At 66.7% G+C, this 54,282-nt stretch carries 58 protein-coding genes (1 of these 58 only partly in view); 21 read left to right on the top strand and 37 right to left on the bottom strand.

Annotated features, from left to right (window positions below):
• The 8 genes in view from EPO55_RS25610 to EPO55_RS25575 are tightly spaced (at most 54 nt apart) and all read right to left on the bottom strand, a layout consistent with a single transcriptional unit that may run on beyond the window.
• Positions 1-471, bottom strand: the 5' portion of a protein-coding gene (locus EPO55_RS25610) for a fumarylacetoacetate hydrolase family protein (protein ID WP_296340408.1). Its footprint begins 399 nt before the window's first position; only the first 471 of its 870 coding nucleotides appear in the window; it begins with the start codon at positions 469-471; its stop codon lies off the left edge, out of view.
• Between the two features lie 11 nt (positions 472-482).
• On the bottom strand, positions 483-2,813 hold the full coding sequence (locus EPO55_RS25605) for a xanthine dehydrogenase family protein molybdopterin-binding subunit (RefSeq protein ID WP_296340406.1): 2,331 nt from the start codon (positions 2,811-2,813) through the stop codon (positions 483-485).
• 54 nt (positions 2,814-2,867) lie between these two features.
• Positions 2,868-4,094 carry a VOC family protein gene (locus EPO55_RS25600; RefSeq protein ID WP_296340405.1) on the bottom strand — a complete coding sequence of 409 codons (1,227 nt, stop codon included), beginning with the start codon at positions 4,092-4,094 and terminating at the stop codon, positions 2,868-2,870.
• Between the two features lie 10 nt (positions 4,095-4,104).
• On the bottom strand, positions 4,105-4,866 hold the full coding sequence (locus tag EPO55_RS25595; protein ID WP_296340403.1) for an FCD domain-containing protein: 762 nt from the start codon (positions 4,864-4,866) through the stop codon (positions 4,105-4,107).
• Between the two features lie 10 nt (positions 4,867-4,876).
• Positions 4,877-5,584 carry an ABC transporter ATP-binding protein gene (locus EPO55_RS25590; RefSeq protein WP_296340402.1) on the bottom strand — a complete coding sequence of 236 codons (708 nt, stop codon included), beginning with the start codon at positions 5,582-5,584 and terminating at the stop codon, positions 4,877-4,879.
• Positions 5,574-7,325: a branched-chain amino acid ABC transporter ATP-binding protein/permease gene (locus tag EPO55_RS25585; RefSeq protein ID WP_296340400.1), complete on the bottom strand. Its 1,752-nt coding sequence runs from the start codon at positions 7,323-7,325 to the stop codon at positions 5,574-5,576. Before EPO55_RS25585 ends, EPO55_RS25590 begins: the two co-directional genes overlap by 11 nt.
• Positions 7,322-8,173: a branched-chain amino acid ABC transporter permease gene (locus EPO55_RS25580; protein ID WP_296340399.1), complete on the bottom strand. Its 852-nt coding sequence runs from the start codon at positions 8,171-8,173 to the stop codon at positions 7,322-7,324. Before EPO55_RS25580 ends, EPO55_RS25585 begins: the two co-directional genes overlap by 4 nt.
• 7 nt (positions 8,174-8,180) lie before the next feature.
• Positions 8,181-9,356, bottom strand: a complete 1,176-nt coding sequence (locus tag EPO55_RS25575) for an amino acid ABC transporter substrate-binding protein (RefSeq protein ID WP_296340396.1) — start codon at positions 9,354-9,356, stop codon at positions 8,181-8,183.
• 254 nt (positions 9,357-9,610) lie between these two features.
• Here EPO55_RS25575 and EPO55_RS25570 point away from each other — a divergent pair, with 254 nt between their 5' ends.
• On the top strand, positions 9,611-10,663 hold the full coding sequence (locus tag EPO55_RS25570; protein ID WP_296340394.1) for an alcohol dehydrogenase: 1,053 nt from the start codon (positions 9,611-9,613) through the stop codon (positions 10,661-10,663).
• On the top strand, positions 10,660-11,634 hold the full coding sequence (locus tag EPO55_RS25565; RefSeq protein WP_296340393.1) for a class I SAM-dependent methyltransferase: 975 nt from the start codon (positions 10,660-10,662) through the stop codon (positions 11,632-11,634). The genes EPO55_RS25570 and EPO55_RS25565 overlap by 4 nt, the downstream gene beginning before the upstream one ends.
• On the opposite strand, the gene EPO55_RS25560 is transcribed toward EPO55_RS25565, so the two are convergent.
• Complete coding sequence (locus EPO55_RS25560) at positions 11,624-12,367, bottom strand: TlyA family RNA methyltransferase (protein ID WP_296340391.1); 744 nt, start codon at positions 12,365-12,367, stop codon at positions 11,624-11,626. The genes EPO55_RS25565 and EPO55_RS25560 overlap by 11 nt on opposite strands.
• A 30-nt stretch (positions 12,368-12,397) precedes the next feature.
• On the opposite strand from EPO55_RS25560, the gene EPO55_RS25555 reads away from it, so the two are divergent.
• Genes EPO55_RS25555 through EPO55_RS25545 form a run of 3 tightly spaced genes read left to right on the top strand, consistent with a single transcriptional unit; the run spans position 12,398 to position 14,250 of the window.
• The gene (locus tag EPO55_RS25555) at positions 12,398-13,135 is read left to right on the top strand and encodes an SDR family oxidoreductase (protein WP_296340389.1); all 738 of its coding nucleotides are present in this window, start codon (positions 12,398-12,400) and stop codon (positions 13,133-13,135) included.
• 52 nt (positions 13,136-13,187) lie between these two features.
• Entirely contained in the window at positions 13,188-13,847 is a 660-nt protein-coding gene (locus tag EPO55_RS25550) for a peroxiredoxin (protein ID WP_296340388.1), read from the top strand.
• Between the two features lie 4 nt (positions 13,848-13,851).
• Positions 13,852-14,250: a hypothetical protein gene (locus EPO55_RS25545; protein WP_296340387.1), complete on the top strand. Its 399-nt coding sequence runs from the start codon at positions 13,852-13,854 to the stop codon at positions 14,248-14,250.
• A 1-nt stretch (position 14,251) separates the two neighbouring features.
• Here EPO55_RS25545 and dxs read toward each other — a convergent pair whose 3' ends face one another.
• From dxs to EPO55_RS25530, 3 genes are read right to left on the bottom strand one after another with little or no spacing between them, the layout of a single operon-like run.
• Positions 14,252-16,168, bottom strand: coding sequence for a 1-deoxy-D-xylulose-5-phosphate synthase (gene dxs, locus EPO55_RS25540; RefSeq protein ID WP_296340385.1), 1,917 nt, complete (start codon positions 16,166-16,168; stop codon positions 14,252-14,254).
• 40 nt (positions 16,169-16,208) lie between these two features.
• Positions 16,209-17,129, bottom strand: a complete 921-nt coding sequence (locus EPO55_RS25535) for a polyprenyl synthetase family protein (protein WP_296340383.1) — start codon at positions 17,127-17,129, stop codon at positions 16,209-16,211.
• A gap of 12 nt (positions 17,130-17,141) precedes the next feature.
• Complete coding sequence (locus tag EPO55_RS25530; protein WP_296340381.1) at positions 17,142-17,396, bottom strand: exodeoxyribonuclease VII small subunit; 255 nt, start codon at positions 17,394-17,396, stop codon at positions 17,142-17,144.
• Between the two features lie 257 nt (positions 17,397-17,653).
• On the opposite strand from EPO55_RS25530, the gene EPO55_RS25525 reads away from it, so the two are divergent.
• Together EPO55_RS25525 and EPO55_RS25520 are read left to right on the top strand one after the other, a co-directional pair.
• Positions 17,654-18,592, top strand: a complete 939-nt coding sequence (locus EPO55_RS25525) for an IclR family transcriptional regulator (protein ID WP_296340380.1) — start codon at positions 17,654-17,656, stop codon at positions 18,590-18,592.
• Between the two features lie 26 nt (positions 18,593-18,618).
• The gene (locus EPO55_RS25520; RefSeq protein ID WP_296340378.1) at positions 18,619-19,092 is read left to right on the top strand and encodes a PaaI family thioesterase; all 474 of its coding nucleotides are present in this window, start codon (positions 18,619-18,621) and stop codon (positions 19,090-19,092) included.
• Positions 19,093-19,279: 187 nt separating this feature from the next.
• Here EPO55_RS25520 and EPO55_RS25515 read toward each other — a convergent pair whose 3' ends face one another.
• From EPO55_RS25515 to EPO55_RS25485, 7 genes are all read right to left on the bottom strand, one after another.
• Positions 19,280-19,729, bottom strand: a complete 450-nt coding sequence (locus EPO55_RS25515; RefSeq protein ID WP_296340377.1) for a peptidoglycan-binding domain-containing protein — start codon at positions 19,727-19,729, stop codon at positions 19,280-19,282.
• A gap of 161 nt (positions 19,730-19,890) precedes the next feature.
• Complete coding sequence (locus EPO55_RS25510) at positions 19,891-20,607, bottom strand: dihydrofolate reductase family protein (protein ID WP_296340376.1); 717 nt, start codon at positions 20,605-20,607, stop codon at positions 19,891-19,893.
• A gap of 105 nt (positions 20,608-20,712) precedes the next feature.
• The gene (locus tag EPO55_RS25505; protein ID WP_296340375.1) at positions 20,713-21,216 is read right to left on the bottom strand and encodes a VOC family protein; all 504 of its coding nucleotides are present in this window, start codon (positions 21,214-21,216) and stop codon (positions 20,713-20,715) included.
• Positions 21,217-21,254: 38 nt separating this feature from the next.
• Complete coding sequence (locus EPO55_RS25500; protein WP_296340373.1) at positions 21,255-21,701, bottom strand: GyrI-like domain-containing protein; 447 nt, start codon at positions 21,699-21,701, stop codon at positions 21,255-21,257.
• 82 nt (positions 21,702-21,783) lie between these two features.
• A complete protein-coding gene (locus tag EPO55_RS25495; protein ID WP_296340372.1) occupies positions 21,784-22,455 on the bottom strand; it encodes a 2'-5' RNA ligase family protein in 672 nt (223 codons plus the stop codon).
• A gap of 99 nt (positions 22,456-22,554) precedes the next feature.
• Positions 22,555-22,698 (bottom strand): hypothetical protein, encoded by a 144-nt coding sequence (locus EPO55_RS25490; RefSeq protein WP_296340370.1) that lies wholly within the window; start codon positions 22,696-22,698, stop codon positions 22,555-22,557.
• Positions 22,695-23,678: an ABC transporter substrate-binding protein gene (locus EPO55_RS25485; protein ID WP_296340368.1), complete on the bottom strand. Its 984-nt coding sequence runs from the start codon at positions 23,676-23,678 to the stop codon at positions 22,695-22,697. Before EPO55_RS25485 ends, EPO55_RS25490 begins: the two co-directional genes overlap by 4 nt.
• 456 nt (positions 23,679-24,134) lie before the next feature.
• Here EPO55_RS25485 and EPO55_RS25480 point away from each other — a divergent pair, with 456 nt between their 5' ends.
• Positions 24,135-24,971, top strand: coding sequence for a hypothetical protein (locus EPO55_RS25480; RefSeq protein WP_296340366.1), 837 nt, complete (start codon positions 24,135-24,137; stop codon positions 24,969-24,971).
• On the opposite strand, the gene EPO55_RS25475 is transcribed toward EPO55_RS25480, so the two are convergent.
• From EPO55_RS25475 to EPO55_RS25445, 7 genes are all read right to left on the bottom strand, one after another.
• The gene (locus tag EPO55_RS25475; RefSeq protein ID WP_296340365.1) at positions 24,903-25,691 is read right to left on the bottom strand and encodes a fumarylacetoacetate hydrolase family protein; all 789 of its coding nucleotides are present in this window, start codon (positions 25,689-25,691) and stop codon (positions 24,903-24,905) included. The genes EPO55_RS25480 and EPO55_RS25475 overlap by 69 nt on opposite strands.
• Positions 25,692-25,898: 207 nt before the next feature.
• Complete coding sequence (locus EPO55_RS25470) at positions 25,899-28,148, bottom strand: 3-hydroxyacyl-CoA dehydrogenase NAD-binding domain-containing protein (protein ID WP_296340363.1); 2,250 nt, start codon at positions 28,146-28,148, stop codon at positions 25,899-25,901.
• Positions 28,149-28,160: 12 nt separating this feature from the next.
• On the bottom strand, positions 28,161-29,372 hold the full coding sequence (locus EPO55_RS25465; protein WP_296340362.1) for an acetyl-CoA C-acetyltransferase: 1,212 nt from the start codon (positions 29,370-29,372) through the stop codon (positions 28,161-28,163).
• 102 nt (positions 29,373-29,474) lie between these two features.
• Entirely contained in the window at positions 29,475-30,614 is a 1,140-nt protein-coding gene (locus EPO55_RS25460; protein WP_296340361.1) for an acyl-CoA dehydrogenase family protein, read from the bottom strand.
• A gap of 122 nt (positions 30,615-30,736) precedes the next feature.
• The gene (locus EPO55_RS25455; RefSeq protein ID WP_296340360.1) at positions 30,737-31,294 is read right to left on the bottom strand and encodes a hypothetical protein; all 558 of its coding nucleotides are present in this window, start codon (positions 31,292-31,294) and stop codon (positions 30,737-30,739) included.
• Between the two features lie 12 nt (positions 31,295-31,306).
• On the bottom strand, positions 31,307-32,821 hold the full coding sequence (locus EPO55_RS25450) for a 3-hydroxyacyl-CoA dehydrogenase (protein ID WP_296340359.1): 1,515 nt from the start codon (positions 32,819-32,821) through the stop codon (positions 31,307-31,309).
• 108 nt (positions 32,822-32,929) lie between these two features.
• Entirely contained in the window at positions 32,930-34,936 is a 2,007-nt protein-coding gene (locus EPO55_RS25445) for a propionyl-CoA synthetase (RefSeq protein ID WP_296340358.1), read from the bottom strand.
• A 247-nt stretch (positions 34,937-35,183) separates the two neighbouring features.
• Between EPO55_RS25445 and EPO55_RS25440 the strand changes: the two genes are divergently transcribed.
• From EPO55_RS25440 to EPO55_RS25425, 4 genes are all read left to right on the top strand, one after another.
• A complete protein-coding gene (locus EPO55_RS25440; protein WP_296340440.1) occupies positions 35,184-36,812 on the top strand; it encodes an acyl-CoA synthetase in 1,629 nt (542 codons plus the stop codon).
• 60 nt (positions 36,813-36,872) lie between these two features.
• Positions 36,873-38,219, top strand: coding sequence for an SrfA family protein (locus EPO55_RS25435; RefSeq protein WP_296340357.1), 1,347 nt, complete (start codon positions 36,873-36,875; stop codon positions 38,217-38,219).
• Positions 38,220-38,287: 68 nt separating this feature from the next.
• Complete coding sequence (locus EPO55_RS25430) at positions 38,288-39,013, top strand: AzlC family ABC transporter permease (protein WP_296340355.1); 726 nt, start codon at positions 38,288-38,290, stop codon at positions 39,011-39,013.
• Positions 38,997-39,305, top strand: coding sequence for a hypothetical protein (locus EPO55_RS25425; RefSeq protein ID WP_296340354.1), 309 nt, complete (start codon positions 38,997-38,999; stop codon positions 39,303-39,305). The genes EPO55_RS25430 and EPO55_RS25425 overlap by 17 nt, the downstream gene beginning before the upstream one ends.
• Positions 39,306-39,323: 18 nt before the next feature.
• Here the strand turns inward: EPO55_RS25425 and EPO55_RS25420 are convergent, their stop codons facing one another.
• Complete coding sequence (locus EPO55_RS25420) at positions 39,324-39,500, bottom strand: YdcH family protein (RefSeq protein WP_296340352.1); 177 nt, start codon at positions 39,498-39,500, stop codon at positions 39,324-39,326.
• 111 nt (positions 39,501-39,611) lie between these two features.
• Here EPO55_RS25420 and EPO55_RS25415 point away from each other — a divergent pair, with 111 nt between their 5' ends.
• Positions 39,612-40,178, top strand: a complete 567-nt coding sequence (locus EPO55_RS25415) for a UbiX family flavin prenyltransferase (protein WP_296340350.1) — start codon at positions 39,612-39,614, stop codon at positions 40,176-40,178.
• On the opposite strand, the gene EPO55_RS25410 is transcribed toward EPO55_RS25415, so the two are convergent.
• Entirely contained in the window at positions 40,175-40,759 is a 585-nt protein-coding gene (locus tag EPO55_RS25410; RefSeq protein ID WP_296340349.1) for a TIGR02444 family protein, read from the bottom strand. The genes EPO55_RS25415 and EPO55_RS25410 overlap by 4 nt on opposite strands.
• Positions 40,760-40,852: 93 nt before the next feature.
• Here EPO55_RS25410 and EPO55_RS25405 point away from each other — a divergent pair, with 93 nt between their 5' ends.
• The 3 genes from EPO55_RS25405 (at position 40,853) to EPO55_RS25395 (ending at position 42,990) form a co-directional block, all read left to right on the top strand.
• Positions 40,853-41,074 (top strand): DUF465 domain-containing protein, encoded by a 222-nt coding sequence (locus EPO55_RS25405; protein ID WP_296340347.1) that lies wholly within the window; start codon positions 40,853-40,855, stop codon positions 41,072-41,074.
• 20 nt (positions 41,075-41,094) lie between these two features.
• Positions 41,095-41,628, top strand: coding sequence for a 5-(carboxyamino)imidazole ribonucleotide mutase (gene purE / locus EPO55_RS25400; protein WP_296340345.1), 534 nt, complete (start codon positions 41,095-41,097; stop codon positions 41,626-41,628).
• 264 nt (positions 41,629-41,892) lie between these two features.
• A complete protein-coding gene (locus tag EPO55_RS25395) occupies positions 41,893-42,990 on the top strand; it encodes a 5-(carboxyamino)imidazole ribonucleotide synthase (RefSeq protein ID WP_296340344.1) in 1,098 nt (365 codons plus the stop codon).
• Here the strand turns inward: EPO55_RS25395 and EPO55_RS25390 are convergent.
• Positions 42,944-43,597: a COQ9 family protein gene (locus tag EPO55_RS25390; protein ID WP_296340343.1), complete on the bottom strand. Its 654-nt coding sequence runs from the start codon at positions 43,595-43,597 to the stop codon at positions 42,944-42,946. The genes EPO55_RS25395 and EPO55_RS25390 overlap by 47 nt on opposite strands.
• A gap of 126 nt (positions 43,598-43,723) precedes the next feature.
• Between EPO55_RS25390 and rpsU the strand changes: the two genes are divergently transcribed.
• On the top strand, positions 43,724-43,927 hold the full coding sequence (rpsU, locus tag EPO55_RS25385) for a 30S ribosomal protein S21 (RefSeq protein WP_020696578.1): 204 nt from the start codon (positions 43,724-43,726) through the stop codon (positions 43,925-43,927).
• A 91-nt stretch (positions 43,928-44,018) separates the two neighbouring features.
• Entirely contained in the window at positions 44,019-45,527 is a 1,509-nt protein-coding gene (locus EPO55_RS25380) for an amidohydrolase (RefSeq protein WP_296340342.1), read from the top strand.
• On the opposite strand, the gene EPO55_RS25375 is transcribed toward EPO55_RS25380, so the two are convergent.
• From EPO55_RS25375 to EPO55_RS25355, 5 genes are read right to left on the bottom strand one after another with little or no spacing between them, the layout of a single operon-like run.
• Positions 45,521-45,889: a DUF805 domain-containing protein gene (locus tag EPO55_RS25375; RefSeq protein WP_296340340.1), complete on the bottom strand. Its 369-nt coding sequence runs from the start codon at positions 45,887-45,889 to the stop codon at positions 45,521-45,523. The genes EPO55_RS25380 and EPO55_RS25375 overlap by 7 nt on opposite strands.
• Positions 45,886-46,506, bottom strand: coding sequence for an HAD family hydrolase (locus EPO55_RS25370; RefSeq protein WP_296340339.1), 621 nt, complete (start codon positions 46,504-46,506; stop codon positions 45,886-45,888). The genes EPO55_RS25375 and EPO55_RS25370 overlap by 4 nt, the downstream gene beginning before the upstream one ends.
• A gap of 60 nt (positions 46,507-46,566) precedes the next feature.
• The gene (locus EPO55_RS25365; RefSeq protein WP_296340438.1) at positions 46,567-47,976 is read right to left on the bottom strand and encodes an NAD(P)(+) transhydrogenase (Re/Si-specific) subunit beta; all 1,410 of its coding nucleotides are present in this window, start codon (positions 47,974-47,976) and stop codon (positions 46,567-46,569) included.
• Between the two features lie 19 nt (positions 47,977-47,995).
• The gene (locus tag EPO55_RS25360; protein ID WP_296340337.1) at positions 47,996-48,421 is read right to left on the bottom strand and encodes an NAD(P) transhydrogenase subunit alpha; all 426 of its coding nucleotides are present in this window, start codon (positions 48,419-48,421) and stop codon (positions 47,996-47,998) included.
• Between the two features lie 10 nt (positions 48,422-48,431).
• Positions 48,432-49,583 carry a Re/Si-specific NAD(P)(+) transhydrogenase subunit alpha gene (locus EPO55_RS25355; protein WP_296340336.1) on the bottom strand — a complete coding sequence of 384 codons (1,152 nt, stop codon included), beginning with the start codon at positions 49,581-49,583 and terminating at the stop codon, positions 48,432-48,434.
• A 145-nt stretch (positions 49,584-49,728) separates the two neighbouring features.
• Here EPO55_RS25355 and EPO55_RS25350 point away from each other — a divergent pair, with 145 nt between their 5' ends.
• Positions 49,729-50,724 carry an NAD(P)-dependent oxidoreductase gene (locus tag EPO55_RS25350; protein ID WP_296340335.1) on the top strand — a complete coding sequence of 332 codons (996 nt, stop codon included), beginning with the start codon at positions 49,729-49,731 and terminating at the stop codon, positions 50,722-50,724.
• Positions 50,725-50,744: 20 nt separating this feature from the next.
• Here the strand turns inward: EPO55_RS25350 and EPO55_RS25345 are convergent, their stop codons facing one another.
• Together EPO55_RS25345 and EPO55_RS25340 are read right to left on the bottom strand one after the other, a co-directional pair.
• A complete protein-coding gene (locus tag EPO55_RS25345; protein WP_296340333.1) occupies positions 50,745-51,260 on the bottom strand; it encodes a tetratricopeptide repeat protein in 516 nt (171 codons plus the stop codon).
• A 41-nt stretch (positions 51,261-51,301) separates the two neighbouring features.
• Positions 51,302-51,955 (bottom strand): ElyC/SanA/YdcF family protein, encoded by a 654-nt coding sequence (locus tag EPO55_RS25340; protein ID WP_296340330.1) that lies wholly within the window; start codon positions 51,953-51,955, stop codon positions 51,302-51,304.
• Between the two features lie 45 nt (positions 51,956-52,000).
• Here EPO55_RS25340 and EPO55_RS25335 point away from each other — a divergent pair, with 45 nt between their 5' ends.
• Entirely contained in the window at positions 52,001-53,623 is a 1,623-nt protein-coding gene (locus EPO55_RS25335; protein ID WP_296340329.1) for a thiamine pyrophosphate-dependent enzyme, read from the top strand.
• 4 nt (positions 53,624-53,627) lie between these two features.
• Positions 53,628-53,798: a hypothetical protein gene (locus tag EPO55_RS25330; protein WP_296340328.1), complete on the top strand. Its 171-nt coding sequence runs from the start codon at positions 53,628-53,630 to the stop codon at positions 53,796-53,798.
• Here the strand turns inward: EPO55_RS25330 and EPO55_RS25325 are convergent.
• On the bottom strand, positions 53,785-54,282 hold a 498-nt coding region (locus EPO55_RS25325), incomplete at its 5' end, for an NAD(P)-dependent oxidoreductase (protein ID WP_296340326.1). The genes EPO55_RS25330 and EPO55_RS25325 overlap by 14 nt on opposite strands.

Raw genomic sequence — 54,282 nt, 5'->3', positions numbered from 1 at the left:
GCCTTTGACGCGCAACATGGAACCCGCGTCGGTGTCGCGGAAATCATGGCAGCCGAAGTCGTTGGACGGCGCGAAGCCCGCGATGCAGTCCCAGGCCTCCTCACGCGTGACGTTCTTGGTCACCTTGCCGAACACGACGGCCATCTCGCCCTCGTAGTTCACGTACTTGTAGCCCTTGGGCTTGATCAGCTCGCCCTTGTGGGCGTTGAGCGCCGTCAGCGGCTTCTGGAAATAGGTCGGCGTCGGCGGCGGCACACGCGTGTTGCGGAACTCGAAGTAACGCGAGATGTAGTTCACGTGCACGCACAGGATCTTGGTCGGGTTGCACGGCGGCAGATGGACCACGTCCTTCTCGTCGCAGCTGCGGCCGTCGGCGAAGACGATCTTGCCGTCCTTGAATTCCACCCAATAGGCGCTGCCGTCCTTCATCACGTGCCGCACTTCCCGGCGCGGCCCTTCCAAAACGCTCATCCGACTGCTCCCTACTTCTTCGCCTGTTGAATAGCCCGCCACACGTTCTGCGCGGTGGCCGGCATCGCCACATCCCGGACGCCGAGCGGCGCCACGGCATCCAGCACCGCGTTCATCACCGCCGGCATGGCGCCCACGGTACCCGCCTCGCCGGCGCCCTTGGCGCCCAGCGGATTGTACTTGGTCGGCACCGGGTTGGACTTGACCTCCATGCTGCACATCGTGTCGGCGCGCGGCATGGCATAGTCGAGGAAGCTTGCCGTCAGCAGCTGGCCGCTCGCGCGGTCCCATACGACCTGCTCGCTCAGGATCTGGCCGACGCCCTGGGCGACGCCGCCATGGATCTGTCCCTTCAACCCCGTCGGGTTCATCACCGTGCCGACGTCGTCGACCACGGCGTAGCGGTCGAGCTTGACCTCGCCGGTGTCGGGATCGACCTCGACCTCGCAGATGTGGCAGCCGTTGGGGTAGGTGTCCTTCTCGCCGAGGAAGGTGGCGTTCTCGTAGAGGCCGCCCTCGAAGCCCTTGGGCAGCTTGGTCGGATTGAAGGCGGCCATGGCGACCTGCTTCAGCGATACGCTCTTGTCGGTGCCGGCGATCTTGAAGGTGCCGTCGGCGAACTGGATGTCCTGCTCGCCCGCCTCCAGAAGGTGCCCGGCGATGCGCTTGCCCTTGGCGATCACCTTTTCGGCAGCACCAAAGAGCGCCGAGCCGCCCAGCACCGTCGAGCGCGAGCCATTGGTGCCCATGCCGAAGGCGACGCGATCGGTGTCGCCGTCGATGAACTGCACGTCGGCCGGATCGATGCCCAGCCGCTCGTTCAGGATCTGCTTGAACATCGTCTCATGGCCCTGGCCCTGGTTCTTGGTGCCCATGAGGAGCGCCGCCGTGCCGCTCGGATTGAAGCGGATCTCGGCATACTCCGGCTGCGCCGTGCCGGCGGCCTGCTCGATGGCATTGACGATGCCGAGGCCGCGCAGCTTGCCACGCTTCTTCGACTCCTCGGCCCGCGCCGCATAGCCCGCCACGTCGGCGAGCTTGATCGCCATGTCCATGTTCTTCTCGAATTCGCCGCAGTCGTAGAACGGCCCGGCCGGGCTCTGGTACGGCAGGGAGGCCTCCGAGAGCATGTTCTTGCGCCGCAGTTCGACGCGATCGACACCCAGCTCGCGCGCGGCATCGTCGATCAGGCGTTCAATCAAATAGATTGCTTCCGGTCGCCCGGCGCCGCGGTAGGGCGCGGTCGGGTTGGTGTTCGACAGCACGCCGACCACGTTGATGTAGGCCTTGGGGATCAGATAGACACCCAGCACCGTGCCGATCATGCCGAAGGGCGACAGCAGGTTGCGGTCGGAGCCGACATAGGCGCCGATATTGGCCAGCATGTTGAGGCGGAGCGCCACGAACTTGTTGTCCTTGTCGAGCGCCAGCTCGATCTCGCCGATATTGTCGCGGCCGTGCTCGTCGGCCATCACCGCTTCGCTGCGCTCGCAGGTCCACTTCACCGGACGCAGGAGCTTGCGCGCCGCCCACAAGGTCAGGCGGTGCTCGATGTATTGCCAGCCCTTGGTGCCGAAGCCGCCGCCGACATCGCCCGCGATCACCCGCATCTTGCTCTCGGGCACCTTGAAGACGTTCTGCGCCAGCATGTTGCGCACGCGATGGGGATACTGCACGTCGGCGTAGAGCGTCATGCGGTCCTCACCGGGATCGTAGACACCCAAGGTGCCGCGCGGCTCCATGTACTGGGCGTGCACTCTGGTGATCTCGTAGCGTCGCTTGATGACCTTGGCCGCACCCTTGATCGCCTCGTCGGTCGCCGTCTTGTTGCCGCGCTCGGTGAAGCAGGAAATGTTGTCGGGACAGTCGTCCCAGACCGCCGCGGCGCCCGGCTTTACCGTGTCGGCGGTCGAGGTCACCGACTTCAACGCCTCGTAGTCGATCTCGACCAGGTCGACGGCGTCCTTGGCCTCGGCCAGCGTGTCGGCCACCACCATCACCACCGGATCGCCGACATAGCGCACGCGGTCGGTGATGAGCGGCGGCCGCTGCGGGGCATACATCGGTTTCCCGTCGGGACGCTTCCTCGGCATGTTGGCCTTGGGCATGCCGAGCCCGTCGGCGGCGACGTCGTGCCCGGTATAGACCGCGAGCACGCCCGGCGACTTGCGTGCCGCCTCGACGTCAATCGACTTGATGAGCGCGTGGGCATGCGGCGAGCGTACGAACACGGCATAGGCCTGGCCGGGCAGATTGACGTCGTTGATGTAGCGGCCCTGCCCGCGCAGCAGACGCGGGTCCTCGAACCGCAGCACCGGCTGGCCAATTCCATACTTGCTCATGACGTCCTCACTCCCGACGACCAAACGAATTCATCCGGCGCTCAGCCCGGACACCTAACCCAGGGGGCCCATGAAGGCCGGGTCGGCATAGCTGTCCGACATCGGCTCCAGGCTCTCGGGCCACTCCTTGCCGACCTTCCGGCGCTCCGCGGCCGGGCGCGGTTTGCCGTCCCAGCCGACGCGTTCCATGTAATAGTAGAGCATCAGGCAGTGCCCGGCCGGATCGAGGAAGTGCGCGGCATAGTCGACACCGGGATACAGCTCCGACGGAATCGCATCGCTCTGCCGCACGCCGTTCTTCTTCAGGAACGAGACCGCGTCGCGCAGCTGGCGGTAGCTGCCGACCTGCACGCCCATCGACGCGACCGACGTATCGGGGTTCAGGCCCAACTCGCCACGCAGCGCCTTGGGAAACAGCGACAGGCTGTGGTGCTCGCCGCCGTTCCTCAGAAAGACGCAGCGGTGGCCCCTGTAAGTCACCGCCTCGGTGCGCACGAAGCCCATGGTCTCGGTGTAGAAAGCCTCGGAGGCGTCGACATCGGCCACGAACAGGCTCATCGGCCCGATGTTGGTGACCTTGAACGGCCGCGGCAGGCGCACGCCCGCGACGACATACTCCTCGCTGCTGCGGTCCTGGATCGTGTTGCCGGCGTTGATGTCGATGCCCTTGGCGACGGCGTCGCGGACCTCCTGCTCCTCGGAAATCTGCGGCAGCTCGGGCTGTTCGCGGAAGGCCCGGTAGTACATCGCCTCGGGCTTGCTTCGGCCGTCCCAGCCGATCTGCTCCATGCCGTAGTAGAGCTCGACCGTGTGACCGTCGGGATCGCGGATGTAGGTGTGCCAGTTGCTGCCCGGCATGTCGCGGCCGACGCGGCGGATCTCGACCTGCTTGCCGCGGAAATAATCGGCGGCGGCGAACACCTCGTCCATGGTGCCGACCTGCCAGGTGATCTGATTGACGGTGATGTCCCTGGACACCGCGTCGTCGCCGAAGATCGCGCCCAGCGACTTGTGCGCCAGCAGGAAGGCGTGATGGTCGGAATTGTGGCTCATGAAGACGATGCGCGGATCGACCAGCCGCTTCGCCATCTCCTCGCGGCCCGGCACCTTGGAGAAGTCCCGCGTGTCGGTGATGCGAAAACCCAGCAGCTTCGAATAGAAATCGATGCCGCCCTGCAGGTCGGCGACATTGAAGCCGAAATGACCCAATCGGCGGATCTTGAAAGGCTGCGGATAACGTAGACCGCCGATGTCGTAGGTCGTCCTCTGAAGAGCATCCATGACTTTCCTCCTACGCCTTCTTCCGCTTTGCCATCTCGAGCGTGAGCCCGGGCACTTCCGATGCCGCCTGCTGCACCGTGGTGCGAATATGCTTCTCGATCAGGCCGCAGGCGAGGTCGACATCACGTGCCAGCACGGCATCGCGCAGGTCGAGATGCTCGTTCCTCCGTCGCGAGCGGGCGTGGATCATGGTCAGCCAGTGGTAGCGCCGCGCCTGGTCGAACAGCTCGCTGCGGAAGTGCAGCGACCACGGCGACGTGCAGGTCGCGACCAGCGAATCGTGGAAGCGCTTGTGCCGCTTGCCCCACTCGCGCTTGACGCTGACCGGATCGTCCTGTCGGGGCGCCGCCAGCTTGGCGAGCAGGAAGTACGAGCTCACGATCTCGGCTTCCCAGGCATCGGTGCCGTGGCGGATCGCGTCGGCGAGCGTGCTGGTCTCGAGATAAACCCGCAGTTCCGACAGATCGAGGAAGTCGGCCAGCGAGATCGGCGCCACCTGGAAGCCGCGGCCGGCCTCGGTCCGCGCCAGACCTTCCGACACGAGATGCGACAGGGCCTCGCGCAAGGTGCCGACGCTGGTGCCGTAGCGCTGTCGGAGCTCGCCGAAGCGCAGCCGCTGGTCGGGCTTCAGAACGCAACAGAGAATGTCCTCGCGCATCTTGCGCAGGACATCGAAGGTCGCCGCATCCTCGCGGCTGACGTCCTGGGGTGCGGTCGTGGCCGTCGCACCCTCCATGGACCCGTCGAATGGCATCGTCAGGATCTTTCCCATCGCCTGCTCCTCAAACGCCCAGGTAGGCTTCGCGAATGTGCGGCTGCTTCAAGAGATCGTCGGGCAACCCGGTCGCCACGATCCGTCCCTGCTCCAGTACATAGGCCCGATCGGCGACACTCAGCGCCTTTATCACGTTCTGTTCGACCAGCAAGACGGCCGCGCCATCGTCGCGCACCTTGGCGATGATCTCGAACATGTCGTCGACGATGGTGGGGGCGAGGCCCAGCGACGGCTCGTCGAACAGCACGATACGTGGCCGGGCCATCAACGCGCGGCCGATCGCCACCATCTGCTGCTGGCCGCCCGACAGTTCGCCCGCCAACTGCAGCCGCTTGCCGCGCAAAATAGGGAACAGGTCATAAACCCGTTCCAGGGACTGGTCGCGCGCCGCGCGTGCCGCCGGCAGGTAGCAGCCGATCTCGAGGTTCTCCTCGACCGACATTTTTACAAACAGGCGCCGCCCCTCGGGCACCAGCGCGATGCCGTGGGCGCAATAGTCGTGCGACTTCACGGAAGTCATGTCGACGCCGTCGAACCGGAGGTCGCCCCGGCGGCAGCGCAGGAGGCCGGCGACGGCGTTGATGAGCGTGGTCTTGCCGGCACCGTTGGGGCCGATCACCGACACGATCTCGCCGGCATCGACGTCGAGCGAGACGTCCCATACCGCTGAGGCGTCGCCGTAGCCGATATGGAGGTTGCGCGCTTCAAGCAGCATAGGCTTTACCGAGATAGATGCTGATGACGCGCGGGTCGCGCATCACCTCGCGTGGCGCGCCCAGCGCAAACAGCTTGCCCTCGTTCAGTACCGCGATCCTGTCGGAGAGTTCGACCACGGCGCGCATCAGGTGTTCGACGAAAACGATGGTGGCGCCCTGCGCGCGAATCGCGCGCACGAGACGGATGGCATTGTCGACCTCGGCCGGATTGAGACCCGACAGCACCTCGTCGAGCAGCAGCAGCTTCGGCCGCGCCGCCAGCGCACGCGCCAGTTCGAGGAACTTGCGCTCGTGCAGGTTCAGCTCGGCCGGCAGCGCGCCTTCCTTGCCGGCAAGGCCGGTGAAGGCAATCCAGTGCAGGGCCTCGTCGCGGATTTCCGCCGCGGGACGGGCGGGACCACCGAAGGTGGCGGCCAGCGCCACGTTGTCGAGCACGGTCATGTTCACGAACGGCCGCGGGATCTGGTAGGTCCGGGCCACGCCGCGGCCGGCGATCTCGTGCGCCGGCAGGTGGCCGATCTGGACGCCATCGACGGCGATGGTCCCGCTGCTCAGCGGATAGAATCCGGAAATGGCGTTGATCAGCGTGGTCTTGCCCGATCCGTTGGGCCCGACCAGACCGAGGATCTCGCCCTCGCGCACATCGAGATCGACGCCGTCCAGCGCCTGCAGCCCGCCGAAGCGCTTGGTGACGCCCCGCACTTCCAGGATGTTGCGCTCGCCGATCAACTTGGCGGGCGGCGGCACGACGGGCACGACGGCGGCGGCCGGTTCGGTCGTCGCGGCGGCCTTCCGTCGCCTCAGCCATTTCTGGACCGCGGGCACGACTCCATCGGGCAGCCGCAGGATGGCTATGATCAGGATCAGGCCGACGATGGCGCGGCCGATCATGGCCTCACCGCCACTGATGAAGGCGTAGAGCAGCGTCGTGATGACGGTGGCGCCGATCGTGGGGCCGAACCAGTGCCGCGAGCCGCCCAGTACGCTCATCAGCACGACATAGAGCGGCACGGTGAGCTCGAAGGTGCCGCCCACCGTCAGGAAGCCGACATACATGGCATGGATGCCGCCGACGGCGCCGGCGATGCCGGCCGACAGCGCGAACGCCGCCATCTTGTAGCGGAAGGTCGGCACGCCCTTGGCTTCGGCCACGTCCTCGTCGTCGTGGATGGCGAACAGGCCCATGCCGAGCCGCGAGTGCGCCACCTTCCAGGCGATGGCGAGCGTCAGCACGCACATGGCAAAGCCCAGCACATAGATCGTGCCGGTCTGCGTCGGCATGAGGTTGGGCATGGGCACGGCGCTCATGAACACCCCTGCCCCTCCGTCGATCGGCGTGTTGAGGATGATCGTGGCGATGACGAAGGTGACGGCGAGCGTCAGCAGCGCGAACAGTTCGCCACGCAAACGTTTCAGGCGGAAGACGACGGCGCCGATGCCGATGCCGAGCAGGGCTGCGGCGGCGGCGGCGATCGGCACGGTCGCCAGGAACGGCACCTGGAACTGGGTGGTGAGCGTCGCCGTCGTGTACATGCCGACGCCGAAGAAGGCCGCGTGGCCGAGGCTGAAATAGCCGGCGAAGCCGCTCAGCAACGCCCAGCTGGTCGACAGCGAAACCCAGAAGAACACGATATAGAAGAAGGAATCGTAAAAGGCCGGCAGCCCCGCCGTCGGCAGGATCGCGAAGACGGCGATACCGAGGACGGCAGCGAGTTTGGGAAGGGCGTTGGCGTTCATCATAGCCAGTCCGGATCCCACAGCAGGATGGCGATCAGCACCGAGAACGACACCACCGGCGCCCAGGCCGGGCTCAGCACCGCCATGGCAAGCGACTCGCTGGCCCCGATCAGCATGCCGGCGAACAGCGCGCCCAGCGGGTTGCCCAGCCGGCCGATGATGACCACGGCGAACACGACGCCGAGCCAGGCCCAGATCTGGGCCGGCGCCAGCGTGGCGATCAGCGCGATGAAGGTTCCGGCGACGCCGGCATAGGCGGCGCCGATGCCTGACAGCAAATAGGCGAGCTTCTTGTGGTCGATGCCGTAGGCGGCCGCGATGTCGGCGTCCTCGGCGCTGGCCCGGAGCGCCTTGCCGACATAGGTCTTGCGCAGCCACACCCATGTGCCCCAGGCCAGGACACCCGCCACGATACACAGCACCAGCTCGAGCACCGGGATGTAGAACGGACCCGCCTTGATCGACAGTGTCGAGTAGTGGGTTTCGAAGCGGCGATAATCGGCGGTCCAGTGGAGCTGGATGCCGGCCTCGACGATCACCGCGAAGCTGAAGGTGATGAGGAGCGAGGCAAGCTCGTTCACCTTGAACTTGTCGAACAGCCAATGCTGGGCCACGCCGATCACGAACATTGCCGGCACGACCATCATGGCCGACCACCACGGCGCCACGTGATAGTTCGTGCCGAGGTCATAGACGATGTAGGCGGCGAGGAAGGCCAGCGCGAAATGGCTGAGATTGACCAGCCGCAGCAGTCCCCAGCTCAGGCTGAGGCCCAGTGCCAGCAATCCATACATCCCGCCGGCCAGGACGCCGGAGATCAGCGCCTGGCCGAGAAGCGTTGCACTGGGCATTACGCGGTCAGGAGCCGATCAACTTGACCCCGGGGGCCGCGTATTTGGTCGGCCAGACGACTTTCCATTCGCCGTTCTGGACCTGTTTGATGAGCTGCTCGGCGTTGCCGTGATTGTAGGGTCCGTCGAAGCGGAGCGTGCCGTAGATGGTGTCGACGGTATTCTTTTTCAGGAAGGCCGCGATCGCCTTGTCGTCGAGACTCTTGGCGCCGTTCACGCCGGCCTCGAGGATCTGCCACTCCGAGATCATGCCGGCCGCCTGTGCATCGATGATGGCATAGGGCAGGTTGGCCTTGGTCGCCCGCTCCTTGTAGGCCGCCGCCTGGCGCGCGACGCCCGGCCGGCTCATGAACGGCTCGGCGGGCTCGAGGAAGGTCGAGCAGAGCGCGTTCTTGCCGTCGGGCGACAGCGCCAGGGGGCCCGGCGCCGGATAGAGGTGGAAGCTGTTCTTGGGCGTGTAGTCGAGCTTGCGCAGCGCTTCCAGGACCTGGTTGCTCTCGAGTCCCAGCGAACCCACCCACAGGAAATCGGCGTTGGCCTCCTTCACGCGCGCCGCGATGGCGCCGAAGTCGCGGTTGCCCGATTCATATTCGAGGTAGAGCACGACTTTTACGCCGCGCTTCTCCGACTGCTCGCGCATGCCCTGCGCCATGAACTGCGCCGAGGGGAACTTGCTGGTGAGGATGACGATGGTCTTGGGCGGAGTCGGCAGGCTCGCCATCGCATCGAGGATCACGTTGGGATAGGTCTGGTCCGGGTTGGGGCCGAACGGCGTCGCCGGAAAGGCCATCTCGTAGGTCTGCAGCTTGGGGATGCCCATGCTGCTCTGGATGATGACTTTACCATAGCGCTGGGCGACGCCCATCGCCGCCAGGATCGGCGCGGTGGCATAGGGCCCCTGGATCAGGTCGACCTTGTCGACGGTGATCAGCTTCTCATAGAGGCTGCGCGCGACATCCGGCTTCGACTGGTCGTCGAACAGCACGTATTCGACCGGCCGGCCGAGGAAGCCGTTACGGCCGTTGATTTCCTCGACCATGATCTCGGCCGCGATCTTGTGGATCTGCGCCGTTTGCGCGAGGAAGCCGGTCAGCGACAGCGTGCCGCCCACGCGCACGGGCTTGCCCGAAGGCGCGGCCCGCAGGATCGCCGGCGCTCCCAGCACCGCGGTTGTACCAATCATGCCCGCCAAGACGCGGCGGCGACGCCAAGTGCCCATCCGATCGACCATCGTTTCCTCCACTCGGCGCGTTTGAGTCCTGAGGCGCCGTTGGGCCGGATCGTGGGGCAATCCTCGCAGCCTGTAAACGGATTTTCGAAACTTTCGAAAATTTTGAATATTCGGCCGCAGCGCGATATCGGTTACCCCTTCGTAACGCTGGGACGCTGCGTCGGTTTCGCCTATGGTCCGGCGCGAAAGTCACGGGAGTGCGCTCAATGAAAAGCTACAAGGTCATCGAATTCGGTCAGCCGCTGCAGAAGGTCGAGGAAGCCAATCCCGCCCCGCAGGGCACCGAGGTTCTGGTGCGCGTCACCGCCGCCGGCGTCTGCCACAGCGACGTCCATCTGTGGGAAGGCTTCTTCGACATGGGCGGCGGCAACAAGGTTTCCACCCAGAAGACGATGAATCCGCCGCGCACCATGGGCCACGAGATCGTGGGCGACGTGGTGGCCGTCGGCCCCGACGCCAAAGGCGCCAAGGTCGGCGACAAGGCCGTGGTCTACCCGTGGATCGGCTGCGGCAAGTGCTGGTACTGCCAGGCCGGCAGCGAACATCTCTGCCCAACTCCGCGCGCGCTCGGCGTCAACAACGACGGCGGTTACGCCGACCACGTGCTCGTGCCGCATGCCAAATATCTCTATCCCTACGGCAACCTGCCGGTCGAACTCGCCTGCCTCTATGCCTGTTCCGGCATCACCGCCTTCGGTGCGGTCAAGAAGGCGGTGGGCCAGGACGGCGGCAAGCCGATTCTGGTGATCGGCGCCGGCGGCGTCGGCTTGATGGGCGTGCGTTTCGCCAAGTCGGTGCTGGGCCGCGAGCCGATCGTGGCCGACATCGACGAGGGCAAGCGCAAGCTGGCGCTCGAGAACGGCGCCGTGGCCGCGATCGATCCGCGCGACAAGGATGCACGCAAGATCGTGCAGGAGTTGACCGGCGGCACCGGCGTCGGCGCCGCCATCGATTTCGTCGGCGCCGAAAGCACGGCGCAGTTCGGCCTGCGGGCGCTCGGCCGCGGCGGACGACTGATCATCGTCGGACTCTTCGGCGGCACCTTCTCGATCCCGCTGCCGATGTTCGCCTTCACCGGCTGCCAGATCCTGGGCTCGGTCACCGGCAGCCCGGCCGAGATGAAGGAGATGATGGACCTCGTCACCTCCGGCAAGGTGACGCCGGTGCCGACCATCAAGCGCAAGCTCGATGAGGCCGACGCCACGCTCCAGGAACTGCGCAAGGGCCTGATCATGGGCCGCGCCGTTCTGGTTCCGTGAGCCAGGCTGGACGCGCCCTCGCCTACGCTTTCGAATCAGGAGCGCTCGAGCAGAAGCGAGCGTTCTTCCTGCGGGCCGAGGAGTTGCCGCTCACGGGACTCGATGCGGAGCAATCCTTCCGGCCCGACTATCTGCGCCTGAAGCAAAGGGGATGGTCCGTTGTGCCGCGCCTGGAGGGTGGAGCCTACGAGCAGGGCCTCGTGCTGCTGACCAAGCACAAGGAAGAGAGTTTCGCCAACATCGCCCGCGGCTGGGCGTTGCTGGCCCCCGGCGGCCGGCTGGTTTGCACTGGCGCCAACGACGACGGCGCGGCGAGCCTCGAGAAGCACGTCGACAAGGCGTTCGGACTTGCCGACAAGATTTCCAAGTTCCATTGCCGCGTCTTCTGGTTCGACAAGGGCACGCGCGTACCACCCGATTACTGGCGCGGCCTTGCCGGGCTGCAGCCGGTAGGCGCCGGCCCCTGGCTGAACCAGCCGGGCCTTTTCAGCTGGGATCGCGTCGACGACGGCTCGGCACTCCTCGCCAAATATCTGCCGGGCGACATCGCCGGCACGGTCGCCGATTTCGGCTGCGGCTGGGGCTACCTCTCGCGCCATCTCCTCGACCATTGTCCCGGCATCACGCGACTGGACATGATCGACGCCGAGCATCGCGCCGTCGAGGCGGCGCGCGCGAACGTCTCGGATCCACGCGCGACGGCTCATTGGCTCGACCTGATCGCCGAACCCGCACCCGCGACCTACGACGCCATTGTCTGCAACCCGCCCTTCCATGCCGGACGCGCCGCCCAGCCGGCGTTGGGCCAGGGCTTCATCGAGGCCGCCGCGCGCGCGCTCACGCCTGACGGACGCTTCTATCTGGTCGCCAATCGCGGCCTGCCCTACGAGCCGCTGCTGAAAGAGCACTTCGCCTCGTTCGAAACACTGACCGACAACAACAAGTTCCGGGTGAGCCGCGCTATCCGCTGAACAGACCGGCAATCAGGAATTCCCTGTTGCCTTCGGCGCCCGTGATCGGACTTTCCGTCACGCCCAGCACGCGCCAGCCCGGCTGTTCAGCGAGCCACTGGGAAATGGTGGTGCAGACTTCTTCGTGCAATTCGGGTTCGCGCACGATGCCGCCCTTGCCGACCCGGCCCTTGCCCACCTCGAACTGCGGTTTTATCAGCGCCACGAGATGCGCCCCGGGTGCCGCGAGCGCCAGCGCCGCCGGCAGCACGGTGCGCAGGCCGATGAACGAGGCATCGCAGACGATCAGCTCCACCGGCTCGGGAATCTCCGCCCGCGTCACCTCGCGCATGTTGGTCTTCTCCAACGACACCACGCGCGGATCGCTGCGCAGCTTCCAGGCGAGCTGGTTGGTGCCGACATCGACGGCGTAGACCTTGGCGGCACCACGCTGCAGCAGGCAGTCGGTGAAGCCGCCGGTCGATGAGCCGACGTCGAGCGCGATGCGTCCGGCGACCGGAATGGCGAATTGATCCAGCGCCTTCTCGAGCTTCAGCCCGCCTCGCGAGACATAGGGGTGCGGCTGGCCACGGACTTCGAGGGCCGTATCGGGCCCAATCCCCTGCCCCGCTTTCTCCAGGCGGCGCTCGCCGGAAAAGACCAGCCCGGCCATGACGAGGCGTTGCGCGGCGGCGCGCGTCTCCGCCAGCCCGCGCTCGACCAGCGCCACATCAAGTCTTGTCTTGGCCGCCATGGTTCCCCTGCTAGCATGGCGACCATGAGCATGAAACTTCTTGAGGGCGAACGCGCCCTGATCACCGGCTGTGCCGGCGGCATCGGCCGCGGCATCGCCAAGGCCCTGCTGGCCGAGGGCGCCACCGTCCTGGGCAGCGACATCGCCGCCCCGCCGGCCGGCGACGGCATCGATTTCATGGCCGCCGACCTTTCCAAACGCGACGGCTGGAAGGGCCTGCTCGACGGTGCGGTGAAGAAGCTCGGCACCATTTCGCTCTTCGTCCATGCCGCCAGCCCGCGCCGCCTCGAAGTCGACACGCCCCTGTCGGTGAGCGAGGAGACGTGGGACGCGATGGTCGAGATCAATCTGCGCTCGGGCTTCTTCCTCGCCCGCGAGATGGGCCGCCACATGCGCGACAACAAGATCAAGGGCCGCATGCTGCTGATCACCTCGCAGCATCGCGACATGACGCGCAACCTGCCGCACTACAGCGCCTCGAAGGCCGGCATGACCATGGTGATGAAGGAGCTGGCGCGAGTGCTGGCGCCCGACGGAATCAGAGTGAATGCAATTGCACCGGGCGCGATCCCGGGCGGCGGCTTCGTCGCCGACAATCTCGGTGCGCTGGTGGCGCAAATCCCCCTTGGCCGCGCGGGCACTCCCGACGACATCGCCCAGGTCGCCGTCGCAATCCTGTCGGAAAGATTTGGCCGCTATATCGTGGGGACGACGGTAGAAGTTGATGGTGGAATAGGGCTCATAAGCTGGATTCCTGCCAAGGCTTGACCCGGCCGCCCGGAAGGGTTGAGTTACGCCCGAAAAGAGGAGGACCTTTGCCATGACACTTCGCATCAACTCCACCGCGCCTGATTTCAAGGCCGAGACGACCCAGGGCCCGATCGAGTTCCACAAGTGGATCGGCGACGGCTGGGCGATCCTGTTCTCCCATCCCAAGGATTTCACGCCGGTCTGCACCACCGAGCTCGGCTACATGGCCGGCCTCAAGCCCAAGTTCGACAAGCTCAACACCAAGATCGTCGGCCTCTCGGTCGATCCCGTGACCAACCACGCCAAGTGGGCCAAGGACATCGAGGAGACCCAGGGACACGCCGTCACCTATCCGATGATCGGCGATCCCGAGCTCAAGGTCGCGACCGCCTACGACATGCTGCCCGAGGGCGCCGGCACGACATCCGAAGGCCGTACCGCGGCCGATAACGCCACGGTCCGTTCGGTGTTCATCATCGGCCCGGACAAGAAGATCAAGGCGATGCTCACCTACCCGATGAGCACCGGCCGCAACTTCGACGAGGTGCTGCGCCTGCTCGAGAGCTGCCAGCTCACCGCCAAGCACCAGGTGGCGACGCCGGTGAACTGGAAGCATGGCGAGGACGTGATCATCGTCCCGGCCGTGTCGGACGAGGCCGCCAAGGCCAAGTACCCCAACGGCTGGAAGGCGCCCAAGCCCTACCTGCGCATCGTGCCGATGCCGAAGTAGGCGGGTGCGCATCGATCTCACGACCGGTCGGGCGGCCGCCCGGCCGGTGGTGGCTATCGCCGCCGCCCTGCTGGGGTGCGCCCTCACCGCCACGCCCGGCGCCGACGCTGCCGACCGGCTGGTCGACTGCCTGGTCGAATCGGGCGGCAAGGTCGAGTTCAGGGGCAAATGCCGCTTCTTCAGCGCCGACACCACCGGCTCGTTCGCGCTCAACGCCGCCGACGGCAAGAGCCGCCTCTACGGCGAGATTCTCGACGTGTCGGTCTTCATCGTGGCACCCGGCGAGGCCGAAGTGCGCGGCCTGACCGTCCACGGCATCAACTCGCGCTGGGGGCCGGCCAAGCGGTCGACCCAGGACGCGGCCTGCTGGGTCGGCGCCGACTTCCGGATCTGCGCGCGATAATTCAGCCGCGCGCCCGCTCGGCCTGGTGCCCGAGTGCGGCGATGGCGGTGGCGACGATCGCCGGCGCATTGAGGCCGGCCTGCTCGTACTGCTTGGCCGGCGCCGCATGGTCGATGAAGCGGTCCGGCAGGATCATCGGCCGCACTTTCAATCCGTGATCGAGCAGGCCTGTGCTCGCCAGATGCTGCAGCACCTGGCTGGCGAAGCCGCCGACCGATCCCTCCTCGATGGTGATCAGCACCTCGTGCTCGCGCGCCAGCCGCCGGATCAGGTCGGTGTCGAGCGGCTTGGCGAAGCGCGCATCGGCCACCGTGGCGCTCAGCCCCTTGGCGGCGAGATCCTCGGCCGCCACCAGACATTCGCCGAGGCGTGTGCCGAAGCTCAGGATCGCGATCTTGGTGCCCTCGCGCAGGATGCGTCCCTTGCCGATCTCGAGCGGCGTGCCGCGCGCCGGCAGTTCGACACCGACACCCTCGCCGCGCGGATAGCGAAAGGCGCTGGGCCGATCGTCGATCTGGGCGGCCGTCGCCACCATGTGCATCAGCTCGAGTTCGTCTGCCGCCGCCATGACGACGAAATTGGGCAGGCAGCCGAGATAGGCGACATCGAACGAGCCCGCGTGCGTGGCGCCGTCGGCGCCAACGAGGCCCGCGCGGTCGATGGCGAAGCGCACCGGCAGGTTCTGGATGGCGACGTCGTGCACGACCTGATCGTAGCCGCGCTGCAGGAAGGTCGAATAGATCGCCGCGAACGGCTTGAAACCCTCGCAGGCCAGGCCAGCGGCGAAGGTGACGCCGTGCTGCTCGGCGATGCCGACGTCGAAATGGCGCTCGGGGAAGCGCTCGGCGAACTTGTCGAGGCCGGTGCCCGACGGCATCGCCGCGGTGATCGCCACGATCTTCCTGTCAGCTTCCGCCTCGGCGATCAGCGCCTTGGCGAACACCGCGGTGTATTGCGGCGCGTTGGCCACCGGCTTGGACTGCTTGCCGGTCACCACGTCGAACTTCACGACGCCGTGGTACTTGTCGTCGCTCGCCTCGGCCGGCGGATAGCCCTTGCCCTTCTTGGTGACGACATGAACCAGGATCGGCTTGTCGAGCTGGCTGTCGCGCGCGTTCTTCAGCACCGGCAGCAGGTGGTCGAGATTGTGACCGTCGACCGGGCCGACATAATAGAAGCCCAGCTCGTCGAACAGGGTGCCGCCGGCCACGAAGCCGCGCGCGAACTCCTCGGCGCGCCGCGCCGCCATCTCGAGCGGCTTGGGCAGCGATTCGGCGAAAGTGCGACCGAGATTGCGCAGCGTGACGTAGGGCCGGCCCGAGAGCAGCCGCGACAGGTGGCCCGACAGCGCGCCGACCGGCGGCGCGATCGACATGTCGTTGTCGTTCAGCACCACGATCAGCCGGGAGCGCAGCGCGCCCGCGTTGTTCATCGCCTCGTAGGCCATGCCGGCGCTGAGCGCGCCGTCGCCGATCACGGCGATGACATTGTTGTTGCCGCCCGCGAGGTCGCGCGCCACGGCCATGCCGAGGCCGGCCGAGATCGAGGTCGAGGAATGGGCGGCACCGAACGGGTCGTATTCGCTCTCGGCCCGCCGCGTGAAGCCCGACAGCCCGCCCTCCTGGCGCAGCGTGCGGATGCGGCTGCGGCGGCCGGTGACGATCTTGTGCGGATAGGCCTGGTGGCCGACATCCCAGATCAGCCGGTCCCTGGGCGTGTCGAAGACATGGTGCAGCGCCACCGTGAGCTCGACGACGCCCAGGCCCGCTCCGAGATGGCCGCCGGTCACCGAGACCGCCGAGATCGTCTCCTGACGCAGCTCGTCGGCCAGTTGGCGCAGCTGGTCGGCGCGCAGCCGGCGGATGTCGGCCGGAATGTCGACTGTGTCGAGGAGTGGCGTCAGGCTCTGGCCGGTCATGGAAACATCATACTCCTGCTCGACCGCACATGCGCGCGCCTCATGAGCGGCGGGCAACGACGAAATTCGCCGCCTGCCTTAGCAAATCCGCGGCCTCGCCGAACGAGTCCAGGTGCGCGGCGGCCTGTCGCGCCAGCAGGCCGGCCTGGGCCCGGGCGCGCTCCAAGCCCAGGATCGACACGAAAGTGGCCTTGCCGGCCTCGATGTCCTTGCCCGGCGTCTTGCCGAGTTCGACGACGTTGCCCTCGACGTCGAGCAGGTCGTCGGTGATCTGGAAGGCGAGGCCGAGATCGTGGGCGAAGGCGGACAGCGCCGCCCGCATCGGCTCGCTCGCCTTGCCGAGCACAGCGCCCGCGGTGCAGGAAAAAGAGATCAGGGCGCCGGTCTTCAACCGCTGCAGGCGGGTGATGGCGCCGATCGAACGCTCCTCCTGGGATCCGCTGGCCTGTTGCTCGGCCAGCAGATCGAGCATCTGGCCGCCCACCATGCCGTGCGCACCCGACGCGCGGGCGAGTTCGGCGACCAGCGTCATGCGCACCGCCGGATCGCCATGGGTGTCCTCATGCGCCAGCACCTCGAAGGCGAGCGCCTGCAGCGCGTCGCCCGCCAGGATCGCCGTCGCCTCGTCGAATTGCCGATGGCAGGAAGGCTTGCCGCGACGGAGATCGTCGTCGTCCATCGCCGGCAGATCGTCATGGATCAGCGAATAGGCATGAACGAACTCGATGGCGCTGGCGGTTCGCAGCGCCGACACCGCCGAGACCTTGAACAGCGTGGCGCTGGCCAGGACGAAAAAGGCGCGCAGACGCTTGCCGCCGCCCAGGCTCGAATAGCGCATGGCCTCGAAGAGACGTGCCTCGCCCTCGTCGCCGCTCGGCAGCAGGCGATCCATGGTGCGCTCGACCGATTCGGCGGCGAAGGCCAGCGCCTGGTCGAACTGGCGGTGCGACGACAGCGGCATGGGACGCAGAAATCAGCCGAGATCGGCGGGCTGGCTGCTGACCGAACCGTCGGCGGCGAAGACGATCTTCTCCACCTTCATCTTGGCCTCGGCGAGCTTCTGCTCGCAGTGGCGCTTCAGGAGCGCCCCGCGCTCGTAGGCCGAGATCGCCTCGTCGAGCTTGACCTGCCCGCGCTCCAGCTGCTGGACGATGGCTTCCAGCTCCTTCAGCGCGTCCTCGAACGACAACGCGGCAATATCCTTGGGCACGGAGGGTTCTTTGGCCAATTTTGCCTCTCGGGGGTCAACGGATGGTAACCGTCCCTACCGAAAGGTGCCAGCCGCGTCACCTATCGTTGGTGAAAATGACCGAATCCGTGCGCAAATTCATGCTTTCACAACTGTGGATAGCGAATCACGCATCCGTGACATGGCGGCATTGCACGTTCGCAGGTCAAAACCCGGCGCTGCGCATTGCGGCAGGCACATACCGATGGCAGTTTTCGCCGTCACAGAATAAACGGCCATTCATAGGAGAGAACGCCATGGGCAACGTCAGCCATCTCGTCACGCGAACCGCAGCCTTTCAGAGTTCCGTAGAGCAGGGCCTCGCGGAAGCGACGAGCGGCAAGGACCGCCAGTTCGTCACGGCGCTGGCCCGCGGCCTCGACATCCTGCGCGCCTTCCACGCCGGCGAAGGCATGCTGGGCAACCAGGAAATCGCCCATCGCACCGGCCTGCCGAAGCCGACCGTCGCGCGCCTCACGCATACGCTGACCGAACTCGGCTACCTCAACTACATCAGGCGCTTCCGCAAATATGAGCTCGGCGCCTCGGTGCTGGCACTGGGCTATGCCGCGATCTCCAGCATGGACGTCCGCCGCGCCAGCCGCGCGCCGCTCGAGCAGCTTGCCCACGCGCTCAACGCCTCGACGGCGCTGGGCGGCCGCGACCGCCATTCGATGATCTACCTCGAAGCCTGCCGCGGCCCCTCGGTCGTGGCGATCACCCACGACGTCGGCACCCGCGTGCCGATGGCCAGCACCGCGATCGGCCGCGCCTACCTGTTCTCGCTGCCCGACGTCGACCGCAACAAGCAGATCGATGCCATCCGCCGCCGCTGGCGCGACGATTGGGCCAAGGTGAAGACCGGCCTCGAACGCTCGTTCAAGGAACTGGCCGATCACGGCTTCTGCGTGACCTGGGGCGAGTGGCTGCCGGAGCTGTGCGGCGTCGGCGCGCCGCTGCGCAACTCGGACGGCACCGCCGCCTATGCCATCAACGCCTCGGCGCCGATCTACCAGATCAGCCGCGACCGTCTCGAAGCCGACTGGGGCCCGCGCCTGGTCAAGATCGCGCGCGACATCCGCACCGGCATGGCGGCCCAGCCGTCCGTGACGCCGGCGCCCGCCGCCGTCCGGCCCGCGACCAACGGCAATGGCAACGGCCACCGGCCGCCGATCTCGGCGATGGCGCGCCGCTAAGGCGCGCCCTCTCCTTCTTCCAGAAGATGGCGATCCAACGTCCGGCGGACGCGCGTCCTGTCGCGTACCGCTTCAAGGGTTTCAACGAGCTGATCGGCCATGAGGTGGTGGCCTGGCGGCAGGGCTTCGTCGAGATGCGCCTGGCCGTGCGCGCCGAGCTGTGCAACGCCAACGGGCTGCTGCATGGCGGCGTGCTGATGACCCTGCTCGACGGCGCGAGCGGGCTCGCCTGCACCTTCAACGACGACGCCACGGTGCGACGTCTCAGCGTGACGCTCGCTTTCACCACACAGTTCATCAAGGCGGCGCGAGAAGGCGACACGCTCGCCATCCTGGGCGCGTGGCGGCCCTCGACCAGCAAGAGCACATTCGCCTGCGAGACCGAGATCCACGACCAGACCGGCGACCTCATCGCCACCGGCGCCGGCACCTTCCGCTACCTCAAAGGTGAGCGCCCTGATGGCACGCTGACCTTTCTCGACCAGAAGGCCGCGGACTAGGCACTTCTTCTCCTCCCCAGCTTCGCTGGGGAGGTGCCCGCAGGGCGGAGGGGTCATGAGTCACGGTGAGGCTTCTGACCCCTCCGTCGCCTCAGCGGCTTGGTTACAAGCCGCGAGACGGCGCCACTTCCCCCTGCTTTGCAAGGGAGGAGAGTTTCTCGAGGAAGCGAAAGCGCCTGGCCGCCGTCTACCTGAGCGGTAGACCCGACTTGCGGCGCAGGGTTTCGAGCAAAGCCCGATTGAGATTGCCGGTCTCGGGGAGTTGATGCGCGGCCTCGAACGCCTTCACGGCGGCGAAGGTGCGTGGCCCGGCAGCCAGATCGACGGGGCCGGGGTGAAAATCGTAGGCCCGCAACCAGGCCTGAACCTCGCCGATCTCATCCCTGCTGAGTGTGACTTTCGGCCGGGGCTCCTCCTTGGGCGGGGCCAGAATTTCCGCGACCGAAGGGCTGAGGACTTGAGGGGGCGGAGGGGCAAGCCGCTCGGCCGGGAGCTGAGGGCTGTAATTCGCACGCGCCCCTTTCAGAAGCGACTGGCCACCCGGGTGGGTGAAGACCAGAGCGAGGGCCATGACGCCGATTGCCAGCAACCCGACCGCAGGCGCTCCGCCGATCGTCTCTTCGATCTTGAGCGCCATCGGTGTCTCCTCTCCTCAGAGTGATCGTCGCCAACTGGAAGCAGGTTATCAAACTGGCGGCCGGCGATGGAATGGAGGGCTGTCCTCTTCACGCCGATATTCGTGTAAGCATTGTAACGATTGTAACCGGGCGGCCTCGGCACGCCCGTAAACGGCCCAATTCAGGACACCGTCGCGCTCAGCCTGTAGCGCAGCCAGACCGCGCCGCCGTCCAGCACCTCGTGGCTGGTGAGGGTCATGCTTTCGATCGGCGCAGGTCCCAGGTCGACGTCACCGGAGTTGAACACGGTGGGCGCGCCCGAGCTGCCGTCGATCGCGGCGCTGATGACGATGCTCAGCTCGTCGATCAGGCCGGCGCGCAGCAGCGCCCCATTGGCCCCTCCGCCGCCCTCCAGCAGGATGCGTTCGATGCCGAGCTCGCGATTGAGCGTTTTTAGCGCGACGCCAAGATCGATCTCGGTCTTGCCGGCGAAGATGTAGGAGACGCCGTCGGCGCGCAGGCCCGCCAGATGGCTGTCCGGCACCGCCTCGGTGAGGATGACCAGGATCGGATCGCCGCCGATATCCTTTCGCGCCCACACCGCCTTGCCCTTGCCGTCGAGGAAGATCCCCCAGGCCTTGGCCTCGCGCCGCGCAAACCAGTTCGCACGCGGAAAGACCTGCTCGCTCGGCGGATACTGCGGCTCGGCGCCCTTGGCGAATTCCTGCGCGGTGACGCGGCCGCACAGCCACGACCCGCCGCCCCCGCCTTCAGCGACAAGCTGATCGTGCAGGCGCTCGAACAGGTTGGGGACGACATTGCTCCTCGGCCGCCAGCGGCTTCCCCAGATGCGCCCGTCGACGCTCGTGACCATGTGGCAAATGACGTATGGCTTCATGCCCGGGAGCTTAGCCGAAAGCGAACAGTGTGGAAGCCAGGGCGTTTATCGGCGCTCCCGGTGAAGCTTCGCTTGGCGGCTTGTAACCAAGCCGCGGCCTGACGCTCATCGGCCAAGCGGAGCTTGGCCCAGCCGCGCCGCCTCGATCTTGGCGACGTCGATCTTCTTCATGTCCATCATCGCCTCGAACGCGCGCCGGGCTTCCTCGCCGCCGGCCGCCATCGCCTCGGTCAGCACGCGCGGCGTGATCTGCCAGTTGATGCCCCACTTGTCCTTGCACCAGCCGCACGCACTCTCCTGGCCGCCGTTGCCGACGATGGCGTTCCAGTAGCGGTCGGTCTCGGCCTGGTCGTCGGTGGCGATCTGGAACGAGAAGGCTTCGCTGTGCTTGAACCCGGGACCGCCGTTGAGGCCGATACAAGGAATGCCGGCCACCGTGAAATCGACCACCAGAACGTCGCCCTTCTTGCCGGAGGGGAAGTCGCTGGGCGCACGGTGGATGGCGCCCACCGCGCTGTCGGGAAAGGTCGCGGCGTAGAAGCGGGCGGCCGCTTCGGCGTCCTTGTCGTACCAGACGCAGATCGTGTTCTTTGCGGGTTTCTTTGCCATGACGTGTCCTTTCGCTTTGAAGGGGTCCAAGCGCATTTCTAGGCGAGCAGCGCGTAGAGATAGGTCTCCTGCTGGGCGGGATCGCTCGCGGTCGGGCCGTAGACCTCCCAGTTGATTCCCGCTGGCTGGAGCTTCTCGGCCTGGATCCAGTCGAACAGCGTCTGCCAGGCTGCCCCCATGCCGTCGAACGGCCCCACCATCACGGAGTGAACGGCGCGTCCCGCCGGCAGTTCCGACGGCACGATCTCGCCCTGCGCCGCGATGGGCCGCGCCACGATCGTGCCCATCTCCATGTCGAGCGCGCCGCCCTGCGGCGGCAGCCAGCGCGTGCAGGTGAGACCGAGCGCCCCGGTGTCGAGTGACGGCAGGCCGGCATCGATCGCAGCCCGCGCCGCGCGCTGGGCCTGCGGGATCTCGGCGAACGGCACCTTGGCCTTCACCACGGCCGTCAGCTGGCGCTCCACCGTCACGATCCTGCAGCTCATGATGCGTTCCTAGATACTTAACCAATAAGTTAAGTCTTAGGAAACGTCGTGCCCGCTGTCAATCGGATCCAGCGGCCAGCTTTCAGGCCTGGAGCAACGGCAGTCGCACGAGGTCCCGGTGAATCGTCTGGCCCAGAAGACTGTGCACGAGGACGACTTCACGAGCGGTCCAACTGATCGGCTCGATGGGTTGCTCGGCAATGCGCCTGACGTCGCGGAGCAACGTCACATGCGGCTCAAAGCGTCGCGCCGGTCCAGGGCTCGCGTCGAGCGCATCGCTCAGCCGCTGCTGCAGAATGTGGAGTCCAATCAGGCGGTCGTCCCCGCCCAGCACAAAGGCTCCACCGCCGAAGCTCATGACGCGGTCGAACTCGACCCGGAAAGCCGGCATCGTGACGGCCGCGGCCCGTTCCGCCAGCGCATCGATCAGTTCGGCAGGCGGCGGCGTGTCATCGTCGCCCACGTGAAAGAGCGTGACATGCAGGTGCTCCGGCTTGAGCGGCTTGCCCGTCAATCCATGTGCCGCGCGCCAGCGCATGGTGCGCTCGGCGATCTTGGCCGCCGTTTCCAGGTCAGGGCGAACGGCAAAGAACAGCCGATCGGTCGCCTCCCGCCACGGCGTCGCCCGGGCAAAGGCCGCATGGCGTTGGCGAAACCGCCGCGTCGCCAGCTGTGACGGCCCTCGCTTCCGGAGTCCCGGAAGGCCCAGCGGAGCCTGGAAAGCATCGCCCATCGTCGTGAACAGATCGCCCAAGAGAGAGTTCCTCCTGAATTGAATGTTCACTGTATGTTCTTTCCATGGGCAAGGCAAGCCGAACCTTGGATCGGCCTTGGTGCGGCCCGCCTCGTCGCTCTACTTGATCGTGATTTCCGTGCTTCCGAGACCGATGAACTCGGTCTTGGCGGCACCGGTGCCCGGCAGGAACGCCGGCGGATGCACGAGCGGCCATCCGGCCGCCGCGCTGGCAGCGAGTGCGACGCTCTCGCGCCGCTTCATTCGATCACCTCATCGGCGCTGGCGATGATCGACGGCGGCATAACGATGCCCTGCGCGCGGGCAGTCTTCTGGTTGACGACGAAGTCGAACTTGGCCGGCGCCTGCACCGGGAGGTCGGCCGGTTTGGCACCCTTGAGAATGCGGTCGACATAAGCGGCGGCGCGCCGGAACTGGTCGCCGCTGTCGGGGCCGTAGGCAATCAGCCCGCCCTCAATGGCGAAGTAGGCGAAGGGATAGACGGCCGGCACCCGGTGCCGCGCGGCGGCGGCGATGATCGCGGCACGGTTGAGAAACGTGAAGACATCGGGCATGACGACAAGGCTCGCATCGCCGGCAAGGCCCGCAACGACGCCATCGATCCCGCCCGGCTCGCGCACCGTTGCGCGAACCAGCGTCACGCCGAGCGGCGGCGCTGCGGCGTCGAGTGCCGGCAGGAAGACCGAATGCGGCGCGGTGTCGGGATTGTAGAGCACGGCGATGCGCTTCACGCCCGGCGTGATCTCCTTCAGGAATTGCATCCACTTGCCGGCCATGGCGGCGTCCATATTGCTGAAGCCGGTGAGGTTGCCGCCCGGCTTGGACAGGCTGGCGACGAAGCCGTCGCTCACTGGGTCAGAGACGCCGGCGAAGACAATGGGGATGGTCCGTGTCGCCTGTTGCAGCGCCCGCGTCGGCGGGGTGTTGGTGGTGAAGATTGCATCGGGCGCGAGGCCCACGGCCTCGGCCGCCTGAGCGCGGATGCGCGCCGGGTCGCCGCCACCCCAGCGGAAATCGATGCGCAGGTTGTTGCCCTCGATCCAATTCAGCTGTCTGAGGGCATCGCGGAACGACTTGAGGCGGCCTTGCGTGAGCGGATCGCCTTCGACGTTACCCATAAGCACGACGATGTGCCGGGTGGGGCCGGCAGGCTGCGCCCTGGCGGCGAGCGGATGGGCGGCGGCCGCCGTCGCCAGCAATATGATGGACTCCCGCCGCTTCATTCTTCACTCCGCTACGTGCTGGACCAGACGAAATTAAATCGTGAGACGCGCCGCAACGCTTAGCATGACTTGCTGAATTTCCGGCCCAGTCTACTCATAGTCGTCACGCAGCGTACGAATAGCGCGGCCATCTCTGGAGCCTCCGATGGGACGCCCCAGGACAGCCTAAAATTCTCTGTGCCCGTCGGAGATTTCGATGATCTAGCTGCCTCTAGCCAGTCCGGCTCTTGACTCCTATCCTATCCTCCCCTATATATCCGCTCAGGAAGGATTTTCGGCCTTAAAAGGCCAAGGAATAGGAGGAAAACAATGTCCTTTTACGATCAGAACCGTCCATTTGGCGCCCCGGTTGCGACCCACGAGGCGCTACCGGTCGACGGACTCAGCTGGACCGAGGCGGCCTATCACATGCGGATCCACGGAAAGAATTTTCATCCACCCGCCCATATGCGCGGCATGAGCCTGGCGCAGTTGGAGGCGAAGGCGCGCGAGGAAACCCGGGAGCAGCGCGAGGCCCAGGAGGCGCGGGAGAGTGCAGCGCGCATCGAGAACGCGCCCAAGGCAATCGAGCGCGCACTGCTCGACGGCCCGTCCTCGAAGCGGGCCCTGCCGCCCCAGCGCGGCTGGCGCCTGCGCGTGCGCTATCTCAACCAGGCGCGCCGCTGCAACACGCTGCGCGAGGCGGCGGCCCGCGTCGGCATCGACGAGAGCACGGCGCGGCGCTGGCGGATCAAGTATCCGAAGTTCGCCGAGCGCCTCGCCACGATCGTCGAGGAGCGCCACCGGCAGAACGCCGACGACCTGAAACTGCGGGCCGGCGAGCCGCGCACGCGGCCCTTCTTCTTTCGCGGCAAGCAGATCGGCGAGCAGGTGATCCACGACGACCGCGCGCTGATGTTCCTGCTGAAGCTGGAAGACGGCCAGCGCGCCCGGGCCGAGGCGCGCGCGGAGCGGCAGGAGCAGCGCGCGCACGAGATCCGGCTGAAGAAGATGGAGATCGAGGCAAGGCGCGAGGCGAAGGGGATTTCAAAAACGCCCGCTTTTGCCGCGCACGAGGAGGATGCCGCGGCCGCGGAATACGCGAGCTGGATCAACGGCTTGGTGTCCGTTCCGAGCGACATCGCACCTCCACGGGTCGTGGAGGCTCGCATGACCCCCTCCGGCCCTGCGGGCCACCTCCCCCGAGACGGGGGAGGAGAAGAGTCCGCCGAGTCGCCCGGCCCGCTACTTGATGGTGATTTCCGTGCTTCCGACGCCGATGAATTCGGTCTTGGCGACACCCGTCCCCGGTAGGAACGCCGGCGGATGGACCGACCCGGTGAGCACGAGGTCGCCCGCCTTGAGATGCCGGCCGTGCTTGTTGAGGGCGTTGGCGAGCCAGGCGAGCGAGATCAGCGCGCCGCCCATGACGGCGCTGCCGGGCCCCGCGGCCAGTTCCTTGCCGTCGAGCGTCGAGCGGCCTTGCAGGTTGGCGAAGTCGAGATTCTGCCAGTCCTTGATCTCGGTGCCCGTCACCAGCGCCGCCTGCAGCACGTTGTCGGCGATGCGCGCGGGCCCGGTCATCTTGGTGACGTCGACGTAGCGGTTGTCGACAAGCTCCATGCCGCAATAGAGGTTGCCGACATGGGCGCGGATGCTGTCGGCGGTATGGGGCGAGCCGCCGGCCGGCGCATCCTTCGAAATGCGGGCCACCAGTTCGGGCTCGATGCCGGGCTTGAGCGGCCATCCCTTCTCGAACACGGCGCCGCTCTGGCAGAGGCCGCTCTGATAGACGCCGGCAAAGACCGGGCCCGAGAGCTTCAGCGGCTCGTATTGCTGCGGCAGGGTGAGCGCCACCTTCCAGCCGGCAAACTTGTCACCTGTGCCGGCGAAAAGATCGTGGACGGCGAACTGCACCTTGTAGGCGTCGGCCTCCGAGAGGCTGGCCGTGGCCTGGATGATGTCCATCGGCTTCTTCGAGCGCCGGCCCTCGGCGATCTTCTCGGCCAGTGCGGCGATTTCCTTGGCGTCCACGGCGTTTCTCCCTCGGTACAGCGTTGTGCTCTTTGTACTTCGCTAGGGCTCCGGCTCAAAGCTCTCACTCCTCCTCCCCTTGCAGGGCAAGGGGAGGTGTCGGCGTCTTACGACGACGGAGGGGTCATGAATCATGGTGGGGCCTTGACCCCTCCGTCGGCCTATGAGGCCGCCACCTCCCCCGATGACGGGAGAGGAGATCTTGAGCTACGCCGCTTTCGCGGCGTGGTACTTGCCGTAGAAGCTCTCGCCCTTGGCGGCCATGTCGCGCAGGAGCTTCGGCACCTCGAACTGGTTGCCGTACTTCTTGGCGAAGGCGTCGCATTCGGCGACGAACTTCTTGACGCCCACCTGGTCGATCAGGCTGACGGCGCCGCCGGTCTGTGGTGCGAAACCGAGGCCCATGATCGAGCCCACGTCGCCGTCCTGCGGATCGGTCAGCACCTTCGATTCGAGGCAGCGCACGGTGTCGACCGACTGCACGTAGAGCAGGCGCTTCTTGATCTCGTCTTCCTTGGCGCGCTTCTCCTCGCCCTCGCCGTAGAGCAGCTTGGGATCGGCCGGGAAGTACGTCGCCAGTTCCGGCCACAGGCGCTTCTTGCCGTCGGCCGGATATTCATAGAAGCCCTTGCCGTTCTTGCGGCCGTAGCGCTCGAGCTTGGTGTGCATCAGCTCGAGCACGTCCTCGGTGCCGCTGGGCTCGTACTTCTGGCCCGAGGCCGCGGCGTCCTTGCGGGCCTGGTCCATGATCTTCCAGCTCAAGTCGATCGCGACCTCGTCGTTGAGCGACAGCGGGCCCACCGGCATGCCGGCGTAGCGCGCGCAGTTCTCGATCATGGCGGCCGGAATGCCCTCCTTCAGCATGCGATGGCCCTCGCTGATGAAGGCGCCGCAGACGCGGGAGGTGAAGAAGCCGCGGCTGTCGTTGACCACGATCGGCGTCTTGCGGATCTTCTGCACCAGGTCCATGGCGCGGGCGAGCGTCTCCGGCGAGGTCTTCTTGCCGACGATGATCTCGACCAGCGGCATCTTCTCGACCGGCGAGAAGAAATGGAGCCCGATGAAGTTCTGCGGCCGCGACGAGGCTTCGGCCAGGCCGCTGATCGGGAGCGTCGAGGTGTTGGAGGCGAACACCGCCTCGGCCGGCAGCGACGCTTCGGCCTTCTTGGTGGCTTCCGCCTTGACCTCGCGGTTCTCGAACACCGCCTCGATCACGATCTGGCAATCCTTCAGCGCGCCGAAGTCCGGAGTCGCCGTCACCTTCGCCAGCATGGCATCGCGCTTGGCCTGGTCGAGGCGTCCACGCTTCACCAGCTTGTCGAGCTCGGCCGCGATGTGCGCCTTGCCCTTGTCGGCCGCGGCCTGGTCGCGGTCGACCAGCACGATGTCGAGGCCGGCCTGCACCGATACGGCGGCGATGCCGGCGCCCATCAGGCCGGCGCCCAGCACGCCGATCTTCTTGTACTCCTGCTTGGGCACGCCCTTCGGCCGGCGCACCAGCTTGTTGGCTTCCTGCAGGCCGAAGAACAGCGTGCGGATCATGCTCTTGGCGACGGGATCGCGCAGCAGCGACACGAAATAGCGCGTCTCGACACGCAGGCCCGAGTCGAACGGCAGCTGCAGCCCCTCGAAGACGCAGCTCATGATCGCCTTGGGCGCCGGATAGACGCCGTTGGTCTTGCCGCGGATCATGGCGCTGCCGCCGATGAAGGTCATGACGCCCGGCGGGCTCCACACCTGGCCGCCGGGGAAGCCCGGCACCTTGAAGCCCTTGCGGTCCCACGGCTGCACGGCGCGGCCGTCGATCGCCTTGGCGCCCTTGCCGCCGAATTCCGGCACGACCTGTTCGGTGGCCGGCGCCATCAGCCACGCCTTGGCCTTGGCCAGCAGTTCACCCGCCGGCACGACCTCGTGGATGAGGCCGAGCCCCTTGGCGGCATCGACCGTGAGGTCCTTGCCCTCGAGCAGGATGGGCGCTGCGTTCTGCACGCCGATCAGGCGCGGGATGCGCTGCGTGCCGCCGCCGCCCGGCAGCAGGCCGATCTTGACTTCGGGCTGGCCGACCTTGGTCTTGGGATTGGCCGCCGCAATACGGTAGTGGCTGGCGAGGCACATCTCGAAGCCGCCGCCCAGCGCCGTGCCGTTGATCGCGGCCACCACCGGCTTGCCGCCGGTCTCCTGGCTGCGGAACAGCTTCTGCAATGTGCTGAACTGCTCCATCAGCTTCGACGCATCCGACGTGTCGAGGCCCAGGATCATCTCGAGGTCGGCGCCGGCGATGAAGGAGTCCTTGGCCGAGGTGATGATGATGCCCTTGACCTTGGCATCCTTCATCGCCGTCTCGAGCGCGCCGGCGTAGGCGGTCATGGAAGCTTCGTTCAGCACGTTCATGCTGCGGTTCGGCATGTCCCAGGTGATGGTGGCGATGCCGTCAGAGTCGACGTTGTAGTTGATCATGATCGGTATTCCTCAGACGCGCTCGATGATGGTGGCGGTGCCCATGCCGCCGCCGACGCAGAGCGTGGCGAGGCCGGTCGAGAGGTTGCGCCGCTCCAACTCGTCGAGCAGCGTGCCCAGGATCATGGCGCCGGTGGCGCCCAGCGGATGGCCCATGGCGATCGAGCCGCCATTCACGTTCATCTTGTCGTGCGGCATCTTCAGGATCTGCATGTAGCGCAGCACGACGGCGGCGAAGGCCTCGTTCAGCTCGAACAGGTCGATGTCCGAAACGTTCATGCCGGCGCGCTTCAGCGCCTTCTCCGAGGCCGGCGCCGGGCCGGTCAGCATGATCGCCGGCTCCGAACCGATCGAGGCGAAGGAGCGGATGCGGGCACGCGCCTTGAGGCCGGCCTTCTCGCCAAACTCCTTGCTGCCGACCAGGATGGCGGCGGCGCCGTCGACGATGCCCGACGAATTGCCGGCGTGATGGATGTGGATCAGCTTCTCAACCTCGGGATAGCGCTGCTGCGCCACCGCGTCGAAGCCCGGCATGACCTCGCCCTGCATCTTGAAGCTGGGCTCCAGCGCCGCCAGTGTCTGCATGGTCGTGCTGGGCCGCATGTATTCGTCGTGCGCCAGCAGTTCGACGCCGTTCTGGTCCTTGACCGGGATGATCGACTTCTTGAAGTAGCCCTTGTCCCAGGCGGCCTTGGCGCGCTTCTGCGATTCGACGGCATAGGCGTCGACGTCGTCGCGGCTGATGCCGTATTTGGTGGCGATCAGGTCGGCCGACACGCCCTGCGGCACGAAGTACATCGGGATCGCCACCGCCGGATCGATCGCCCAGGCGCCGCCGTCGGAGCCCATCGGCACCCGCGACATCGATTCGACGCCGCCGCCGATCATGGCCTGCGCCTGGCCCGACATGACCTGGGCCGCCGCGATGTTGGTGGCTTCGAGGCCCGAGGCGCAGAAGCGGTTGACCTGCACGCCCGACACGGTCTCGGCGTAGCCCGCCATCACCGAGGCGGTGCGCGCGATGTCGGCGCCCTGCTCGCCGATCGGCATGACGCAGCCCAGCACGATATCGTCGACCAGGTGGGTGTCGAGCTTGTTGCGGTCGCGGATCGCCTGCAGGGCGGTGACGGCCAGGCGCACCGGCGTCACTTCATGCAGCGCGCCGTCCTTGCGGCCCTTGCCGCGCGGCGTACGGACGGCGTCGAAAATATAGGCGTCGGTCATGACAGGTCTCCTTCAACTCTGAAAAAGATCCCTCGCTTCGCTCGGGATGACACCATTGTTGTCATCCCGAGGCCATCGGCCGAGGGATCCTTGGGTTGCGCGTTACAATGTTCGCCCAATCAGCTCTTTCATGATCTCGTTGGTGCCGCCGTAGATCTTCTGCACGCGTGCGTCGGCGTAGAGGCGCGCGATCGGGAATTCCCACATGTAGCCGTAGCCGCCGTGGAACTGCAGGCACTCGTCCACGACCTCGCACTGCAGGTCGGTGGTCCAGTATTTGGCCATGGCGGCGGTGGCGACATCGAGCTCGCCCTTCAGGTGCCGCGCGATGCAGTCGTCGATGAACACGCGGGCGATGTGGGCCTTGGTCTTGAGTTCCGCCAGCTTGAAGCGGGTGTTCTGGAAATCGATGATCTGCTTGCCGAAGGCCTTGCGCTCTTTCACGTAGGCGATGGTGTGCGTCATCGCGGCCTCAATGGCGGCGATGGCCTGGATGGCGATGACCAGCCGCTCCTGCGGCAGTTGCTGCATCAGTTGCACGAAGCCCATGCCCGGCCCGCCCAGCAAGTGATCGGCCGGCACGCGCACGTCCTGGAAGAACAGCTCCGACGTGTCCTGCGCCTTCATGCCGATCTTCTCGAGATTGCGGCCGCGCTTGAAACCCTCGGCCGTGGTCTCAACGGCGATCAGCGACGTGCCCTTCGCGCCCAGCTTGGGATCGGTCTTGGCCACCACGATGACGAGGTCGGCGAGCTGGCCGTTGGAGATGAAGGTCTTGGAACCGTTGATGACCCAGTGGTTGCCGTCCATCACCGCGGTGGTCTTGACCGACTGCAGGTCCGAGCCCGTGCCCGGCTCGGTCATGGCGATGGCCGTCACCAACTCGCCCGAGCAGGCCTTGGGAATCCACTTCTTCTTCTGCTCCTCGGTGCCGTAGTGGAGCAGGTAGGGCACGACGATGTCGTTGTGCAGCGAGAAGGCGGGACCCGAGGCGAGCGCGCGGCCCTGCTCCTCGATCATGATGGCGCTGTAGAGGAAATCGCCGCCGGCGCCGCCGTATGCCTCGGGCATGGTCATGCCCAAAAGCCCCTGCTCGCCTGCCTTGCGCCACAACTCGCGCGGCACGATGCCTTCTTCCTCCCACTTCATATGGAAGGGCGTGACTTCCTTTTCGAAGAACCGCCGGCAGGTGTCGCGGAACATCTCGTGTTCGGGCGTGATATGCGCGGCCAAAGCAGTCACTAGCGTCGTCCTCCAACGATCGATGGTCAGTCTTCTTATGGGGACTGTGGGCCGCCGGCGGTTGGTCCGCCAGCACAGGGTAGGTAGTTTACCTTTACGTAAACGTCAACCTCGGCCGTGCCTCACATTTTGCAGGGATTTGCCGGCCGGCGGGTGTCGCAGACGCTGACACCGTCGAGATACTGCTTCGTCCGTTCGAGCTGTGCCGGAGTTGGGAGGCTACGGACCGCGCGTTGCACGAGATAGAAGCTGTCGTTGCCCTTGATCGCCTTCAGCATCGTCGTCTCGGGCTTTCCCGACGCGGCAAGCAACGGACACCGCAGCAACATCGTCGCCGAGGGATAGCCGTTCGCTTGGCCGGTCATCGCCGGCGTCGCGTTGCTGCCCTTGCAGGCGCCCGCCCATTGTTTCTCCATCGTCGCCAGGAACTGCACCGGATCGAGGTCCTTGCGGTTCAGAAAGACCTGCACCGTCACCATCTCGGACCAGGCCTCCACCGTCTCGTTCGGCGGAATCCATTCCTGCATGAGGATGCCGTTGGCCGATCCTTGATAACCGACTTTGAAACCGGCCGGCATGGCCACCAGCAGGTTCTCGTCCTTGAGCTGCGCGTGTGCGACCGCTCCAAGACAGAGCAACGCGGCAAACGCGATCGTCGACGACAAGAACCGGGTTGCCATCGTGAGTCGCCCCTACTCCACCGTCGTCGCACTCATGCCCAGCATCGCGCGGCGGCGCAGCCACTGGCTCGGCCGGTAGCGGTCGTCGCCGGTAATGGCCTGCATCTGGACCAGGATCTCGTGGCACGCCTTGACGCCCAGCCAGTCGGCCAGCGCCAAAGGTCCGCGCGGATAGTTGAGGCCCAAGGTCATGGCGGTGTCGACGTCGGCGGCCGAGGCGATGCCGATCATCGCCATCTCGCAGCCGAGGTTGGCGATCATGGCGCACATGCGCTGGGCGATGAAGCCGGGCGAGTCCTTGATCACCGTGATCTTGGCGCCGGACTTGGCGAGCAGCGCAACGGCGGCGTCGCGCACGCCCACGTCGGCGCCGGGCGCGGTCATCACCGTGAGGCGCTTGGCCGTATCGCCGGTGAGATCGACCGCGATGGTGCGCTTGGGATCGAGGCCGAGCTCGATCGCCGTCGTGGTGCAATCCTTGCCGATGGGCGCCACCAGGATCGGGCTCTTGCCGTCGTCGGCGCCCAGCATCTTGGCGCCGTCGGAAGCGATCAGGCCCACCAGCTTCTTGTTGTGCGTGTCCATGATGACGACACTGGTCGCGGGCACAGTCGAGGTCGGGTGGTCGGCGCCGGGATCGACCTTGGCACCCTTGGCATCGTAGCTGTACCAGCCGCCGCCGGTCTTGCGGCCGAGGCGGCCCGCTGCATAAAGGCTCTCGTGATAGGGGCTGGGCGTCATGCGCCGGTCGTGGAAGAAGCCCTCGTAGATGATCTTGCGCGCCGGGAAGTTCACGTCGATGCCGGTGAGGTCCATCAGCTCGAACGGCCCCATGCGGAAGCCGCAACTGTCACGCATCACGGCGTCGACCTGGCTCGGGCTCGCCCGTCCCTCCTGATAGATGCGCAAGCCCTCGGTGCCGATCGCGGTGCCGCCGAGATTGACCAGGAAGCCCGGCGTGTCGCCCACCACCACCGGCACGCGGGTCTGGCGCTTGCCGAGCGCCACCATGGCATCGACCGTGGCCTGCGAGGTGTCGGCGGCGCGGATGACCTCGACCAGTTTCATCAAGGGCACGGGATTGAAATAATGCATGCCGCAGACACGGTCGCGATTCTTCAAGGCGCGCGCGATCGACGCGATGCGGATCGACGATGTGTTCGACGCCAGGATCGCGTCGGGCGCCAGCACGGCCTCAAGTTCACCGAACAGTTTCTGCTTCACTTCGAGGCTCTCGAACACCGCTTCCACGACGACATGGCACGGCTTGAGGTCGGCCATGCTCTCGGCGATCCCGAGATTGGCGTCTACCTTGGCGAGATCGGCGTCCGTCAGCCTTCCCTTGGCGACCAGCCCCTTCAGCGTCTCCAGGATCGCAGCCTTGGCCTTCGCCGCCCCGCCGGGCGCGGCATCGAACATGATTGCCTTCATCCCGCCCTGCGCCGTCACCTGCGCGATGCCACGGCCCATGGCGCCGGTTCCCACGACGCCCACGGTGAGATCGGGGCGGTTGATGTCCAAAGTCATATGTCCTCCAACAAAACTGTCATCCTGAGCGCAGCGAAGGATCTGGCGTCACCCTCACCGAAATTCCTTGTTGAGATGCTAGGTCCTTCGCTTCGCTCAGGACGACAATCATCCCTTCGTCGCGAACCCCGCAACCTTCAAGCCGTCGTTGATTTCGTCGAGCACGGCCGGATCTTCTATGGTGGCCGGCAGGGTCCAGGGTTGGCTGTCGGCCATCTTCTGCATGGTGCCGCGCAGGATCTTGCCCGAGCGCGTCTTGGGCAGGCGCTGCACGACCAGCGCGCTCTTGAAGAAGGCGACGGGGCCGATACGGTCGCGGACCATCTGGACGACTTCGTTCGTGATCTCTGTCGGTGGCCGGTTGACGCCCGCCTTCAGTACAAGGAAGCCGAGCGGCACCTGCCCCTTCAGTTCATCGGCGACGCCGATCACCGCGCATTCGGCGACGTCATTGTGCGCGCCCAGCACTTCCTCGATCTGGCCGGTGGACAGGCGATGACCCGCGACGTTAATCACGTCGTCGACCCTGGTCATCACCGAGACATAGCCGTCGGCATCGATGAAGCCCGCGTCGCCGGTTTTGTAGTAGCCGGGGAACTCGCTCATATAACTCTGCTTATAGCGGTCGTCGGCATTCCACAGGGTCGGGAAGGTGCCGGGCGGCAGCGGCAGCTTGCCCGCAAGCGCGCCCACCTCACCCGGCTTCGTCATCTTCTGGCCGTTCTCGTCCAGCACGTCGAGATGCCAGCCCGGCGCCGGCACCGAGCACGAGCCCAGCTTCACCGGCATCGGCTCGAGGCCCTGGAAGTTGCCGCAGATCGCCCAGCCGGTCTCGGTCTGCCACCAGTGATCGACCACCGGTACGCCCAAAAGCTTCTGCGCCCAGTCGACGGTCGGCGGATCGCCGCGCTCGCCCGCCAGGAAGAGCGTGCGGAACTTCGACAGGTCGTAGCTCTTCAAGAGCTTGCCGTCGGGATCCTCGCGCTTGATGGCGCGGAACGCCGTGGGCGCGGTGAACAGCGCCATCGCCTTGTGCTCGGAGATCACGCGCCAGAAGGCGCCGGCATCGGGCGTGCCCACCGGCTTGCCTTCGTAGAGGATGGTGGTCGCGCCGTGGATCAGCGGCCCGTAGACGATGTAGCTGTGGCCCACCACCCAGCCCACGTCCGAGGCGCACCAGTAGACCTCGCCGGGATTTACGCCGTAGAGGTTCTTCATCGACCAGGCCAAGGCCACGCAGTAGCCGCCGGTATCGCGCACCACGCCCTTGGGCTGCCCCGTCGTGCCGGACGTATAAAGGATGTAGAGCGGATCCGTCGCCTTCACCGGCACGCAGGGCGCCGGCCTGGCCGCCGCCAGCGCTTCGTTCCAGTCGAGGTCGCGGCCCTTCACCATCGTGGCTTCGCACTGTGGCCGCTGCAGGAGAATGACTCGCGGCACCTTGTGTCTGGCTTGTTCGATCGCCTGGTCGATCAGCGGCTTGTACTGGACAATGCGCGTGGGCTCGATGCCGCACGAGGCCGTCAGGATCAGCTTGGGCGCGCAATCGTCGATGCGGCTCGAAAGTTCCTTGGCCGCGAAGCCGCCGAACACCACCGAGTGCACCGCGCCCAGCCGCGCACAGGCGAGCATCGCCATCACCGCTTCAGGCACCATCGGCATGTAGAGGATGACGCGGTCGCCTTTCATCACGCCTTGGGCAGCGATCATGCCGGCGATCCGCGCCACCTGGTCGCGCAGTTCGCGATAGGTGAAACTCTTCTTGGTGTTGGTGACGGGCGAATCGTAGATCAGCGCCGTCTGGTCGGCCCTGTTGTTTCCTTGGCCGCCGTCCACGTGGCGGTCGAGCGCATTGTGGCAGGCGTTCAGTTCGCTGCCCACGAACCAGCGATAGAAGGGCGGATTGGCGGCATCGAGCACCTTGTCCCAGCGCTTGGTCCAGTCGATCGCCTGGGCCTGCTCGGCCCAGAACCCTTCGGGATCGGCCAGCGAGCGCGCATGCAGCGCCCGATACTTGTCCCCCAAGGCCATGGTTTCCTCCGCAGTTTCTGTCGCTTGGCCGGTTGATGCGCTAGGATTGGCAAACTGACAAGAGCACCAACGGGAAGCAAGCATGGCCAAGGGCAAATCCAGGAAAGGAACCGGCAAGGGCAAACGTCCGCCGACCAGAGCCGCGAAAGCCAAGTCAGTAAAGACAAAGTCTGCAAAGGCTAAGCCGGCGAAGCGCCGCGCCGCGAAACCCGCAGCGAAGAAGTCGCTGCCGCCCAAGCCGCTGGCGCGGCCGGCGCTGCGACGATCGGTCAAGAGCCGCCCGTCGGCGGCCCGCATGCCGGGCGCCCGTCCCGCTCCGCACAAGCAGGCGATGCTGTCGCACAACATCTACGAACGCGACCTCGACAAGACCGCCGCCAACCATGCCGCGCTGACGCCGATGCAGTTCATCGAGCGCACCGCCAGCGTCTATCCCGATCACGTGGCCCTCGTGCACGGCGCACGCCGCCAGAGCTGGGCCGAGACTTATATGCGCTGCCGCCGACTCGCCTCGGCGCTGGAGCGGGTCGGCATCGGCGTCGGCGATACGGTGGCGATCATGGCGCCCAATATTCCCGAGATGTACGAGGCGCATTTCGGCGTGCCGATGACGGGTGCGGTGCTGAACTCGCTCAACACCCGCCTCGATGCGGCGATGCTGGCCTTCATCCTCGACCACAGCGAGACCAAGGTGTTGCTGGTCGACCGCGAATACCATCGCGTCATGACCGAGGCGCTTGCGATCGCCAAGGTCCAGCCGCTGGTCGTCGACATCGACGATCCGGCCTGCGACGACCGCGCCCAGATCGGCGACACGACCTGGGAGGAGTTCATCGCCACGGGCGATCCGGACTACGCCTGGTCCTATCCCGCCGACGAATGGAACTCGATCACCCTCAACTACACCTCGGGCACCACCGGCAACCCCAAGGGCGTGGTCTTCAGCCATCGCGGCGCCACGCTCTCGGCCTACGGCAACGCCACGCAATGGCCGATCGGCCTGCACCCGGTCTATCTCTGGACCCTGCCGATGTTCCACTGCAACGGCTGGTGCTTCCCCTGGACCCTGGCGCTGGTGGCCGGCACCAGCATCTGCCTGCGCCGCGCGTCGGCCCGGACGATTTTCGATGCACTGGCCGACAGCGACGTCACCCACATGTGCGGCGCGCCGATCATCATGCAGTTCATCATCGGCGCCACACCGGAGGAGCGCCGGCCGCTCAAGCGCAAGGTCGAGTTCATGACCGCGGCCGCTCCGCCGCCCGCCGCCGTCCTCGAGGCACTGGAGAAGGAGAACTTCCGCGTCACGCATGTCTACGGTCTCACCGAGGTCTACGGCCCGGCCACGATCTGCTCCTGGCACGAGGCCTGGGACTCGCTGCCCTCGCACGAGCGGGCGCGACTGAAGGCGCGGCAGGGTGTGCGCTACACTGCCGAGGACGGCGTCACGGTGATGGATCCGGTGACCATGAAGGAAGTGCCGCGCGACGGCGCCACCATGGGCGAGGTGATGTTTCGCGGCAATCTGGTGATGAAGGGCTACCTCAAGAACCCCAAGGCCACTCAGGAGTCCTTCGAGCACGGCTGGTTCCATTCCGGCGACCTCGGCGTGCTGCATGAGGACGGCTACATCGAGCTGCGCGACCGCTCCAAGGACATCATCATCTCGGGCGGCGAGAACATCTCGACCATCGAGGTCGAGGGCGCGATCATGGAACATCCGGCGGTCGCCAGCGTGGCCGTGGTGGCCAAGCCCGACGAGAAGTGGGGCGAGACGCCCTGCGCCTTCGTGGTGCTGAAACCGGGGGCCACGGCGACGGTGGAGGAGATTGTCGCCCACTGCCGCGCCAACCTCGCCTCCTACAAGTGCCCCCGCCACGTGGTGTTCCGCGACCTGCCCATGACTTCGACCGGCAAGGTGCAGAAATTCGTGCTGCGCGAATGGGCCAAGGCGGTCTGACCGATATCCTGGCCGGCACCATCGCGCCGCCATAATCCCCGCGCTACTTTCGCCGCTTCGATGCCCGGCGACTCAACCCTCGTTGTCACGACAAGAAGCGGCGTGCGCCCCCTGGGCGTGCGCGGCGAGCCGCTGCACAACGCCGCCCCGCAGCTGCGCCGGGTGGTGCGCCGCAGGCTGGGCGACGCTGCCGCCGACCTGCTGGCCGATCCGCAACCGCACGAGGATGGCAAGGCGATCGACTGGCATGCCGGCTGGCCGGGTGCCGTCCGCCCGGTGAATGAGCTTGAGCCGGCGCGCCGTACGGAGATCCTGGCCGAGGTCGAGCGCACCCTGGCCGAGATCCGGCGCCTCGGCGACACGCTCGCCTCCACCGGCTCGCGCGAGGACACCGGCCTGGTCGGCCTCTCGCTCAAGCTCGCTGCCCGGGCACCCTCGCCCTCATTCATCTTCCAGGTCGGCGACCGGCCCGTCATCGTCGCCTGGGGCTATGAGAAAGAGGCCGCCGCCCAGCTGCTGCCGCTCGCCACCGCGCAGGTGCCGCAACGCCGCTCGGTCCTCGAACCGTCGCCCGCTCCGCCGTCACCCCCGCCACCGTCGTCGCTGCCGGCGCTGCGGCCCGCGGCAGTTGTCATTCCCTGGGTGCGCGCGCTGGCTGCTGCCCTGCCGCTCCTGCTCATGGTTCTGGGCGGTGCGTGGCTGTTGCGCGGTTGCTTGCCCGTCGATCCTGCGCTGACGCTCGTCACGCGCGAGGGACCGCCCCGCCCGCCGGCGCCCCCAGCCCCGCACGATTCGCTGCCGCTGCTGAAGGCATCTCTTTCGACCGAAACCGCGCAGGGCAGGATCCTTCAGGTCGAACTGACGCTGGTCGAGGCCGAGCTGAAGAAGCGCATCGCCAGCTGCAAGCCGCCTGAGGCACCGAAGCCGCCACAGGTCGCCGTCGCGCCACCACCGACCCCGCCCGCCACGCCGCCGAAAACGGTCGCGCCCACGCCGCCGCCGACCCCGCCGGCGCCAACCCGCCGGCCCGGCGACGATCGGCTGCGTATGCCCGCGCCCACCAACAACATGTCGTTCCTCCAGGGCTGCTGGCGCACCGACCCCTTCCGCCACGAGCGCAACCAGGCGCAGGCGGGCGTGTCGTCCTACTGCTTCGACGCCAGCGGCAACGGCCAGCTCGAATGGCGGCGCGGCCGCACCGCCTGCCGCACGCGCGCCCAGGGCCGCTTCGAGGGCGCGGTGCTGCGCCTGCGCGACGCCGACACGACCTGCAACGACGGCTCGCGCTGGTATGCCGACCAGCTCACCTGCCAGCGCGGCGCCGACGATGTCGCGCAATGCAGCGGCAGTTCGCGCGGCGCCTTCGGGCCGACGAGCTGGACGGTCAATCTGCACAAGCTGAACTAGTCTTCGTATCGGGCCTACGAGGTAAACTCGTTTCTGCCGCTCGCGCTGCTGCCATAGGGTGCGCCGCGATGTCCCTGTCCGCGCGCGTCACATGGCCGAGCTTCCAGGCGGGCGCGCTCCGGATGATCCTCCCCGGGCTCGCCTCGCTTCCCTTCGGCATCGGCTTCGGCGTCGCCGCCGCCCAGAAAGGGCTGAGCGCCTTCGAGACCACCTTGATGAGCTTCACCGTGATGGCCGGCACCAGCCAGATGGTGGCGCTCGACATCTGGGCCCAGCCGCTGCCGCTGATCGCCCTCGCGGTGTCGGTGTTCGTGGCCAACCTGCGCTACTTCGTGATGGGCGCGGCCCTGCAGCCGCACCTGCCACATCTGCCGTGGTGGCAGCAGCCGGCAGTCTGGTACGCGACCGTCGACCAGAACTGGGCATTGAACATCGCCGAATACCGGCGCGGCCAGGGCGATCTCGGCAAGGTCCTGGGCGGCGGCTTCGTCATGGCCTGCATCTGGTCGGGCTCGACCCTGGCGGGCAATCTCGCCGCCGGCGGCGTGCTGTCGGACCCGACCGCGGCGTACCGCCTCGGCCTCGACTTCGTCGGCATCGCCGTCTTCGTCGTCGTCGCGGCGATCATGTTCCGCGGCAAGTCCGACCTCGCGCCGTGGGCGGTCGCGATCGCCGCGGCCCTTGCCGCGCGATGGCTGATCGGCGGCAACTGGTACATCGTGATCGGCGGCCTGGCCGGCGGCCTCTTCGGCGCGCTCAGGGACACGAGGAAGCGCCATGTCGGCCCATCCTGAAACCCTGATCGCGATCTTGGTGATGGCGCTGGCGGCGATGGCGGCCAAGGGCGGCGGCTTCCTCGCCATGCGCTGGCTCGGCCGTCACCGCTTCATCGTGGCCGTACTCGATCATGCGCCGGGTGCCGTGCTGGTCTCGGCCGCGGTCGTGCCGCTCACGCAGTCGGGCGGCGCCTTTGTCGTCGGTGCAGTGGTGGCCGCGGTGGTGACGCGCACGGCCGGCGGCTTCACCCCGGGCCTGTTCGCCGCCGTCGGCGCGGTGGCGCTCGCCCGCTGGGCGGGCCTGCCGTGAGTTCTGGAGCGGACGTCCTCAGTGGGACGTCGGCGAACTCAATCGGTTGATCTCGTCCTTGATCTGAAGCTTTCGCTTCTTGAGGCTGCACACGACATCGTCGTCGGGGTGCGGCCGTTTGACTTCCTGGTTGATCGCTTGCTCAAGGGAAGCGTGCTTGGCCTTGAGCGCCTCAATGTGGTCCACGCTGCTCATGGGCGACCTCCGAGCTGGTTTGGACGACAAACTCTGACTCCGACTTACGGACGAGTCACGCTGAATCAAGCGCCCTCCCCGGCCTGTGCATAACCCTGTAAGGTGGTTCGCATGTCTGAACCAAAAAAGCGGCTCGTCATCGGCATTTCCGGCGCCTCCGGCGTTATCTACGGCGTGCGCCTCCTGGAGGCGCTGAAACCGCTGCCTGTGGAAACCCATCTGGTGATGACCCGCACCGCCGAGGTGACGCTGGCCCACGAGACCAACTTGAAGGTGGCAGCCGTCCGGAAGCTGGCCGACGTCGCCCACAGCGTCGACGATCTGGCTGCCGCGGTGTCGAGCGGCTCGTTCCGAACCCTGGGCATGGTCGTCGCACCCTGTTCGATGCGCAGCCTGGGCGAGATCGCCGGCGGCATCTCGACCAACCTCTTGACCCGCGCCGCCGACGTCGTGCTGAAGGAGCGCCGCAAGCTCGTGCTGCTGGTGCGCGAGACGCCGTTGCACGCCATTCACCTGCGCAACATGGCGACGCTGGCCGAGATGGGCGTCCTCATCGCCCCGCCGGTGCCGGCCTTCTACAACCGGCCGAAGACTCTCGACGACGTCATCGACCACACCGTCGGTCGCGTGCTCGATCTCTTCGATCTCGACACCGGCAAGGTCAAGCGCTGGAGCTAGCGCGAAGGCGCGGAGGACGAAGGCACCGGCCCGACGGTACGCTCGATCTCCTGGCGCGGCAGGCCAGGGAATGTGGCAGCCATCAGCGCCACCACGGCGGCTCGGTCCTTGGCATCCGGAACCACCCCGAGACACACTGCATAGACGCCGAGATTGCCGACCGCGGCGCGCAGGCGCTTCTCGACCGGCCGGTCGCGATCGGCCGCCGGCATGTGGAGGCTCGCGAGCTTGATCTGCTCGGCGTGCTCGGCCGCCAGTTCGGCGTCGGCCACGCGGCGGCGCACGGCGTCGACGGTCTCGGGCAGCGCGCCTGGCCACGGCCGGTCCTTCAGCAGCCGCCGGACGCTGCGCAACGGGCGCACGATCTCGGCCTGCCAGGCATCACTTACCAAGAGTAGCGCGCGCAGCCGGTCGGCCGTCAGCGTCGGCCGTCCCGAGGCGCCCAGCCAGCAACAAAACAGCAATATGTTCACGTCGCAGCCGCGCCGCTCCTGCAGGTCGAGGCAGGCCTCGGCCACACCCTCGCCGCTGTAGATTTCGAGCGAGAAATTCCAGAACGGATGGGGCAGGAAATCGGACATGTTGGCCGGGTTCGGACACTTCCCTTCGGGCGGCCGAAGGGGTACACGGCGCAGAGCGATGTGACCAGCCCGCCGGGGACGAGTGCGCCGAGTATGAACGACACAACGTCGGATCCGCTGGACGCCGAGGCGATCAAGGCCAAGCTCGCAACCTTGAAGATCGAGCATCGCGACCTCGACGAGGTCATCGACCGGCTGATCGAAAAGCCGCCCTTCGACCAGCTCCAGCTGCAGCGCCTGAAGAAGCGCAAGCTCGGTCTCAAGGACCAGATCCTCAGGCTGGAAAGCCAGCTCATTCCCGATATCATCGCCTGAGAAAAGCCCCCGAGCGAAACATGGCCAGAAAAACCGCCAAACGCCGCCCCTCGCCCAAGCCGGCGGTCGGCCTGATCATGGGCAGCCAGTCCGACTGGGCGACCATGCACCACACCGCCGAGACGCTGGAGGCGCTGGGCGTGCCGTTCGAGGCCCGCATCATTTCCGCCCACCGTACGCCCAAGCGCATGATGGCCTACGCCTCGGCGGCCAAGGGCCGTGGGCTGAAGGTGATCATCGCGGGCGCCGGCGGCGCCGCCCACCTGCCGGGCATGACGGCCTCCATGACACCGCTGCCGGTGCTGGGCGTTCCGGTCGAAAGTGCGGCGCTGAAGGGCCAGGACAGTCTCCTGTCCATCGTCCAGATGCCGGCCGGCATCCCCGTCGGCACGCTGGCCATCGGGCGCGCCGGAGCGGTCAATGCTGCACTCCTGGCAGCATCCATCGTTGGTCTTGGCGATGTCAAGATTATGGCCGCCCTGGAGCGTTGGCGAGGTCGCCAGACTTCAGCCGTCGCCAAGATGCCGTCCGACGACGCCAAACCCCACCGCTGATGGTTCGATCATCTCATGCGCTCCCTCTCCGCCGCGCCTGCGGGGGAGAGGGCGGGGCCCATCGCGGCAGCGATGGGAGGGTGAGGTGGTGTCGACTACAGTCGAGATGGCAGAAATACGGGAACGCATGACCCACCTCACCACAGGGCGGGGAATTACCCCGCCCGACCCCGCGCTCACGCGCGGGTCCCCTCCCTTTCCCATCGGTCCAGGTGCTTCAGCGTCAAGCGCTGAAGCACCGAAGCGGGCCGAGAGGGCCGATCGATGAACGCCGCCAGGACCCTGCCGCCGGGATCGACCATCGGCATCCTGGGCAGCGGCCAATTGGGCCGCATGACCGCGCTCGCGGCCGCCCGGCTGGGCTATCGCTGCATCGTCTACGCCCCGAACGCCGAAGGCTCGATCGCGGCCCAGGTCTCGGCCGGCCACGTCCAGGGCGCCTATGACGACACCGCGGCGCTCGCCCGGTTCGCAGGCCAGGTCGACGTCGTCACCTACGAGTTCGAGAATGTGCCCGAGGGCGCGGTGGTGGAATGCCAGAAGCTGAAGCCGGTCCGTCCCGGGGTGAAGCCGATCCACTTCGCCCAGCACCGGCTGCGCGAGAAGGACTTCCTGAGGAAGCTCGGCATCGGCACGGCCGACTACCAGCCGATCCGCTCCGACGCCGACATCGCGACCGCCACCACCCTGCCCGGCGTCCTGAAGACCTGCACAGAGGGATATGACGGCAAGGGCCAGGCCCGCGTCTCGACCCGGGCCGAACTGATGGCGGCCTGGCAGAAGCTCGGACGGCGGGAGTGCATCCTGGAAGCGCTGGTCGATTTCCAATGCGAGATCTCGGCCATCGTGGCGCGCGGCCTCGACGGCACGACGCGCTGCTTCCCGATCGGCCTCAACCATCATCAGGGCGGCATCCTGCGCACCACCCACGTGCCCTCGAACCTGCCGGCCGCGATCCTGGCGACGGCCGAGCGCTTCGGCGTCGAGCTGGCCAACGGCCTCGAACTGGTGGGGCTGGTCGCGCTGGAGATGTTCGTGACCAGGGACGGCCGCGTGCTCGCCAACGAGATGGCGCCCAGGCCGCACAATTCAGGTCACTGGACGATCGACGCCTGCGTCACCAGCCAGTTCGAGCAGCTCGTGCGGGCGGTCTGCGGCCTGCCGCTGGGTTCGGTCGACGTGCTGGCGGCCTCGCGCATGGAGAACCTGATCGGCGACGAGGCCAAGGACTGGGGCCGCTATCTCATCGACCCGACGGCGCGCCTGCACCTTTACGGCAAGGGCGAGGCCCGCCCCGGCCGCAAGATGGGCCATGTCACTTTCGTGACGCCGACCTGGGCCGCCCCGCGGTCCAGGATCTGACCTCGGCCTTCAGCTTCTCGATCTTCATCACGTCGTCGATGCGCCGGTCGAGGAAGGCCCATGTCGCCTCGCTGCCGGCCGACCGGTCGTTCAGCCAGTAGAGCAGCGTGGACGAGTAGACGCCGGCCAGGGTGGCGCGCTTGGTATAAAAGTTGAAATCGGTGCTGGTATCGCCGGCGGCGTACCACATGGCATCGACCGTCTTGTAGAGCAGTTTTAGCGCCAGCCCGGCATTGAAAGGCAGCGACAGGACCGCGAGCGCCCGGCGCACCGCCTCGCGCTCGCCCGCGTGCCGCTCGAGGCGGATGCGGACGGCGCTCTTGATGCGGTCGCGGATCTTCATCCCGGCCACGCCTTCCTTCTCCATGTCCTCGACGGTGCGCAGATCGGCGCGGCCGCTGAGATGGGTCAGGACCTGGATCGGGCCGCCGGGAAACAGCCGGTCGGCCTCGCCGGCGGGCAATTCGAGCCGCCGCGCCCCGGCGGCCAGCGCCGTCCGCGTCCAGCCTTCGAACGCGGCCTCGGCCGCCACGGCATCGGCCAGCCGGTCGCGCAGGCCGGCGTCAGGGTCATCCGGCGGAGATTCTGGGTTATTTGAGTCATCCATAGGGGTAAATATAGGCCCCCGGCGAGGGCTTCCCAAGGGTCGACCCCTGTGATACCAACCGCGCCTCTCATTCGGCCCCGGGAGCGCTTTCCGGGGCCCCTTAACGTTTGGAAGGAAGCGGTCGAAGTGCAGGTTCTCGTTCGCGAAAACAACGTCGATCAGGCGCTGCGCGTCCTGAAGAAGAAAATGCAGCGCGAAGGCATCTTCCGCGAGATGAAGCTCCGCCGCAATTACGAGAAGCCCTCCGAGCGCCGCGCCCGCGAGCGCGCCGAGGCCATCCGCCGCACGCGCAAGCTGATGCGCAAGCGCATGGAGCGCGAGGGCTACTAGCCCTGCCCCTCTGAACCGAACGACGACCCCCGGCATGTCCGGGGGTTTTTGTTTGTGGCCACATTGGCATCAGGCTTGCGAGACTGATGCCATGGCCAAACCTCCCTTCACCATCATCCGCGGCGGCAGGCTCCTCGACATCGCCAAGCGCAAGGCCGCACCCGCCGACATCCTGATCAAGGGCGACACCATCGCCGAGATCGGACGGCCCGGCCTCGCCGCCCCCGCCGGCGCCACCGTGATCGACGCCAGGCACCGGCTGATGCATCCCGGCCTGATCAACGCCCACACCCACGGGCCGGGCAACCTCGGCAAGGGCCTGGGCGATCTCTGGTCGCTGGAACTGCTGCTGACGGCCAGCCCATGGATCGGCGGCGGCCGCACGCTCGAGGACAAGCATCTCTCGGCCATGATCGGCGCCGCCGAGATGGTGATGAAGGGCTGTACCGCGGCCTATGACCTCGCCGCCGAATTCCCCCTGCCCTCGGTCGACGGTCTCTCGGCCATGGCCAAGGCCTACGAGGAGGTCGGCATGCGCGCCGTGCTGGCGCCGATGGTGGCCGACCTCTCCTTCTTCGAGGCCATCCCCGGCCTGATGGAGCGCCTGTCGCCGTCGCTGCAGAAGGAGGTCGAGAGTTTCAGGCTGGCGCCGTGGAAAGCCACTGCCCGCCAGATCCGCAAGGCGCTGCAGAAATGGCCGTTCGAGAAGGTGGCACTGGCAGTCGCCCCCACCATTCCGCACCACTGCACCGACGATTTCCTGATCGCCTGCCGCGATCTCGCCCGCGAGTACGACGTCGGCATCCACAGCCATGTCGCCGAATCGAAAGTGCAGGTCGTGGCGGGTTACAAGCGTTATGGCAGCACTCTCGCCGCCCACATGGACGAGCTCGGCCTGGTGAACGAGCGCTTCACCGTGGCGCACGGCGTCTGGCTCGATGACGACGATATGAAACGGCTGGGCGATCGCGGCGCCTCTGTCGCGCACAATCCGGGCTCAAACATGCGCCTGGGCAGCGGCCTCGCCGACGTGCGCGGCATGCTGAACCGCAAGGTGAACGTCGGCGTCGGCACCGACGGCGCCAACTGCGCCGACAATCAGAACATGTACGAGGCCATGCGGCTGGCCTCGCTCGCCTCCAAGGTCCAGGGCCCGGACTGGCAGAAGTGGCTCACCACCAAGGAGGCGCTTCTCGCCGCCACCGAGGGCAGCGCGCGGGCGCTCGGCATGGAGAAGCAGATCGGCCGGATCGCGCCGGGCTACAAGGCCGACATCGTCTTCCTCGACCTCCACCACATCAACTGGATCCCGATGAACGATCCGGTCAATGCGCTGGTCCACACCGAGGACGGCACCGGCGTCCATTCGGTGATGATCGGCGGCCGCATGGTCGTGGAGAACCGCAGGCTGCTCACGGTTGATCTTGCGGCGCTGGCCGCCAAGGCCGAAGCCTCACGCATGAGGCGCGAGAAGATCACGGCACCGGCCAAGAAGCTCTACGACCGGCTCGAGAAGGTCGTCGGCACCTTCTGCCCCGGCCTCGCCAAGGCGCCGCTGCACATCCATCGCTACGGCGCCAGCCATCATCACGCTCATTGAGCAGCCAGGGGATCGGGGCCGAAACGATTGTCGCCCTCGATGCCCTCCTGGCAGAGCCAGATCAGCACGGCGATCGCGCCGAACGGGACGAGCACCCACAAGTAATGCCAGCCGGACCTGTTCCTGTCGTGGAGCCGCCGCACGGCCGCCGCGAGACTGGGCAGCCAGATGAAGAGATAGAAGACGCAACCAGCAACGCCGACAGCCGTCGCCATATCGGGCACGATCGGCACCAGGACCACGAGCACAGCGAGCACGACATGGACGAAGAGCTGGAAGTACCAGTACTCCGACCGGGACGCCCTGCCATCGAAGATCGCGTACTTGGCGAAGCAGCTCTTCACGGCGGCTGGAAGGTTCATCGCACTTTCCTTTCCATCAAAGCAGTGATCGCCGCTTCGAGTTCCGGCACGTCGGTCGCCACGGCGTCGGGCGTCTCGGCCTCCGAGCGTGGCCGCTGGCGGCGATAGCGGCCGCTGCGGAACTGGATCGTCGCCATGCCGGCCGCCTTCGCCGGCGCGATGTCCTTGTCGAGCCGGTCGCCCACCAGGATACAGGCCGGCGGCGGAAGATCGAGAGTCGCCGTGAACAGGGCGGCGATGCCGGCCCGCACCAGCCGCTCGGGCGGACATCCGAGGGCGCCGAGCGCAAGCCCGCGCGCCGCCAGGCGCCGCAGCAGCTCGTCCATGCCGGGACGAAGCTGGAAGACGTCGAGATTGCCGGTCATCGCCTCGACCCGATGCCGCACGCGCGCCACCGTTGCCGGCTCAGCCCCGCACAGCGCCTCGATCATGTGGCGTTGAAGATCAGGTGCGAAGGCCGCGACCGCCTGGTCCGAGGCTTCCTCGACCATCGCCTGGTCGACCCGCACGCCCTCCAGCCCGCAGGCCGAGGCGATAGCGCCGTCCAGCGCCATCTCGCGCGCGAACTCGAGGTCGACGGCGCCGCCGATGTCGAAGAGGATTGCCTTGATTGTCATCCTGAGCGAAAGGTCCTTCGCTACGCTCCAGGGCGGAGACTACTCCGCCCGCGATGACAACTAGTGGCTCGAGCCTTCCAGCGCCTTCACGATGTTCTCGCACATCACCTTGGCGTCGGCGAAGAGCATCATGGTGTTGTCGCGGAAGAACAGCTCGTTGTCGACGCCGGCATAGCCCGAGGCCATGCCGCGCTTCACGAACAGCACGGTCTGTGCCTTCTCGACGTCGAGGATCGGCATGCCGTAGATCGCGCTCGTCGGATCGGTCTTGGCCGCCGGGTTGGTGACGTCGTTGGCGCCGATCACGAAGGCGACGTCGGTCGAGGCGAAGTCGCGGTTGATGTCGTCCAACTCAAAGACCTCGTCGTAGGGCACGTTTGCTTCCGCGAGGAGCACATTCATGTGGCCCGGCATGCGGCCGGCCACCGGATGGATGGCATAGCGCACCGTGACGCCGTTCTTCTTCAGGATGTCGGCCATCTCGCGCAGCGTGTGCTGGGCCTGCGCCACCGCCATGCCGTAGCCCGGCACGATGATCACCGAGCCCGCATTCTTCATCAGGAAGGCCGCATCCTCGGCCGAGCCCGCCTTGACCGGCTTGTCGTTCTTGGCGTGCGCGACGCCCGCCGCCGAACTGTCGGTGCCGAAGCCGCCCAGGATCACGTTGAAGATCGAGCGGTTCATGCCCTTGCACATGATGTAGCTCAGGATCGCGCCCGAGGAGCCGACCAGCGCGCCGGTCACGATCAGTGCCGTGTTGCCGAGCGTGAAGCCGATGCCGGCCGCCGCCCAGCCCGAGTAGGAGTTGAGCATCGACACCACGACCGGCATGTCGGCGCCGCCAATCGGCAGAATGAGCAGGAAGCCCAGCGCCAGCGACAGCACGATCAGCAGGATGAAGACCATGGGATGGCCGCCCTTCCAGGCGAACCACACCAGCAGGACGGCGATGGCGATGCCGATCAGCGCGTTGAGCAGATGCTGGCCGCGGAACATCAGTGGCGCACCCGACACCAGGCCCTGCAGCTTGGCGAAGGCCACGATCGAACCGGTGAAGGTGATGGCGCCGATCACGGTGCCCAGCCCCATCTCGATCAGGCTGTGCATCTTGATCTTGCCCGGCGAGCCGATGCCGAAGGCGTCGGGCGAGACGAACGCGGCCGCCGCCACGAACACTGCCGCGAGGCCGACCAGCGAATGGAAGGCGGCCACGAGTTGCGGCAGCGCCGTCATCTGGATGCGCCAGGCGACGACCGCGCCGACCGCGCCGCCCACCACCAGGCCGCCCACGATCAGCCACGGCGAGACCACGCCCGGGGTCGCCACGGTGACGCCGATCGCCACCACCATGCCGACGATGCCGAACAGGTTGCCCTGGCGCGACGTCACCGGCGAGGAAAGCCCGCGCAGCGCCATGATGAAGCAGATGGCCGAAAACAGATAGCCGTAGGCGGCCAGTTCCTGGGTGATCATCCCTCTTGTCCCCTGCCTACTTCTTGACCGGCTGTTTCTTCTTGAACATCGACAGCATGCGGTGCGTGACGATGAACCCGCCGAAGATGTTGACGGCGGCCAGCGCCACGGCGATGGCGCCGAACAGCTGGGCGGCGCCCAGGCCCTTCAGGCCGGCGGCCAGCAGCGCACCGACGATGATCACCGACGATATGGCGTTGGTGACGGCCATCAGCGGCGAATGCAGCGCCGGCGTCACCCGCCACACCACGTAGTAGCCGATGAAGCAGGCCAGCGCGAAGATGGTGAGCAGCGCCACGAACGGCATATGGCCGTCGGGCAGCGCCAGCGTGCTCTGGGCAGCGACGTCGGTGACCTGCTGCGCCACGGCCTTGAGGTTGGTGGCCAGTTCCTGTGCCTGGGTCGCGAGTTTGGCCGCCTCGCCTGCCAATTTGTCGTTCATGAGCCGGCTCCTAGGTCTGGCTGAGCGAGGGGTGCACGATCTGGCCGCCCTGCGTCACCAGCGTGCCCTTCACCACTTCGTCGGTGAGATCGATTTTCAGCGCCTTGGTCTCCTTGTCGACCATGGGCGTGATGAAGTTCAGCAGGTTGCGCGCGAACAGCGCCGAGGAGTCGGTCGCGAGCTCACCCGGCAGATTGGCGGGGCCGACGATCTTCACACCGTACTTCTCGACCACCTTGCCGAACTCCGACAGCGGGCAGTTGCCGCCCTGCTCGACCGCCATGTCGACGATCACGGAGCCCGGCTTCATGGTCTTCACCATGTCCTCGGTGACCAGCACCGGCGCCTTGCGGCCGGGGATCAACGCCGTGGTGACCACGATGTCCTGCTTGGCAATGTGCTCGGCGACCAGGGCCGCCTGCTTGGCGCGATACTCCGCGCTCATCTCCTTGGCGTAGCCGCCCGACGTCTCGGCCGCCTTGAATTCCTCGTCCTCGACGGCCACGAACTTGGCGCCCAGCGACTGGACCTGCTCCTTGGTCGCGGGGCGCACGTCGGTCGCCGTCACGATGGCACCCAGCCGCCGCGCCGTGGCGATCGCCTGCAGGCCGGCCACGCCCACGCCCATGATGAAGGCGCGCGCCGGCGCCAAGGTGCCGCCCGGCGTCATCATCTGCGGAAAGATGCGGCCGAAATTGTTGGCCGCCAGCAGGACCGCCTTGTAGCCCGCGAGGTTGGCCTGCGAGGAGAGGATATCCATCGACTGGGCGCGCGTGATGCGCGGGATCAGTTCGAGGGCGAACGACGTCACGCCCTTCGACGCCAGCGCCTGGACCAGTTCCTTGTTGTTGAGCGCACCGAGCGGCGACATCAGGGTCTGGCCGCTCCGCAGCAGCGCCATCTCGTCGATTCCCTCGGCGGCCGACATCGGGCGCTGGATCTTGAAGACGACATCGGCGGCGGCCACGGCGGCGGCGGCGTCCGGCACGATGTTTGCCCCGGCCTCGGCATAGGCTTCGTCGGTGTAGGCGGCAGCGAGGCCGGCCCCGGCCTCGATCACGATCTCTTCCGCACCCAGCGCCTTCAGCTTCTTGACGGTCTCGGGGGTCGCGGCCACGCGGGTCTCATGCGGCCGGCGTTCTTTGAGAATGGCGATTTTCATGGAGCGCTTTTTGGGTCGGTTGGAGACGCGAAATAGCCGGTAGTGCGCCGCACCATGCACAGCGTGCCGTTCTTTGCCAAGCCGGTTTTTCGCCGCGTGGTAAAGCACGATTTACCGCCACGGCAGGCGCGTGATACTGGAAAACATGGCCCAGCGTCCCGTCATTCTCACCGGTTTCCACTTCACCAAGACCACCCTGGCCGCGTTCTCCGAGAACTACGAGATCGCGGGACACATGGACAAGCCCGACCCGGCCCTGGTGCCGCGTGCCGCAGCCGCCGACGTGCAGGCGATCGTCAGCACCGGCAGCGTCGGCCTGTCCGATGCCCTGATGGCGGCGCTGCCCCGCCTCTCGCTGTTCTGCTGCTACGGCACCGGCTACGAGCGGGTCGATCTCGCGGCCGCCCGCAGGCGCAACATCATGGTCACCCACGGCGCCGACGCCAACGCGCCAGACGTCGCCGAGATGGCCTTCGGCGTGCTGCTCGCCTCGACGCGGCGCATCGTGCGCGCCGACAAGATGATCCGACGCGGCGACTGGACCAAGCGCATCCCCAACCGCTTCGGCGCCATCGCCGGCATGACCGGCGGCAAGCTCGGCATCCTGGGGCTGGGCGCCATCGGCATGGAGCTGGCGAAGCGCGCCAAGGGCTTCGACCTCGAGATCGGCTACTGCAACCGCAACAAGCGCGGCGACGTCGACTTCGCCTATTTCCCCAACGTCATGGCGCTCGCGACCTGGGCCGACTACCTCGTCGTCTGCCTGCGCTCGGACGCCTCCAACAAGCACATCATCAACGCCGAGGTGCTGAAGGCGCTGGGTCCGCGCGGCCATCTGGTCAACATCAGCCGCGGCTGGGCGGTCGACGAGGCGGCACTGGCAGAAGCCCTGCGCACCAACGTGATCGAGGGTGCCGCGCTCGACGTGTTCGACGAGGAGCCCTACGAGGGCACGGAACTTCTGCCCCTGGACAATCTGGTGATGACGCCGCATTTCGGCGGCGGCACCGAACACGCCCAGCGCCGCATGACTTCGCTGGTGCGCCAGAACCTCGACGCCCATTTCGCCGGCAAGCCGGTGGTCTCGCCGGTGCCCGAGTTGCGCGACATGGCGGCTGCTCCGGCAGGTCGACTGCGATAGGGGAGACTGGGCGCAGTGGATTAACGGTCGACGTTCGGGTTTATACGCTTGGCCGCCGCCCGATCGGCCTCGCCGCCAATCTTGTCGCCCTTCTTCGCTTTCGCAACGCCGCGGTTGTAGAGTACATCCGCATCCTTCGGAGTGAGCCTGAGCGCCTGATCGAAGTCCTGGATAGCGCGCTCGTAGTCGCCCTTTTTCAAGTAGCCAACGCCGCGATTGTAAATGGCGGCGGCGAGAACTGCTCCCTTGTGCTTGCCCGACTGGATTTCAGCGGTGCAGCCGCGGATCATCTGGTCTGGCGAGGCTTTGCCGTTTGGTGAGGCGCCGTCTCTTCCGCCGCACCATTCTGTTTCCTGCCGGCTTTGAGCACTGGCCACGCCAGCCGATCCGGCAATCGCCATCAGGGCCGCCGCGCATCCCGCCAATCGTCTTCTTTTCGACATCGCTCGTCCCCGCGTCCAGCCGTGGGTAGGGAAGCCGCCGACGAACTGGAAGACTGCCCCAAGGCGAATGCCACAGCAAGCGAAGCGCCACATGACCGTGCGCCTGCGCCAGAACCTCGACGCCCATTTCCTCCCTACTCCGCCGGATCGACTCCGATCCGTACCGGCTTGCCGACGTCCTCGGCCCGCATGCCGTTCCACACGTCCCAGTAGGCGCGCATGGCCGAGGGGTAGCGGCGGAGTTCTGTGAAAATGCTGTAGGGCTGATCGACGTCGCGGGCCTCGAAGCCGCGGGCGTCGATGCCCTCGTGAAGGGCCAGGAACAGCGCGCGACTGAGATGAAAGCGTTGCGAGACGATGATGAGCCGCGTCTGGCCATAGACCCGCCGCGCTCGGACGATCGAATCGAGCGTGCGGTCGCCGCCGAAATCGCGATAGATCGCCTTGGCCGGCACGCCGCGCTCGATCAGGCCGGCGCGCATTGCGGTCGGTTCGTCGTAGCGGCCCTCGCGCGTGCCGCTCACGATGAAGTATTTGGCCTTGCCGGCCTTATAGAGCGCCGCTGCCGCATCGAGGCGATAGACGAAATAGCGGTTGGGCCCGCCCTCCGGTCCGATCGGCGCCGTGCCCAGCACCAGCGCCACGTCGACCGCAGGTACCTTGCCGACGTCGGAGAAGGACTTCGCTTCGGCGGCGCGATCGAGCCGGCGCTCGGCGTACCAGGCAAGTGCTGCCGCCATCAGCGCGACGGCCGCGACCCGCAGGGCAACGTAGAGGATCAGGCGCATGCCGCCCGCCTTGATCGCCTGTCGCGCGGCCTATAGATCATCGCCATGCCACGTCTCAGCACCGCCGAAGCCACCGTCGAAACCCTCCTGCGCCATGGCCTCGACACGGTCTATGCCCTGCCCGGCCTGCACAACGATCCCCTGTTCGACGCCTTCTACCACGCGGCTGATCGCCTGCGCGTGATCCATCCGCGCCACGAGCAGACCGCGGCCTACATGGCGCTGGGCGCCGCGCTGGTCACCGGCAAGCCGCAGGCCTTCGCCGTGGTGCCCGGCCCCGGCATGCTGAACGCCGGAGCCGCGCTCCTCACCGCCTACGGCATGAATGCCCCCGTGATCGGCCTGATCGGCCAGATCCCGCAGGCCGACATCGATCGCGGCCACGGCCATCTGCACGAAATCCACGACCAGCTCGGCATGATGCGTCACATCACCAAGTGGGCCGAGCGCATCAGGAGCCCGCAGGAAGCGCCGACTTTGGTAAGCCAGGCGATCTGGCAAGCGACCTCGGGCCGCCCACGCCCCGTCGCACTGGAATGCGCGCTCGATACCTGGGCCAAACGCGCCGACGTCACCCTGCCCGCCTCGCCTCTGCCATTACCAGTCGAGGCGATCGACGACGGGGCGATCACGGCGGCGGCAAAGATCCTGGGCGCCGCCGAACGTCCCATCATCGTGGTGGGCGGCGGCGCGCTCGACGCCAGCGCCGAAGTGATCGCCCTCGCCGAGCTGCTCGAGGCGCCGGTCAGCTCCTACCGCCGCGGCCGCGGCGTCGTGCCGAGCTCGCATCGTCTGGCCGTCGACATGCCGGTCGGCCATCGCCTGTGGAAGGACGCCGACGCCGTGCTGGCGATCGGCACGCGCTTCTTCATCCAGAACGGCAGCTGGGGCGTCGACAAGAACCTGAAAGTCGTGCGCCTCGACATCGATCCCGACGAACCCGACCGTTTCCGCAAACCCGACGTCGCGCTGGTGGGCGATGCCGCCATCCAATTGCGCGCCCTGATCGCCGCGCTGCCGAAGCACAACCGCGCACGGACCTCGCGCGCCGAAGAATTGAAGGGCCACCGCGCCTGGTTCGCCGAACGGCTGTCGCGGCTTGAACCTCAAGTCGGATTCCTGAAGGCGATCCGCGCCGCGCTGCCGGAGGACGGCATCTTCGTCGACGAGGTCTCGCAGATGGGCTTCGCCTCCAGGGTCGCGCTGCCGATCGAAAAGCCGCGCACCTATCTCTCGCCCGGCTACCAGGACAATCTCGGCTGGGGGTTCGGCACGGCGCTGGGCGCCAAGGCGGCGATGCCGCACAGGAAGGTGCTGGCGATCGCCGGCGACGGCGGCTTCATGTACCAGATCGGCGAGCTCGCGACCGCGGCGCGCCACAATCTCGCGGTCGTGGTCGTGGTCTTCGACAACGGCGCCTTCGGCAACGTGAAGCGCATCCAGCAGCAGCACTACGGCAACCGCCTGATCGCCTCGGACCTGCAGAACCCGGATTTCGGCAAGCTCGCCGATAGCTTCGGCATCGCCTCGTTCAAGGCGACCGATCCCAGGCAGCTCGAGGACGCCCTGCACAAGGCCTTTGCGCTCAATGCGCCGGCGCTCGTGTGGGTGCCGCACGGCGATGTACCGAGCCCATGGGACATGATCATGATGCCCAAGGTGAGATGACCGGATGAAGGACTGGTACTGGCTCATCGCCTGGGCGATTGCCGTCGCGGTCCTCGGCTACGCTCTGCCCAGGGCCCCCGGCCGCTGGAACAAGGTCGTTGCCGTGATCCTGGTGACCCTGCTCGGCCTCGGTACCCTGGTCGTTCTCTATTCCGTCGTTCTCATGTTGGCCTGAGCGCTTCCAGGACCTGCCGGAAGTTCGTACGGCAGGTGAAGCCCAGCACGCGCGACGCCTTGCTCGAATCGTAGACGCGGTCGATCGAGGCGAACATCGTCCAGCCGCGCGCCTCGTAGAGCTTGCGATACTCCGGGAAATAGCGCGCGACGACCGACGGCGCGTCGGCGATCAGCGCGGGACCGTCCGAGGGTGAGAACGGCGTCATCGCCGAGACGATGAAAGTGTCGAAGCCGATGTCCCTGGCCTTGGCCAGCGCCACGACATGGGCTTCGGCCGCGTCCTCGACCGAGAGCCTTCGGAACAGGAATTCGTTGGCCTTGGTGTTCTCGCCCGACTGGGCGATGGCGTGGGCCATGTCGTCTTCCTCGGGGAAGAAGCGCGCCGTGCGCAGCACCAGGATCGGCAGCTTGTGCAGATGATTGAACAGCCGGCACAGCTCCTCGGCGGCGAGCTTGGTGACGCCGTAGATGTTGCGCGGCTG

It is taken from the genome of Reyranella sp., assembly GCF_004296935.1.
In the GTDB taxonomy this organism is placed as follows: domain Bacteria; phylum Pseudomonadota; class Alphaproteobacteria; order Reyranellales; family Reyranellaceae; genus Reyranella.
Note: the sequence above shows the minus strand (reverse complement) of the source record. Positions and strands in the feature narration are given on the sequence as shown.

Coding starts and splice junctions, on each gene's coding strand:
- EPO55_RS25485 (WP_296340368.1), bottom strand. CDS start 23,678: ATGAAGCGGCGGGAGTCCATCATATTGCTGGCGACGGCGGCCGCCGCC.
- EPO55_RS25395 (WP_296340344.1), top strand. CDS start 41,893: ATGAACGCCGCCAGGACCCTGCCGCCGGGATCGACCATCGGCATCCTG.
- EPO55_RS25585 (WP_296340400.1), bottom strand. CDS start 7,325: ATGATGAACGCCAACGCCCTTCCCAAACTCGCTGCCGTCCTCGGTATC.
- EPO55_RS25455 (WP_296340360.1), bottom strand. CDS start 31,294: ATGGCAACCCGGTTCTTGTCGTCGACGATCGCGTTTGCCGCGTTGCTC.
- EPO55_RS25580 (WP_296340399.1), bottom strand. CDS start 8,173: ATGCCCAGTGCAACGCTTCTCGGCCAGGCGCTGATCTCCGGCGTCCTG.
- EPO55_RS25375 (WP_296340340.1), bottom strand. CDS start 45,889: ATGAACCTTCCAGCCGCCGTGAAGAGCTGCTTCGCCAAGTACGCGATC.
- EPO55_RS25360 (WP_296340337.1), bottom strand. CDS start 48,421: ATGAACGACAAATTGGCAGGCGAGGCGGCCAAACTCGCGACCCAGGCA.
- EPO55_RS25380 (WP_296340342.1), top strand. CDS start 44,019: ATGGCCAAACCTCCCTTCACCATCATCCGCGGCGGCAGGCTCCTCGAC.
- dxs (WP_296340385.1), bottom strand. CDS start 16,168: ATGACCGGCCAGAGCCTGACGCCACTCCTCGACACAGTCGACATTCCG.
- EPO55_RS25435 (WP_296340357.1), top strand. CDS start 36,873: ATGCCCGGCGACTCAACCCTCGTTGTCACGACAAGAAGCGGCGTGCGC.
- EPO55_RS25510 (WP_296340376.1), bottom strand. CDS start 20,607: ATGAAGCCATACGTCATTTGCCACATGGTCACGAGCGTCGACGGGCGC.
- EPO55_RS25515 (WP_296340377.1), bottom strand. CDS start 19,729: ATGGCGCTCAAGATCGAAGAGACGATCGGCGGAGCGCCTGCGGTCGGG.
- EPO55_RS25340 (WP_296340330.1), bottom strand. CDS start 51,955: ATGCGCCTGATCCTCTACGTTGCCCTGCGGGTCGCGGCCGTCGCGCTG.
- EPO55_RS25445 (WP_296340358.1), bottom strand. CDS start 34,936: ATGCTTGCTTCCCGTTGGTGCTCTTGTCAGTTTGCCAATCCTAGCGCA.
- EPO55_RS25345 (WP_296340333.1), bottom strand. CDS start 51,260: ATGTGGCGCTTCGCTTGCTGTGGCATTCGCCTTGGGGCAGTCTTCCAG.
- EPO55_RS25490 (WP_296340370.1), bottom strand. CDS start 22,698: ATGAAGCGGCGCGAGAGCGTCGCACTCGCTGCCAGCGCGGCGGCCGGA.
- EPO55_RS25440 (WP_296340440.1), top strand. CDS start 35,184: ATGCTGTCGCACAACATCTACGAACGCGACCTCGACAAGACCGCCGCC.
- EPO55_RS25370 (WP_296340339.1), bottom strand. CDS start 46,506: ATGACAATCAAGGCAATCCTCTTCGACATCGGCGGCGCCGTCGACCTC.
- EPO55_RS25600 (WP_296340405.1), bottom strand. CDS start 4,094: ATGGATGCTCTTCAGAGGACGACCTACGACATCGGCGGTCTACGTTAT.
- EPO55_RS25410 (WP_296340349.1), bottom strand. CDS start 40,759: ATGTCCGATTTCCTGCCCCATCCGTTCTGGAATTTCTCGCTCGAAATC.
- EPO55_RS25420 (WP_296340352.1), bottom strand. CDS start 39,500: ATGAGCAGCGTGGACCACATTGAGGCGCTCAAGGCCAAGCACGCTTCC.
- EPO55_RS25525 (WP_296340380.1), top strand. CDS start 17,654: ATGGGCAACGTCAGCCATCTCGTCACGCGAACCGCAGCCTTTCAGAGT.
- EPO55_RS25425 (WP_296340354.1), top strand. CDS start 38,997: ATGTCGGCCCATCCTGAAACCCTGATCGCGATCTTGGTGATGGCGCTG.
- EPO55_RS25465 (WP_296340362.1), bottom strand. CDS start 29,372: ATGACCGACGCCTATATTTTCGACGCCGTCCGTACGCCGCGCGGCAAG.
- EPO55_RS25555 (WP_296340389.1), top strand. CDS start 12,398: ATGAAACTTCTTGAGGGCGAACGCGCCCTGATCACCGGCTGTGCCGGC.
- EPO55_RS25535 (WP_296340383.1), bottom strand. CDS start 17,129: ATGCCGCTGTCGTCGCACCGCCAGTTCGACCAGGCGCTGGCCTTCGCC.
- EPO55_RS25355 (WP_296340336.1), bottom strand. CDS start 49,583: ATGAAAATCGCCATTCTCAAAGAACGCCGGCCGCATGAGACCCGCGTG.
- EPO55_RS25575 (WP_296340396.1), bottom strand. CDS start 9,356: ATGATTGGTACAACCGCGGTGCTGGGAGCGCCGGCGATCCTGCGGGCC.
- EPO55_RS25390 (WP_296340343.1), bottom strand. CDS start 43,597: ATGGATGACTCAAATAACCCAGAATCTCCGCCGGATGACCCTGACGCC.
- EPO55_RS25470 (WP_296340363.1), bottom strand. CDS start 28,148: ATGATCAACTACAACGTCGACTCTGACGGCATCGCCACCATCACCTGG.
- EPO55_RS25480 (WP_296340366.1), top strand. CDS start 24,135: ATGAGCCTGGCGCAGTTGGAGGCGAAGGCGCGCGAGGAAACCCGGGAG.
- EPO55_RS25570 (WP_296340394.1), top strand. CDS start 9,611: ATGAAAAGCTACAAGGTCATCGAATTCGGTCAGCCGCTGCAGAAGGTC.
- EPO55_RS25590 (WP_296340402.1), bottom strand. CDS start 5,584: ATGCTGCTTGAAGCGCGCAACCTCCATATCGGCTACGGCGACGCCTCA.
- EPO55_RS25500 (WP_296340373.1), bottom strand. CDS start 21,701: ATGAGCTGCAGGATCGTGACGGTGGAGCGCCAGCTGACGGCCGTGGTG.
- EPO55_RS25450 (WP_296340359.1), bottom strand. CDS start 32,821: ATGACTTTGGACATCAACCGCCCCGATCTCACCGTGGGCGTCGTGGGA.
- EPO55_RS25595 (WP_296340403.1), bottom strand. CDS start 4,866: ATGGGAAAGATCCTGACGATGCCATTCGACGGGTCCATGGAGGGTGCG.
- EPO55_RS25335 (WP_296340329.1), top strand. CDS start 52,001: ATGCCACGTCTCAGCACCGCCGAAGCCACCGTCGAAACCCTCCTGCGC.
- EPO55_RS25405 (WP_296340347.1), top strand. CDS start 40,853: ATGAACGACACAACGTCGGATCCGCTGGACGCCGAGGCGATCAAGGCC.
- EPO55_RS25505 (WP_296340375.1), bottom strand. CDS start 21,216: ATGGCAAAGAAACCCGCAAAGAACACGATCTGCGTCTGGTACGACAAG.
- EPO55_RS25330 (WP_296340328.1), top strand. CDS start 53,628: ATGAAGGACTGGTACTGGCTCATCGCCTGGGCGATTGCCGTCGCGGTC.
- EPO55_RS25550 (WP_296340388.1), top strand. CDS start 13,188: ATGACACTTCGCATCAACTCCACCGCGCCTGATTTCAAGGCCGAGACG.
- EPO55_RS25520 (WP_296340378.1), top strand. CDS start 18,619: ATGGCGATCCAACGTCCGGCGGACGCGCGTCCTGTCGCGTACCGCTTC.
- EPO55_RS25605 (WP_296340406.1), bottom strand. CDS start 2,813: ATGAGCAAGTATGGAATTGGCCAGCCGGTGCTGCGGTTCGAGGACCCG.
- purE (WP_296340345.1), top strand. CDS start 41,095: ATGGCCAGAAAAACCGCCAAACGCCGCCCCTCGCCCAAGCCGGCGGTC.
- EPO55_RS25430 (WP_296340355.1), top strand. CDS start 38,288: ATGTCCCTGTCCGCGCGCGTCACATGGCCGAGCTTCCAGGCGGGCGCG.
- EPO55_RS25560 (WP_296340391.1), bottom strand. CDS start 12,367: ATGGCGGCCAAGACAAGACTTGATGTGGCGCTGGTCGAGCGCGGGCTG.
- EPO55_RS25350 (WP_296340335.1), top strand. CDS start 49,729: ATGGCCCAGCGTCCCGTCATTCTCACCGGTTTCCACTTCACCAAGACC.
- EPO55_RS25415 (WP_296340350.1), top strand. CDS start 39,612: ATGTCTGAACCAAAAAAGCGGCTCGTCATCGGCATTTCCGGCGCCTCC.